Origin of the sequence: Streptomyces sp. NPDC091412 (genome assembly GCF_044756885.1) — a bacterium.
Taxonomy (GTDB): Bacteria; Actinomycetota; Actinomycetes; order Streptomycetales; family Streptomycetaceae; genus Streptomyces.
Genome location: NZ_JBIVTV010000007.1, coordinates 54576 through 109050, shown reverse-complemented (window position 1 = coordinate 109050; position 54475 = coordinate 54576). Strand labels below are relative to the sequence as shown.

At 70.5% G+C, this 54475-nt stretch carries 63 protein-coding genes and 1 pseudogene (2 of these 64 only partly in view); 50 read left to right on the top strand and 14 right to left on the bottom strand.

Translation table 11 applies throughout. The annotated features are described in order from the left end of the window. From ACIQMV_RS19680 to ACIQMV_RS19670, 3 genes are all read right to left on the bottom strand, one after another. A protein-coding gene (locus ACIQMV_RS19680) for an SDR family NAD(P)-dependent oxidoreductase (RefSeq protein WP_402594484.1) crosses the window boundary here: on the bottom strand, positions 1-2895 show its beginning. Its footprint begins 3192 nt before the window's first position; the window shows 2895 of its 6087 coding nt (coding positions 1-2895); it begins with the start codon at positions 2893-2895; its stop codon lies beyond the left edge, outside the window. 71 nt (positions 2896-2966) lie between these two features. Continuing rightward, a complete protein-coding gene (locus ACIQMV_RS19675; RefSeq protein ID WP_402594219.1) occupies positions 2967-4550 on the bottom strand; it encodes a PfaD family polyunsaturated fatty acid/polyketide biosynthesis protein in 1584 nt (527 codons plus the stop codon). Positions 4551-4583: 33 nt separating this feature from the next. Continuing rightward, on the bottom strand, positions 4584-5771 hold the full coding sequence (locus tag ACIQMV_RS19670) for an SDR family oxidoreductase (protein WP_402594217.1): 1188 nt from the start codon (positions 5769-5771) through the stop codon (positions 4584-4586). Positions 5772-6467: 696 nt separating this feature from the next. On the opposite strand from ACIQMV_RS19670, the gene ACIQMV_RS19665 reads away from it, so the two are divergent. Continuing rightward, entirely contained in the window at positions 6468-7784 is a 1317-nt protein-coding gene (locus ACIQMV_RS19665) for a wax ester/triacylglycerol synthase domain-containing protein (protein ID WP_402594215.1), read from the top strand. A gap of 115 nt (positions 7785-7899) precedes the next feature. On the opposite strand, the gene ACIQMV_RS19660 is transcribed toward ACIQMV_RS19665, so the two are convergent. Continuing rightward, complete coding sequence (locus ACIQMV_RS19660) at positions 7900-9261, bottom strand: flavin-containing monooxygenase (protein ID WP_402594213.1); 1362 nt, start codon at positions 9259-9261, stop codon at positions 7900-7902. A 310-nt stretch (positions 9262-9571) separates the two neighbouring features. Here ACIQMV_RS19660 and ACIQMV_RS19655 point away from each other — a divergent pair, with 310 nt between their 5' ends. The 3 genes from ACIQMV_RS19655 to ACIQMV_RS19645 are packed head-to-tail and all read left to right on the top strand — an operon-like array spanning position 9572 to position 11564. Next, complete coding sequence (locus ACIQMV_RS19655) at positions 9572-10186, top strand: ABC transporter ATP-binding protein (protein ID WP_402594211.1); 615 nt, start codon at positions 9572-9574, stop codon at positions 10184-10186. Then, positions 10183-10998 (top strand): ABC transporter permease, encoded by an 816-nt coding sequence (locus ACIQMV_RS19650; protein ID WP_402594209.1) that lies wholly within the window; start codon positions 10183-10185, stop codon positions 10996-10998. The genes ACIQMV_RS19655 and ACIQMV_RS19650 overlap by 4 nt, the downstream gene beginning before the upstream one ends. A 44-nt stretch (positions 10999-11042) precedes the next feature. After that, the gene (locus tag ACIQMV_RS19645) at positions 11043-11564 is read left to right on the top strand and encodes a hypothetical protein (protein WP_402594207.1); all 522 of its coding nucleotides are present in this window, start codon (positions 11043-11045) and stop codon (positions 11562-11564) included. A 1173-nt stretch (positions 11565-12737) separates the two neighbouring features. Here the strand turns inward: ACIQMV_RS19645 and ACIQMV_RS19640 are convergent. Both ACIQMV_RS19640 and ACIQMV_RS19635 read right to left on the bottom strand, forming a co-directional pair. Then, positions 12738-13226, bottom strand: coding sequence for an excalibur calcium-binding domain-containing protein (locus ACIQMV_RS19640; protein ID WP_402594205.1), 489 nt, complete (start codon positions 13224-13226; stop codon positions 12738-12740). Positions 13227-13820: 594 nt separating this feature from the next. Further along, positions 13821-14798 (bottom strand): zinc-binding alcohol dehydrogenase family protein, encoded by a 978-nt coding sequence (locus tag ACIQMV_RS19635; protein ID WP_402594204.1) that lies wholly within the window; start codon positions 14796-14798, stop codon positions 13821-13823. A gap of 92 nt (positions 14799-14890) precedes the next feature. Between ACIQMV_RS19635 and ACIQMV_RS19630 the strand changes: the two genes are divergently transcribed. From ACIQMV_RS19630 to ACIQMV_RS19620, 3 genes are all read left to right on the top strand, one after another. Continuing rightward, positions 14891-15235, top strand: a complete 345-nt coding sequence (locus tag ACIQMV_RS19630; RefSeq protein ID WP_402594202.1) for an ArsR/SmtB family transcription factor — start codon at positions 14891-14893, stop codon at positions 15233-15235. Positions 15236-15541: 306 nt separating this feature from the next. After that, on the top strand, positions 15542-16492 hold the full coding sequence (locus tag ACIQMV_RS19625) for an ATP-binding cassette domain-containing protein (RefSeq protein WP_402594200.1): 951 nt from the start codon (positions 15542-15544) through the stop codon (positions 16490-16492). Next, positions 16489-17250 (top strand): ABC transporter permease, encoded by a 762-nt coding sequence (locus ACIQMV_RS19620; protein ID WP_402594198.1) that lies wholly within the window; start codon positions 16489-16491, stop codon positions 17248-17250. Before ACIQMV_RS19625 ends, ACIQMV_RS19620 begins: the two co-directional genes overlap by 4 nt. Here the strand turns inward: ACIQMV_RS19620 and ACIQMV_RS19615 are convergent. Then, positions 17234-20377, bottom strand: coding sequence for a BTAD domain-containing putative transcriptional regulator (locus tag ACIQMV_RS19615; RefSeq protein ID WP_402594196.1), 3144 nt, complete (start codon positions 20375-20377; stop codon positions 17234-17236). The two genes, ACIQMV_RS19620 and ACIQMV_RS19615, sit on opposite strands and share 17 nt — an antisense overlap. 91 nt (positions 20378-20468) lie before the next feature. Beyond that, complete coding sequence (locus ACIQMV_RS19610; protein ID WP_401772115.1) at positions 20469-21287, bottom strand: SAM-dependent methyltransferase; 819 nt, start codon at positions 21285-21287, stop codon at positions 20469-20471. A 501-nt stretch (positions 21288-21788) separates the two neighbouring features. On the opposite strand from ACIQMV_RS19610, the gene ACIQMV_RS19605 reads away from it, so the two are divergent. Next, entirely contained in the window at positions 21789-22073 is a 285-nt protein-coding gene (locus ACIQMV_RS19605; protein WP_402594194.1) for a hypothetical protein, read from the top strand. Positions 22074-22154: 81 nt separating this feature from the next. Here the strand turns inward: ACIQMV_RS19605 and ACIQMV_RS19600 are convergent, their stop codons facing one another. Then, positions 22155-22538 (bottom strand): VOC family protein, encoded by a 384-nt coding sequence (locus ACIQMV_RS19600; protein ID WP_402594193.1) that lies wholly within the window; start codon positions 22536-22538, stop codon positions 22155-22157. A gap of 151 nt (positions 22539-22689) precedes the next feature. Continuing rightward, positions 22690-23364 (bottom strand): GNAT family N-acetyltransferase, encoded by a 675-nt coding sequence (locus ACIQMV_RS19595; protein WP_402594191.1) that lies wholly within the window; start codon positions 23362-23364, stop codon positions 22690-22692. 49 nt (positions 23365-23413) lie between these two features. Here ACIQMV_RS19595 and ACIQMV_RS19590 point away from each other — a divergent pair, with 49 nt between their 5' ends. The 3 genes and pseudogenes from ACIQMV_RS19590 to ACIQMV_RS19580 all read left to right on the top strand — a co-directional run bounded on the left by ACIQMV_RS19590 (position 23414) and on the right by ACIQMV_RS19580 (position 26128). Next, a complete protein-coding gene (locus tag ACIQMV_RS19590) occupies positions 23414-23875 on the top strand; it encodes a hypothetical protein (protein ID WP_402594189.1) in 462 nt (153 codons plus the stop codon). A 123-nt stretch (positions 23876-23998) separates the two neighbouring features. Then, positions 23999-24127: pseudogene (locus tag ACIQMV_RS19585) on the top strand (alpha/beta hydrolase); the annotation flags it as partial. A gap of 216 nt (positions 24128-24343) precedes the next feature. After that, positions 24344-26128 carry a tyrosine-type recombinase/integrase gene (locus ACIQMV_RS19580; protein ID WP_402594187.1) on the top strand — a complete coding sequence of 595 codons (1785 nt, stop codon included), beginning with the start codon at positions 24344-24346 and terminating at the stop codon, positions 26126-26128. Positions 26129-26612: 484 nt separating this feature from the next. On the opposite strand, the gene ACIQMV_RS19575 is transcribed toward ACIQMV_RS19580, so the two are convergent. Further along, the gene (locus tag ACIQMV_RS19575) at positions 26613-28619 is read right to left on the bottom strand and encodes a tetratricopeptide repeat protein (protein WP_402594185.1); all 2007 of its coding nucleotides are present in this window, start codon (positions 28617-28619) and stop codon (positions 26613-26615) included. A 79-nt stretch (positions 28620-28698) separates the two neighbouring features. Here ACIQMV_RS19575 and ACIQMV_RS19570 point away from each other — a divergent pair, with 79 nt between their 5' ends. From ACIQMV_RS19570 to ACIQMV_RS19545, 6 genes are all read left to right on the top strand, one after another. Continuing rightward, a complete protein-coding gene (locus ACIQMV_RS19570) occupies positions 28699-28899 on the top strand; it encodes a hypothetical protein (RefSeq protein WP_402594183.1) in 201 nt (66 codons plus the stop codon). A 406-nt stretch (positions 28900-29305) separates the two neighbouring features. Continuing rightward, entirely contained in the window at positions 29306-29428 is a 123-nt protein-coding gene (locus ACIQMV_RS19565; protein WP_402594181.1) for a hypothetical protein, read from the top strand. A gap of 75 nt (positions 29429-29503) precedes the next feature. Beyond that, positions 29504-29632: a hypothetical protein gene (locus tag ACIQMV_RS19560; protein WP_402594179.1), complete on the top strand. Its 129-nt coding sequence runs from the start codon at positions 29504-29506 to the stop codon at positions 29630-29632. Between the two features lie 292 nt (positions 29633-29924). Beyond that, positions 29925-30155: an e9imm peptide gene (locus tag ACIQMV_RS19555; protein WP_402594177.1), complete on the top strand. Its 231-nt coding sequence runs from the start codon at positions 29925-29927 to the stop codon at positions 30153-30155. A 370-nt stretch (positions 30156-30525) separates the two neighbouring features. Continuing rightward, entirely contained in the window at positions 30526-30858 is a 333-nt protein-coding gene (locus ACIQMV_RS19550; RefSeq protein WP_402594176.1) for a hypothetical protein, read from the top strand. A 173-nt stretch (positions 30859-31031) separates the two neighbouring features. Next, positions 31032-31820: a calcium-binding protein gene (locus tag ACIQMV_RS19545; protein ID WP_402594174.1), complete on the top strand. Its 789-nt coding sequence runs from the start codon at positions 31032-31034 to the stop codon at positions 31818-31820. A 449-nt stretch (positions 31821-32269) separates the two neighbouring features. Here the strand turns inward: ACIQMV_RS19545 and ACIQMV_RS19540 are convergent, their stop codons facing one another. After that, positions 32270-33136 (bottom strand): hypothetical protein, encoded by an 867-nt coding sequence (locus tag ACIQMV_RS19540; protein WP_402594172.1) that lies wholly within the window; start codon positions 33134-33136, stop codon positions 32270-32272. A 42-nt stretch (positions 33137-33178) separates the two neighbouring features. After that, on the bottom strand, positions 33179-33640 hold the full coding sequence (locus ACIQMV_RS19535) for a hypothetical protein (protein WP_402594171.1): 462 nt from the start codon (positions 33638-33640) through the stop codon (positions 33179-33181). Between the two features lie 150 nt (positions 33641-33790). On the opposite strand from ACIQMV_RS19535, the gene ACIQMV_RS19530 reads away from it, so the two are divergent. From ACIQMV_RS19530 to ACIQMV_RS19445, 18 genes are all read left to right on the top strand, one after another. Beyond that, the gene (locus ACIQMV_RS19530) at positions 33791-34369 is read left to right on the top strand and encodes a helix-turn-helix domain-containing protein (protein WP_402594169.1); all 579 of its coding nucleotides are present in this window, start codon (positions 33791-33793) and stop codon (positions 34367-34369) included. 84 nt (positions 34370-34453) lie between these two features. Further along, positions 34454-34915 (top strand): HNH endonuclease signature motif containing protein, encoded by a 462-nt coding sequence (locus ACIQMV_RS19525; protein WP_402594167.1) that lies wholly within the window; start codon positions 34454-34456, stop codon positions 34913-34915. Further along, positions 34912-35301 carry a hypothetical protein gene (locus ACIQMV_RS19520; RefSeq protein WP_402594166.1) on the top strand — a complete coding sequence of 130 codons (390 nt, stop codon included), beginning with the start codon at positions 34912-34914 and terminating at the stop codon, positions 35299-35301. The genes ACIQMV_RS19525 and ACIQMV_RS19520 overlap by 4 nt, the downstream gene beginning before the upstream one ends. Next, positions 35298-35582 carry a hypothetical protein gene (locus ACIQMV_RS19515; RefSeq protein ID WP_402594165.1) on the top strand — a complete coding sequence of 95 codons (285 nt, stop codon included), beginning with the start codon at positions 35298-35300 and terminating at the stop codon, positions 35580-35582. Before ACIQMV_RS19520 ends, ACIQMV_RS19515 begins: the two co-directional genes overlap by 4 nt. After that, a complete protein-coding gene (locus tag ACIQMV_RS19510; RefSeq protein ID WP_402594163.1) occupies positions 35579-36427 on the top strand; it encodes a hypothetical protein in 849 nt (282 codons plus the stop codon). Before ACIQMV_RS19515 ends, ACIQMV_RS19510 begins: the two co-directional genes overlap by 4 nt. Positions 36428-36432: 5 nt before the next feature. After that, on the top strand, positions 36433-37512 hold the full coding sequence (locus tag ACIQMV_RS19505) for a YqaJ viral recombinase family protein (RefSeq protein WP_402594161.1): 1080 nt from the start codon (positions 36433-36435) through the stop codon (positions 37510-37512). Positions 37513-37514: 2 nt separating this feature from the next. Further along, complete coding sequence (locus ACIQMV_RS19500; protein WP_402594159.1) at positions 37515-38531, top strand: RecT family recombinase; 1017 nt, start codon at positions 37515-37517, stop codon at positions 38529-38531. Beyond that, positions 38528-39259 (top strand): exonuclease domain-containing protein, encoded by a 732-nt coding sequence (locus ACIQMV_RS19495; RefSeq protein ID WP_402594158.1) that lies wholly within the window; start codon positions 38528-38530, stop codon positions 39257-39259. The genes ACIQMV_RS19500 and ACIQMV_RS19495 overlap by 4 nt, the downstream gene beginning before the upstream one ends. Beyond that, positions 39256-39465: a hypothetical protein gene (locus ACIQMV_RS19490; RefSeq protein ID WP_402594156.1), complete on the top strand. Its 210-nt coding sequence runs from the start codon at positions 39256-39258 to the stop codon at positions 39463-39465. Before ACIQMV_RS19495 ends, ACIQMV_RS19490 begins: the two co-directional genes overlap by 4 nt. Continuing rightward, positions 39462-40214, top strand: coding sequence for a hypothetical protein (locus ACIQMV_RS19485; protein ID WP_402594154.1), 753 nt, complete (start codon positions 39462-39464; stop codon positions 40212-40214). The genes ACIQMV_RS19490 and ACIQMV_RS19485 overlap by 4 nt, the downstream gene beginning before the upstream one ends. 2 nt (positions 40215-40216) lie before the next feature. After that, complete coding sequence (locus ACIQMV_RS19480) at positions 40217-40774, top strand: RusA family crossover junction endodeoxyribonuclease (protein WP_402594152.1); 558 nt, start codon at positions 40217-40219, stop codon at positions 40772-40774. Next, positions 40771-41220 (top strand): hypothetical protein, encoded by a 450-nt coding sequence (locus ACIQMV_RS19475; RefSeq protein WP_402594150.1) that lies wholly within the window; start codon positions 40771-40773, stop codon positions 41218-41220. Before ACIQMV_RS19480 ends, ACIQMV_RS19475 begins: the two co-directional genes overlap by 4 nt. Continuing rightward, positions 41207-41845 carry a hypothetical protein gene (locus tag ACIQMV_RS19470; RefSeq protein WP_402594149.1) on the top strand — a complete coding sequence of 213 codons (639 nt, stop codon included), beginning with the start codon at positions 41207-41209 and terminating at the stop codon, positions 41843-41845. The genes ACIQMV_RS19475 and ACIQMV_RS19470 overlap by 14 nt, the downstream gene beginning before the upstream one ends. Beyond that, entirely contained in the window at positions 41842-42096 is a 255-nt protein-coding gene (locus ACIQMV_RS19465) for a hypothetical protein (protein WP_402594147.1), read from the top strand. Before ACIQMV_RS19470 ends, ACIQMV_RS19465 begins: the two co-directional genes overlap by 4 nt. Before the next feature lie 2 nt (positions 42097-42098). Beyond that, positions 42099-42431 (top strand): WhiB family transcriptional regulator, encoded by a 333-nt coding sequence (locus tag ACIQMV_RS19460; RefSeq protein WP_402594145.1) that lies wholly within the window; start codon positions 42099-42101, stop codon positions 42429-42431. After that, positions 42397-42636, top strand: coding sequence for a hypothetical protein (locus tag ACIQMV_RS19455; protein WP_402594143.1), 240 nt, complete (start codon positions 42397-42399; stop codon positions 42634-42636). Before ACIQMV_RS19460 ends, ACIQMV_RS19455 begins: the two co-directional genes overlap by 35 nt. Beyond that, complete coding sequence (locus ACIQMV_RS19450; RefSeq protein WP_402594142.1) at positions 42633-42848, top strand: helix-turn-helix domain-containing protein; 216 nt, start codon at positions 42633-42635, stop codon at positions 42846-42848. Before ACIQMV_RS19455 ends, ACIQMV_RS19450 begins: the two co-directional genes overlap by 4 nt. Before the next feature lie 67 nt (positions 42849-42915). After that, positions 42916-43392, top strand: coding sequence for a hypothetical protein (locus ACIQMV_RS19445; RefSeq protein ID WP_402594141.1), 477 nt, complete (start codon positions 42916-42918; stop codon positions 43390-43392). A gap of 77 nt (positions 43393-43469) precedes the next feature. On the opposite strand, the gene ACIQMV_RS19440 is transcribed toward ACIQMV_RS19445, so the two are convergent. Further along, positions 43470-43742, bottom strand: coding sequence for a hypothetical protein (locus tag ACIQMV_RS19440; RefSeq protein WP_402594139.1), 273 nt, complete (start codon positions 43740-43742; stop codon positions 43470-43472). 180 nt (positions 43743-43922) lie between these two features. Here ACIQMV_RS19440 and ACIQMV_RS19435 point away from each other — a divergent pair, with 180 nt between their 5' ends. The 15 genes from ACIQMV_RS19435 to ACIQMV_RS19365 form a co-directional block, all read left to right on the top strand. After that, positions 43923-44525 (top strand): HNH endonuclease, encoded by a 603-nt coding sequence (locus tag ACIQMV_RS19435; protein WP_402594138.1) that lies wholly within the window; start codon positions 43923-43925, stop codon positions 44523-44525. A gap of 56 nt (positions 44526-44581) precedes the next feature. Then, entirely contained in the window at positions 44582-45871 is a 1290-nt protein-coding gene (locus tag ACIQMV_RS19430) for a hypothetical protein (protein ID WP_402594136.1), read from the top strand. Beyond that, a complete protein-coding gene (locus ACIQMV_RS19425) occupies positions 45868-46287 on the top strand; it encodes a hypothetical protein (protein WP_402594134.1) in 420 nt (139 codons plus the stop codon). The genes ACIQMV_RS19430 and ACIQMV_RS19425 overlap by 4 nt, the downstream gene beginning before the upstream one ends. Beyond that, the gene (locus ACIQMV_RS19420) at positions 46284-46712 is read left to right on the top strand and encodes a hypothetical protein (protein WP_402594132.1); all 429 of its coding nucleotides are present in this window, start codon (positions 46284-46286) and stop codon (positions 46710-46712) included. The genes ACIQMV_RS19425 and ACIQMV_RS19420 overlap by 4 nt, the downstream gene beginning before the upstream one ends. Positions 46713-46722: 10 nt before the next feature. After that, a complete protein-coding gene (locus ACIQMV_RS19415) occupies positions 46723-47211 on the top strand; it encodes a hypothetical protein (protein ID WP_402594130.1) in 489 nt (162 codons plus the stop codon). After that, positions 47208-47444: a hypothetical protein gene (locus tag ACIQMV_RS19410; RefSeq protein ID WP_402594129.1), complete on the top strand. Its 237-nt coding sequence runs from the start codon at positions 47208-47210 to the stop codon at positions 47442-47444. The genes ACIQMV_RS19415 and ACIQMV_RS19410 overlap by 4 nt, the downstream gene beginning before the upstream one ends. A 45-nt stretch (positions 47445-47489) precedes the next feature. Further along, on the top strand, positions 47490-48599 hold the full coding sequence (locus tag ACIQMV_RS19405; protein ID WP_402594127.1) for a hypothetical protein: 1110 nt from the start codon (positions 47490-47492) through the stop codon (positions 48597-48599). Positions 48600-48855: 256 nt separating this feature from the next. After that, on the top strand, positions 48856-49293 hold the full coding sequence (locus ACIQMV_RS19400) for a hypothetical protein (protein WP_402594125.1): 438 nt from the start codon (positions 48856-48858) through the stop codon (positions 49291-49293). Further along, positions 49277-49420 carry a hypothetical protein gene (locus ACIQMV_RS19395; protein ID WP_376608599.1) on the top strand — a complete coding sequence of 48 codons (144 nt, stop codon included), beginning with the start codon at positions 49277-49279 and terminating at the stop codon, positions 49418-49420. Before ACIQMV_RS19400 ends, ACIQMV_RS19395 begins: the two co-directional genes overlap by 17 nt. A gap of 115 nt (positions 49421-49535) precedes the next feature. Beyond that, positions 49536-50201 carry a hypothetical protein gene (locus tag ACIQMV_RS19390; protein WP_402594122.1) on the top strand — a complete coding sequence of 222 codons (666 nt, stop codon included), beginning with the start codon at positions 49536-49538 and terminating at the stop codon, positions 50199-50201. A gap of 83 nt (positions 50202-50284) precedes the next feature. After that, the gene (locus tag ACIQMV_RS19385; RefSeq protein ID WP_402594120.1) at positions 50285-50848 is read left to right on the top strand and encodes a hypothetical protein; all 564 of its coding nucleotides are present in this window, start codon (positions 50285-50287) and stop codon (positions 50846-50848) included. Continuing rightward, positions 50845-51102: a hypothetical protein gene (locus ACIQMV_RS19380; protein WP_402594118.1), complete on the top strand. Its 258-nt coding sequence runs from the start codon at positions 50845-50847 to the stop codon at positions 51100-51102. Before ACIQMV_RS19385 ends, ACIQMV_RS19380 begins: the two co-directional genes overlap by 4 nt. Positions 51103-51136: 34 nt before the next feature. Then, a complete protein-coding gene (locus tag ACIQMV_RS19375) occupies positions 51137-52096 on the top strand; it encodes a hypothetical protein (RefSeq protein WP_402594116.1) in 960 nt (319 codons plus the stop codon). Positions 52097-52366: 270 nt separating this feature from the next. Next, a complete protein-coding gene (locus ACIQMV_RS19370) occupies positions 52367-53659 on the top strand; it encodes an IS256 family transposase (protein WP_402594115.1) in 1293 nt (430 codons plus the stop codon). 202 nt (positions 53660-53861) lie between these two features. Beyond that, a protein-coding gene (locus ACIQMV_RS19365; RefSeq protein ID WP_402594114.1) for an ISL3 family transposase crosses the window boundary here: on the top strand, positions 53862-54475 show its beginning. It continues 835 nt past the right edge of the window; 614 of the gene's 1449 nt are visible here — the first part of the coding sequence; its start codon is at positions 53862-53864; its stop codon lies beyond the right edge, outside the window.

The following is a 54475-nucleotide window of genomic DNA, read 5'->3' as shown; positions in this document are numbered from 1 at the left end:
GGGTACGGGATGCGGGTGGGGATGTTCCGGCCCAGCTTCCGGCACAGGCGCAGGCGGCGCCGGCGGTTCGGCGGCTTCCGTGCGAGGCGGGTAGAGCTGACCGTAGTTGGCTCCGCTGATCTTCACGGTCATCCGGGGCGCGCGCTCCTTCACTGAGGTTCCAGGCGAGGCGTACGGCGCCCAGAGGGGATCGAAGTCGAAAGGGACACCGCGTACGGCGAGTTCGCCGAGGGCGGTGTGCAAGGTGGTGACGCCGGACCGGTCCGGCCGGTCCAGGGGGACGGCCGCGTGCTCGCGGTCACCGAGGATCTGTCCGACCAGGCCGGTCAGCGCGGTTCCCGCGCCGACCTCGACGAAGGTCCGCACTCCTGCCGCGTACATCGCCTCGATCTGGTCCTGGAAGAGCACCGGTGAGGCCAGATGGCCGGCGATCCGGCGGCGTACCTCGTCGGGCGACGACGGGTACGGGGCCGCGTCCGCGTTGCCGTACACCTCGATCCGGGGCTCCGTGAGCGGGACCGTGCGCAGGAACGCGGCGAGCGGCTCACCGGCCGGGGCGACCAGCGGGCTGTGGAACGCGGTCGACGTGCTCAGCCGGCGTGTGCCGACACCCTCGGCCGCGAACCCCTTCTCCGCGCGCGCGACAGCCTCCGTCGTGCCCGAAAGCACCACCTGGCGGGGCGAGTTGTGGTTGGCCGGCCAGATGTCGCCGAAGTCGCCGGCGGCCAGCACCGACACCACGTGCTCGCGGTCCGCCGCCACGGCCAGCATCGCGCCCGGTACGACGGCCGCGCCCCGCATCAGTTCACCGCGCCTGCGGGCCAGACCGACCAGTGCGTCGGCGTCCAGGACACCCGCGCCGTGCAGCGCCACCAGCTCACCGAAACTGTGGCCCGCGACGCAGTCCGGTCGCAGCCCCAGACCTCCCAGTACGTCCAGCAGTGCGAGCGCGTGCACCGCGAGCGCGGGCTGCGCCCACTCGGTGGCGGCCAGACGCGCCGCCTGTGCCTTGCGTTCCTCGTCGGTGAAGGCGGGCGGCGGGAACACCACCCGGTGGAGGGGCCGCCCGTCGAACCGGGTGTCGCCCAGCCGGTCCCACACGGCCTGGGCGGCCGGCGACAGCATCGCGAGGTCGGCGCCCATCCCGACGTACTGGGATCCCTGCCCGGGGAACAGGAAGGCGAGCCGGCCGGGCGCCGGGTCCCCGAAGGCGTACCGGACGCCGTTCGGTGTCGAGAACGCCGCGCCGGGCCGCTGCCGGATCAGCGCGAGCGCCTGCGCGCACTTCTCCCGCAGATCCTCGGCGCCGGTGGCGACGACGGCCAGTCGCACCGGGTCGGTGGGCGAGAACGCGCGCTGGCTCTCCCGGGCGAGCACGGCCAGCGGACGATCGCCGTCCGCCTCCGGAGGCACCAGGTCGGACGGTGACGCACCGCTGAACAGGACGAGTTCGCTCGGCGCGGAGCGATGGCGCGGCGGCACCCGGGCCGGGGTGCCCGAGGGCACGTACTCCTCCAGCGTGACGTGAAAGTTGCTGCCCCCGAAGCCGAAGCTCGACACCGACGCCCGGCGCGGATGACCGGCGGGCCGTACCCACGGCCGGGTCTCGGTGTTGACGTAGAACGGGCCGTCCGGGGCTGCGGCCGCCGGGACCGGCCGGTCGACCTTGATGGTCGGCGGCAGCACCTTGTGGTGCAGGGCCATGACCGCCTTGAGCAGTCCCGCCGCACCCGCCGCGCACTTGGTGTGCCCGATCTGCGACTTGACCGAGCCGAGCGCGCACCACTGCCCGTCCGTATGCCCCGACGCCTCGAACACCTCGCGCAGGGCGGTCAGTTCGGCGGCGTCCCCGGCCTTCGTACCGGTCCCGTGCGCCTCGACCAGCTCCACGGTCTGCGGACCGTAGCCCGCGTGCTCGTACGCGCGGCGCAGAGCCCGTGCCTGACCGTCGGGAAGCGGCGCGTAGATCGCCGTACTCCTGCCGTCGGACGAGGTGCCGATGCCCCGGATCACCGCGTGGATCCGGTCTCCGTCCCGCTCCGCGTCGGACAGCCGCTTCAGTGCGTACATGACGACCGCCTCGCCGAGCAGGGTGCCGTCTGCCGCGTCCGAGAACGGACGGCAGTCACCGGTGCGGGAGAGCGCGGGCGTCTTGGAGAAGCACAGGAACATGCCGACGTCGTTCCCGGTGTCCACGCCTCCGCTGATCACCAGGTCGGCCCGCCCGAGCGCCAGTTCACCGACCGCCGTGGAAAGGGCCGCCAGGGAGCTGGCACAGGCGGCGTCGGTGGTGTGGTTGATGCCGTGCAGGTCGAACCGGTTGGCGATCCGGCCCGCGACCACATTGCCGAGCAGGCCCGGGAAGGTCGACTCCTGCCATGGGCTGAAGTGCGCCGTGATGCGGTCGCACACGGCTCGCGCCTCGGCCTCGGCGAGGCCGCTCTCCCGCAACGCCTTCAGCCACACGGGGCGTTGGGCCCGGCCGTACATGTGCGGGAGCAGTTCCAGGGCGGCCGCGCCGAGGACGACGCCAACGCGGTCCCGGTCCAGGCCCGGCAGACCACCGGCGTCGGTCAGCACCTGGTCGGCGACCATCAGGGCGAGCAGTTGGGAGGTGTCCGTCGCCGGCAGGTTGGCGGGCGGCACACCGTACGCCAACGGGTCGAAGTCCACCTCCGGCAGGAAGGCGCCCCGGCGGGCGTACGTCTTGTCGGGGGCGGCCGGGTCCGGGTCGTAGTGGTCCGCCACCAGCCAGCGGGAGGCGGGAACCTCGGTGATCAGGTCCCGGCCCCCGGTCACGATCCGCCAGTAGCCGGCCGCGTCCGTCGCGCCGGGCACCAGGGCGCCGACACCGACCACGGCGACGGGCACCTGCCCGGGGGTGGAGGCGGACACGGTGGAGGCGGACACGGTATCTCCTCGGAGCTGGACGGCTGCTGCTGACGCCCGCGGGGCGCCGGGGCCGCTCATGCCAGCCCGCACGGGGTGTAGGCGAACGCCTCGGACGGCAACGGGACTCCGTAGGTGCGCAGTTGATGGGCGCGGGTGAGCACCGCGGCGCCTTCGAGCAGGTTGAGCGCGATCTGCACCACGGACCGGTTCGCCGGTTCGGCCAGGAACGTGCCCGCGACCCAGCGGTTGAACGCGCCCATCGCCGGGCCGCACCAGATCTGGTAGTCGGCACGCCGGTCCGTCTCGCCGGTGATCGCCCACCGGCTGGAACTGCCCAGGTACCAGCGGAAGACCAGCGCCATACGGTGCTTGGGATCGGCCTCCGCACGCGTGATCTCCGAGGGGTCGCGCCGCTCCCAGAACGCGCGCGTGCGCTGCCAGACCTCGTCGAACGAGGCGCGCAGCACGTCCCGTTCGAGCGCGGCGCGCACCGTGGGAGGGATCTCCTCCAGCGAGCCGTGCGCCCGGTACGCCGCGTGGAGCCTGTCGGCCCGCCGCGCGAACATCGTCCCCCGGGACAGCACTTGCAGCGTGACCCCGAGTTCGAACATGTCCGCCGCCGGCGCCATGGCCACATCGGCGACATCCGCCTCGCAGAGCATCGCCTTGGCCTCGTCGGACAGGCCCGCCTCGACGGCCGTCTGGTTCACCGATCCGACGACCACATAGGACGCGCCGAGGGCGAAGGCGGCGGCCACCGCGGCCGGCGTGCCCAGCCCGCCGGCCGCGCCGATCCTGACCGGCCGGGGGTAGCCGAACCGCCGGCACAGCGCGTCGCGCAGCAGGACGATCCTCGGCAGCAGGGCCGACAGCGGCCGGTTGTCGGTGTGGCCTCCGCTGTCGGCCTCCACGGTGATGTCCTCGGCCACCGGAACCCGGGCCGCCAGACCGGCCTCCTCCGGGGTGAGCCTCCCGTCGGCGACGAGCCGGTCCAGCAGCGCCGCCGGGGCGGGGGAGAGGAACCTCTCGGCCACCTCGGGCCGGGAGACCTTGGCGAGCATCCGCGTGCGCCGGAGGATCCCGCCGTCGGCGCCGCGGCGCAGTCCCCGGGCCGAGCACAGCACGACGGCCGGGGTCAGCTCCATGAACGCCGATGCCGAGATGCGGGGCACACCGCGGTGCGACAGCAGCTCGGCGACGCGGAACTCCAGCGCGGGTTCGGCCGGTGAGTGGATGAGGTTCACGCCCCAGTTCGGCCGAGACCGCAGCTCCTGGGCCAGCGCGTGCACGGCCCGCTCCACCTCGGTGTACGCCAGGCCGCCGGCGCCGAAGAACCCGAGCATCTCCGCCCGCGCCATCGCGGACACCATCCGGGTGGTCGAGATGCCGTTCGCCATCTCGCCCGCCACATAGGGGAAACGGACGCCGTGCGCCTCGCAGAACGTGCGCCCGCCGAGCCACTCGGGGTACAGCGGCGGCAGCGTACCGAGCACCGGGCCGTCGGGTACGGGGCCGGTCGCGAGGCCCAGCTCACGGCCGCTCGGCCCGCCGACGATGTGCACGGGTTCCCGGATCCGTCGGGCACGGGCGGCGATCTCCTCCAGGGAGAAGACCGGTGAGGACGCGGTGGGGGCGTCGGGGGCGGAGAGGACGGGCACGGAGGGGCTCCAGCGGGAGAGGAGGTGTGCGGGTCAGGCGTACCGGGCGGACGGGAAGGCGGCGGTGGGCGTGGGCGATGGCCCGGCGGGAACCGGGTCCTTCGGGGCCAGTCCGGACCACAGGTGGTCGAGGTCCACCCGGCCGGAGGCCGCCGACGGCCCGAACAGGGCCCGGACCCGGGTGTCGTCGAAGCGCCGTCGGTGGGTCAGGTAGGCCGTCAGACCCGGGTAGAAGTCCACCAGCGCCTCCAGCGCCGACGGGTCGTCCGGCTTCGTGGCGACCAGGTCGATCGACAACCGGACCAGCCGTTCCAGCAGGGTCACGATCGTCGGCACGGGCACGTCGCGGTCATGGACGACGTGGTACGTGTCGACTCCGCCCGAGGGCGTCAGACCGGCCAGCCGCACCATGACCTCGGCCGCGTGTTCCACCGGCATCAGGTTCAGATGACCGTGCGGATGACCCACCAACCGGATGCGGGGACGGCCGCCAGGGTCGGCGCTGCGGGGGCCGGCGGACTCGGCGCCGTCGTGATCCGGGCTGCCGGGACCGGCGGTGCGTCGCGCGTCGCGCAGGATCCGCTCGATGACCTGAAGCGGGTGCGAGGGCAGGTCCGGGTGCGGCGGCAGGTCCGTGACCAGGATGCTCGGCCGCAGCACCACGACCGGACGGCGGTGCTCCCGCGACCACGCGTGGACCAACACCTCCGCCTCGTACTTGGAGCGTTCATAGGCGTTCTCGAAGCCGTACGCGTCGTCCAGCTCGTCCTCGTACGCCACCCCCTCGCGCCGGCTCCCGGCCACGAACGCGGTACTCACGTGGTGGACCACCGGTCTCTCGGGTCCGGCGGCGGCCAACTCCAGTACGTGGCGGGTCCCTTCGACGTTGGTCCGGCGCAACTCGGGAAGCCCGCCCTCCAGGTTGATGCTGCCCGCGCTGTGCCAGATCGCGCCGAGACCGTCTGCCAACTCCAGGAACGCGCGCCCGGACAGGCCCAGCCCGGGCCGCTCCAACTCGGTCTCCACCACCCGCAGCCGGCCGGGGAGTCCGGCGACGAACGCCTCGGGTTCGCCGGTCAGCGCGAAGAACCGGGTGATGCGGTGCAGCGCGTCGCCCGACCCCGCGTGGGCCAGGACCGTCACCGACCGGTGTGTGCCGAGCAGGCGGCGCAGCAGGCGCAGTCCGAGGAATCCGGTGGCGCCGGTGAGGGCGACGTGCATGACCTTGGCTCCAAGGGCTCCGAAAAGGGACAGGACCACTGACCGCGTGCGAGGGCGGTGAAGGCTGGGCCGCTGCGGCGGCCGGGGAGGGGGATGCAGCCGACCGTCCCATGGCGCGGCATGACACCGGCGGGCGCGGCCTGATGATCGCCGGCGCAAGGCACACAGTGTCAGACGGTGGACGGTGCCGGAGCTTCTGAACCCGTCGGCTCACCTGAACGGATGACCCGGGCACGGTCTGTGCGTGTCCCGGACAGCCCTTGAAAGCCCCGGTCGCGAGCCAGGGCGCCCGGCCGTAGGGACGCGACGGAGCAGCCGCGACCGAGCGGGCCACTGGGAGGACTGTCCTCCCTTCGGGTGATCCCGCCGGCGGTGGTGGAGAGGCGGTTCCGGGTGGTTCCGCCTCGCCGCCGGCGGGCGGTGCGGGGCGTCGAGCCCGGTGGGGCAGGGGGGAGCGCGTACTCCCGGCGCGGGGGAAGCCCGTGCTCCGGTGCGCCTGCGGGCGCGTACGGCCGCTCACCACCGCCGGATATAAACCGTGTTGATCCAGGCCGAGGCGACGCGTTCGGCGCCGCCGCGGATCCGTACTCGTCGGCGGCCCTTCTGATCGGTGATCCATCCCGCGGTCGGTCGGGATGGTCGACGGCCCGGCCTCGCTCCGCCTGCCCGTCCCTCGGCACGAATGGAAGTTCCCCGATGCCCGAATCCGTTGAGCCGGCCCAGTCCGTTCCCTGCCCCAGCCGCCCCACCCACACGGTCGACCGGGCCTTCCTCAGCATGGAACGCCGCCACCCCGACGTCCGCTGGGACGCCGGCGGCGTCGCGTATCTGAGCGGTCCGCCCCCGAGCCTGGCGGACCTCCGCGCCTACGTGGGCTTCCGTCTGGGGCGGCTGCCCCTGCTCACGAGCCGGGTCGAGGGCGGCCCACGGCGCCCCCGGTGGCGGCCGGACGCCGACTTCAGCATCGACCGGCACGTCCACGAGGTCGTCGCGGAGGGCCCCGAGGGGCGGGACGCCGCCCTGCACACCGCGCTCAACGCGTCGTTCACGCCCGGCACTTACTGGGGAGTCTGGCTGGTCCACGGCCACGCGTCCGACGAGTACGCCCTGTGCTACCGCTTCCACCATGCCTGCCAGGACGGTTCGGCCGCCGCCATGACGTTCCGCGCCATGCTGGGCGAGGGGGAGGCCTCGGCCCGCCCGGTGCCGGGGAAGGGCCGCCTGACCGGTCTGCCCCGGCGGGTGGGCACGGCCGTCGGGCTGGCCGCGAAGTTCGTGGCCGGCTCTTTCGCGGTCCGCGGTCACCGTCCGACCGTCCCCTTCGTTCCCACGGGAGAGCGGCGGTTGTGGCGGGGCCGGGTCCCGGCGGACGCCCTCCGTCGGATCGGGGCGGCACGTGGCGGATCGGCCCATGACGCGCATCTGGCCGCGCTCGGCGGGGCGTTGTCGGTCTGGTCGGCCAAGTCCGGTGTACGGCTTCCCCGGGTGACGGCGCTGCTGCCCGTGGACGCACGTCGTCCGGACGAGGAACAGACCTGGGGCAACCGCTGTTTCGCGCTGCCGCTGGAGCTGCCCGTACGGACCGCCGCGGAACGCGCCACAAGGCCTCAGGACGGCGACGCGCCCCTGCGGCGGCTGGAGCACGTCATGGCGACGACCCGGAAACTGCGGGGGGAGGCCTGGCGGCAGGCGATTCAGGACCTGGTGTGCCACATGCCGGACCGCCCGACCGAGTGGTACCTGCGAAGGATGCTCTCCCCGCGCGTCACCCAGGTCATGGCCACGTCCATGCCGGTCGCCGACAAGGGCAGCCTGGGGAACACCCAGGTGACGGGCGTCGCCCTGCTCCCCCTGCTCGTGCCCGGACATCTCTTCGGAGTGGGCCTGTCGTTCTTCGGCAGCTGGGCCGAGGTGGCCTTCGTGTCCGACCGTGCCCTTCCGCTCGGGGAGCGGCTTCCGGAACTGTGGGAGCAGGCCGTCGGTGAGCTGGAGGCGGCCGTGGCGCCGGAGTGACTGAACCGGCACCGGGGGCCGTACCCAGCGCTTGCGTGCGGCCCCCGGGCCAACCGATCGTGTCTGAGCGCCACTTCGACTTCCGCGCGGCGGCGCCCGGCCCGAGCGGAGCGGATCACACGGCGTCGGCCGCCGGGGCGGCGCCGGTCACGGCGGACTGGGCCGGGGCGGCGCCGGGTGCGCGACGCCTGCCCGCCCGGCGTTCCCGGCGGAGAGCCCTTCGGTAGGAGCGGAAGTCGACTTCGATCCCGTGGCGGTACGTGGACACGTACGTTCTGCGATGGCGGCGCCACTCACGCGCGATCGCCCGCGTCATGTCCGCCGGTGACGGCAGGGCGACCGCGCCCTCGATCAGCTCGGCGATCCATTCCGCCTGCGGTTCGAGCAGCGGGAAGGCCGCACCGGAGGGCTGCGCGAGCCCCATGAAGTAGAGCCCGGGGATGCGTGGCGGGACCGTACGCAGATAGAGCTCCGTGCGGCCGTCCGGGGCGGCGAACAGGGAGGGCTCCAGGAAGGGGAAGGAGATCTTGTACCCGGTGGCGTACACCACGGCGTCCACCGGCTCACGGCTGCCGTCCGTGAAGGCCGCCGTGTCCGGGCCGAAGGAACTGACACCGGGCTTCGGCGTGACCGCGCCACGGGACAGCTGGACGAGGAGTTCGTCGGACGTGGAGGGGTGGCGGGCGAGCGGCCCGCGGTCCGGTTCGGGGAGCCCGTAATGAGCCGGGGCACCACGGGTGAGCCGCAGGAGGAGCCGCAGCGCGGGGTCCTTGAGGAACCGCGGGACATCGGACAGCGGGCTCCACACCAGGTGGTCCGCCGGACGGCCGAGCAGCATCTTGGGGAACAGATGCGCCGCGTCGCGCGCGGACAGGAACGTCCGCGCCGCCGTGCGCGAGATCTCCGCCGCGATTTCGCACGCGGAGTTGCCCATGCCGATCACCAGCACCCGCAGACCGGCGTACGGGTCAGGGGTGCGGTAGTCGTGCGAGTGGATCGCGATCCCCTCGAACTCCTCGGCACCGGGCACGGCGGGGGCCGGGAGCCGCGGGTCCCAGTGGTGCCCGTTGGCCACCACCACCTCGGAGTAGCGCCGCGTCTCCTCGGCCGCGTCGGCGCGGCGCCGGCAGACCACCTCCCAGCCGCCGCCGTCCAGGGGCCGCACCGAAGTGACCTCCGTGCCGCACACGATGTGGCGGTGCAGGCCGAACGACGCGGCGTAGTCCTCCAGATAGGCCAGGACCATGCTGTGGTGCGGAAAGACCGGGCTGGTCTCCGGCATGGCCAGGGAGGAGAAGGACATGCTCTCCTTCGAGATGTTCGCGTGCAGTGACGCGTACACCCCCGACATGCCGTTGTCGTTGCCGTACCGCCAGAGTCCGCCGATGCCGGACCCGGCCTCGAAGCAGTCGAACGGGACGTTCCGCGAGGCGAAGACCTTGCTCGCGGCCAGGCCGGACGGGCCTGCGCCGATCACACATGTTCTCCGCATGACTGACCGACCTTCCTGGACCGGGGCGAAACCCGGGCGGGCGGACCTGCCGACACCCCGGTGCCGGCCACGCTAGCCGCCCCACCTGTCCCGAAAGCCGCTTCCGCCGGCCGAAACCGCCGCAGGCGTGACGCGGTGCGCGTCGGATTGACGCCGTGCGCCGGAACCGCTCCCGGCTCCGTTTCCCCTGTACCGCCTGCTCGTTGGGCACGAGCGGCCCGGTTCCGCCGCCGACTCGCAGGACGCGGACCGGTTCCGCGGCCATCCACCACACCTGGCACGACGGAGCAGCGCGATGGACGTCACAGATGTGCACCACTCCTACCGGCAGCACACAGTTCTACGGGGCGTCGACCTCCGGCTGCGGCCCGGAGTCCTGGCCGGGATCGTCGGGGAGAACGGCGCCGGAAAGACGACGCTGCTGAGGATCCTCTCCGGTGAACTCGGCCCGGACCGGGGAGCGGTGCGCCACAGCGGGAGGTTCGGCTACTGCCCGCAGTCGGTGGTCCTGGACGACTCCTTCACCGTCCGCCAGCACCTGGACTTCTTCCGGCACGCCTTCGGTCTCGCGGACCTTCGGCGGGCCGAGGAAGTGATGGAGACGCTGGCCTTCACCGAGTACCTCGACCAGCGTGCGGGTCTGCTGAGCGGGGGTTCACGACAGAAGCTGAACCTGACCCTCGCGCTCATGCACGACCCGGACGTACTGCTGCTGGACGAGCCCTACCAGGGCTTCGACTGGGAGACGTATCTGCGCTTCTGGGAGCTGGCGACGAGGCTGCGCGACGCCGGACGTTCGGTGCTGGTCGTCTCGCACCTGGCGTACGACATCGACCGGCTGGACGAGTTGTGGCGCCTGGAGAACGGGCGCCTCCACCGCCAGGACCGGTGCGCGGAGGTGGCGGCATGAGACGGCACTGGTCGCTGTTCACCACGGCCTCCCGGTACGCGCTGATCGGTCACGCCCGCAACCGGTTCGCGATGCTGCTCGTGGTGGTGTACATCCCCGTATGGATCGCCCTGGCCTATCTGACCATTCCCGACCGTCCGGCGCCGTTCCGGCTGCGGGCCACGGGCGAGGTACTGACTCCCCCCGGCAACCATCTCACCCAGATCACCGGCGCGCTGAACGCCGTCACCCTGATCGCCGGGTTCATGATGTTCGCCGCCACCTTCACGGGTGGTGCCTTCGACCGGCGCCTGGCCATGGCGGGGTACCCGCGCTACCACCTGGTCCTCGCCAAGCTCTCCGCGCTCACCCTCGTCTGCGCCGCCATCGCCGCGTACGCCACGGCCGCCGCCGGCTTCGCCTGGTCCCCCCGGCAGCCCCTCATGCTCGCCGCCGCGCTGTTCTGCGCCGCCCTGACCTACGGCGCGCTCGGAGTGGTCTTCGGCTCGGTGCTCCGCCGCGAGGTGGAGGGCATGTTCGCCATCCTGATGATCAGCGTCATCGACGTCGCCCTGCAGAACCCCCTGTCCAGTTCCGGGTCGGACAGCGCCGTCGTGCGCTTCCTGCCGTCGTACGGAGCCGTGCAGGCCAGCATGTCCGCGGCGTTCTCCAGCGCGCCGGTGGCCCAGGGCCTCGCGATCCAGTTGCTCTGGCTGACGGGGGCGGCACTGGCGGGGTTCATGGTCTTCCGCCGCCGTACCCGCGACGCGCTGCCACCGGGACGGGCGGCCGTGTCCTGCGGGTCCAATGATCGTTCTGTAACCGGGTGTTGATTCACCCCGAACCATCACATTCTTCATGCGAGGAGCACACCCCCATGACCCTGTCGCGTACCGTCCAGCGCACGGTCCTCACCGCGGTCCTCCTGTCCGCCTCCGCCCTGGCCTTCCCCGCCTCCGCGCAGGCGGCCCCGCTGCCGCCCGCGTGTCAGGAGGCGCTGCTCACCACCCTCGACAAGTTCCCGGTCACGGACTTCACGGTCCCCGACAAGGTCCAGAACGCCATGCTGGTCGAGGTCATGAACCTGAGCGACGCCGACCAGCAGGCCATGACCCAGGAGGCGTGCGCGGCCTGGAACAACTGGGCCACCAAGAACGGCCAGGCGGTGGCCACGGACCTGGACACCCGCTACCGGAACGCCGCCGGGCCCGCGTGCAACAAGTTCACCACCTCCGCCATCGGGACGATCAAGAAGTACGCTCCGAACATCCCGGCCCAGACAAGGGAGTTGGAGAAGGTGGCCAAGAAGGTCTGGCAGAACACCATGCAGAAGCTCTCGGTGGAGGCCACCAACGCCGACTGCCGCAAGGCCTACAACGGGGTCAAGACCGGCTGGTAACAGGACCCGGCGGACGAGGCCCTCGTCCGCCACCCTGACATTTCCGTCCGCCGTCCGACCGCCAGCCCCAGCCGGCCGCATCGAATCCGGCCGCGCCGAATCCGGCCGCCCGCAGGGGAGTCGAGGCGGTGGCCGTGGTTGATGTCGAGCACGCGCCGGTCTGGTGGACAGTCAGGTAGTCAGGGGCGGATGATCTGTGACTCCATACGTCCAGTCTGGTGGAGCACTACAGCGGTTGGGGCACGGGTAGGCAGGTAGTGGGCCAGACAGCCTATGCGGGGGGAGCGGTATGTCCGGGTGGGATGCAGTCACTGCAATAAGTGGCGCGTTCAGCGCGGTGGTTGTGACAGTCGCCTGCGGTTACGCGGCAGCTCAGGTGCGGGAGGCGAAGCACGCGCGTGCTTTGCAGTCGCTCGTGGCTCTTCACCAGGAGTATCAGGCTCCTGGGCTTCGCGTGATACGCCGGCGGATCCGTGACGGGGAGCTCGGAGACTTTGAGTCGCTGACGAAGGAAGACGCTCATGCACTTGAGGACTTGCTGCAGAAACTGGAGCTAGTTGCGTTGCTCGCCAGCCGCGGGCTTGTTCGATCAGTCGACGTGATGGAGCTGTTTCCAAGCGTTCCACTGATCATGGCCAAGGTTCGGCCTCACATAGAGCGGCGTCGCCTCACGCAGCCGTCCTATGCCAGGCATGCTCTCGCTTTGGCTGCTCAATACCCTTGATCCGTCGGTGAGTGACCTTGCGGTCTGCGGCAGAGAGGCCGCTTCCAGGGGCGCTTGAGGGGCCCTGGAAGCGGCCTCTCTGCCTTACTGGATCGCCGTTTATGCTGGTCAACGTCAGTGAGGTGATCCAGTGAGTCAGCGAATGGAAAGTCACTTCCCTTGGCGGGTCACTGAGCCTCGGTGACCGCCACCACGAACGGCGCCATCATCACTGCCGGGATACCATCCTGAATCGCGTCGCGCGTCTCGTCAATCATGGGCCACGGTCCCGCCTACAGGCGACTGCACCGGCAGGCTACTGCGAGCCTGAAGCATAGGGACAGGCTCACGAGTGGGGTCGAACCAGTCGCCGCGTTTCGTCAACAGCCGTGAGCCCGCCGATGGCCAAGGCAGGGGAGCAGGACAGCCGGCGCTAGCCAGATGCGTTTCACAATCCCCCGGGTGCGTGGCTATTCGCATCCGACGCCGTCGCCGTCTCGGTCGAGGTGCCGGCCGTAGCCGGGGTCGCCGCGGTGGACGGGTGCGGCACCAGCTGCACGGGCGACGGCGCAGTTGGCGTAGTAGGCGCTGCCCCCGCCGCCACCTCCGCTACTGCTGCTCCCGCCCCCGCCGTTGCTGCCGCTGCCGCTGCCGCTTCCGTTGTAGGCGGGCTGTGCGGTGACGGTCTCCGTAACCTCCACCTCCACGGTCTCTGTGATGGTGGGCGCAGGCTCGGGGTTGACGGCCGGTGTGGCGGTCACGGTCGCCGTCGCGGTGACCGTGGCGGTCGGCTGAGGCGTGGCCGCGGCCGGCTTGGCGTCGTCCTGCGGCTTGCTGTCGCCGGCACCGGCGCCGATGCCGAGACAGAAGGCGAGGCCGAGCGCGGGCAGCACGTACCGTTTCCGCGCCCACTTTGGCGTGGGACGGACAGGCTGCGGCGTTGTGTACGGGTTGGTCATGGTGCTCCCGAGAGGGTGATCGTGGAAGCGCTGACGGTAGCGACTCTGTGGGGGAAGTGCGGCGTTCTGGGGGCGCAGTCACCGTTTCGTGGCGCTGGTCCGTCTGTCGCCCGACACGCGCTCCGGGCGCCCTGGCAAGGGCGGGCTTACCGGTCGGCCGTACGCCGCTCGCGAGTCAGCAGCACCTCTGCACGACTGGCACGCGTCCCGTGTGCTCCAACTATCGAAAGTCTGTGTCTGGTTGTGCGCCTCGGGCGCTACCCTCCGTGCTGTTTGCGAAGTTGGTCGCGGGGCCCACCGCAGTCAGGGCGCGGCTGCTGGAAAGTCCGGGAGGACTCGAAACCTTGGGCCACGTCAACTCCGCGAAGTTCATCGCCAGGGAGCTGCCGGTGCCGCACGAGACTCATCTTCGCGGGGAGCCGGCACACGAGGTGCCGGCCATGGCACATGCACCTCGACGTCGGTGAATTGCTGCGTTCCTGGGTCCGTGCCCTTGGGGCCCGGGGCACGGCATGCGCCCCGGGCCTGTCGTTCCTGCGGGGTGACCGGCGGGATGGACCCGCCTGACGGACCGTCGTGGCCGGGAGGCGGCGGTCAGTCGGCGATGCGCAGCAGCAGCTTGCCCGTGGACGTGCGCCCGCCGATGAGCCGGTGTGCGCCGGCCGCGTCCGACAGGGGAAACTCGGCGGTGACGGGAAGGGCGACCACTCCGTCGCAGACGGTGCGCAGGGCGCGTTCGGTGAGCGCACGCAGGGCGTCGGGTGCGGACTGGGCGAGGGCGAGCACGGAGAAGCCCCCGACGGAGAGGCCCTGCGCGTACAGCTCGCCCTGTCCGGCCCGCCAAGGCTCGGCGCCGCCGGCGTTGCCGAAGGACACCAGGCGCCCGAAGACGGCCAGTGCCTCCAGGCCCCGGCGCAGCGTGTCGCCGCCCACCGGGTCCAGGACCAGGTCGACGCCCCTGCCGCCGGTCGCCCGGCGGACGTCCGTCTCGAAGGTGTCGGGCCGGAACACCTCGTCGTAGCCATGCTTGAGTGCGTAGTCGGCCTTGGTGTCGCTGGAGGCCACTCCGTACACCGCGCCGGCGCCCGCTGCCCGGGCCAGCTGCCCGACGGCCGTGCCGATGCCTCCCGCCGCGCCGTGCACCAGTACGCTTTCCCCCGCCCGCAGCCGCCCCACCTCGTGGACCAGGGCGTGCGCGGTCGGCAGCACGGTCGGCAGCGTGGCCGCGGTCCGAAGGGCCAGCCCGTCGGGCAACGGGAAGACCCTCGCGGCCTCCGCGAGTACGACCTCGGCGTAGCCGCCGCCGTCGACGAGCGCGGCGACCTCCTGCCCCGCCCGCAGACCCTCGACGCCCTCCCCGACCGCCCGGATGCGCCCGGAGACCTCCAGGCCCGGACGGTAGGGCAGCGACGCGACTCGACACCCCTCGGCACGTGCCTTGACGTCCGCGAAGTTCACCCCCGCCCAGACGGCCTCGATGGCCACCTGGCCAGGGCCCGGCTCGGGTTCCGCGGTCTGCACGATCCGTAGCACCTCGGGACCGCCGTACTCCTGGAACTCGACCGCACGCATACGCAACCCCACCCCTCCATGAGTGTTCAACCGGAAGCGAACACTAACACTGTACGATGGTCATCGAACACTGGGCGAAGGAGGACATCGGAATGTCGGACCAGACTGAAGGCGCAAGTCACCGCCCGGCGCCCGTGCACACACACCCCGACGACGTCCCGCTTCTCACCGCCCTGTCCGCGATCGCGGATCCCGTGCGCATCCAGCTGATCCGCGACCTGGCCAGCCACCCCGACTGGGCGCTCAGCTGCAGCAACTTCGACGTACCGGTCGGCCGGGCCGCAAAGAGCCACCACTTCTCGGTCCTGCGCGACGCCGGCCTGGTCGAGCAGCGCGACCAGGGCCCCAAACGGCTCAACCGGTTGCGTCGCGAGGAGTTCGACGCCCGCTTCCCCGGCCTCCTCGACCTGACCCTCCGCGGCGACGACGCCGAGTAGCAGCGGCCGGCTCCCCCACGTGGCCGTCCGCCACCGGGGCCGTCTCGGCGGCTGCTGCCGCCGGGTGCCACCAGGCCGGTGACCTCGGCGATCGCCTCCGCCGAGGGATGGAAGTAGCGCCGTACGGATCGCGTGCGGGCCGTGCATGCCAGGCAGAACTTTCTATGCGGGCGCACATGAGGTTCCCCCGGAAGCCTGCCCGGAGGATGCGCCGTCCGGGCACCGGCGATGCGGTGGAACGCCGTGTCAGTGGTCGTGTCAGGGGCGTGACAGATGGGTGTCAGGCCCGGCGGGGACGGTGGGGGCATGAACAATTCGGCGATCGCGGTTTCAGGGCTGCGGAAGGCTTATGGCGACAAAGTCGTGCTGGACGGCGTCGACTTCGATGTCGCCCCAGGATCGGTATTCTCCCTGCTCGGCCCGAACGGAGCGGGCAAGACGACGACGGTGAACGTCCTGACGACGTTGACGCAAGCCGACGCCGGGACGGTGCGCGTCGCCGGGCACGACGTGGTGACCGCGACCAAGAAGGTGCGCGCGGTCATCGGCGTGACCGGTCAGTTCGCCGCGGTGGACGAGCTGCTGACGGGCCGTGAGAACCTTCAGCTGATGGCGGACCTGAAGCGGGTGCGCTCCGCTGACCGCGTGGTCGCGGGACTGCTGGAACGGTTCGACCTGCTGGAGTCGGCGGACAAGCTGGCGTCGGCCTACTCCGGCGGTATGCGCCGGAAGCTGGACCTGGCGATGACGCTGGTGGGCAACCCGCGGATCATCTTCCTGGACGAGCCGACGACGGGTCTCGACCCGCGCAGCCGGCGCACGATGTGGGGGATCGTCCGCGAGTTGGTGGCCGACGGCACCACCATCTTCCTCACCACCCAGTACCTGGAAGAAGCCGATCAGCTCGCCGACCGGATCGCGGTGCTCGACCAGGGTCACCTGGTCGCCCAGGGCACCCCCGAGGAGCTCAAGCGCCAGGCCCCCGGCAGCCACGTCCGGCTCCGGTTCACCGACCTCTACCAACTCGGCGCGGCGGCACGGGTCCTGACCGGCGCCACACGGGACGACCAGGAACTGACCTTGCGCGTTCCCAGCGACGGTGGGTCCAAGTCGCTGCGGGCCCTGCTGGACAAGCTCGACGAACACACCATCAACGCAGCGGAGTTCTCGGTGCACACGCCGGACCTCGACGACGTGTTCCTCGCCCTGACCGGACGCGTCAGCATGAACACGAGCCCGGAGGCGATCGCGAAATGAGCAGTGTCTCGACGTCGTTCGGCGACGCGGCGATCATGCTGCGCCGCAACTTCAAGCACACGGCCCGGAATCCGGTCACAGTGTTCCAGGCGGTCCTGTTTCCCATCGTGATGATGCTCATGTTCGTCTACGTGTTCGGCGGCGCCTTCAAAGTCGAGGGAAAATACGTTGATTACGCGGTGCCGGGCCTGATGGTGATGGCCATCACCTACGGGTTGGGGCCGACCGCGGCGGCCGTGAACGGCGACATGACGAAGGGCATCATCAACCGGTTCAAGGCCATGGACGTCTCCCACGGCGCCGTGCTGGCCGGTCATGTCGTCTCCACCACGGTGCGCAGTCTGATCGCCGACGCGGCCATCATCGGCGTCGGCTTCGCGATGGGATTCCGTCCGCATGCGAGCTTCCTGCAGTGGCTCGCCGCGATCGGCATCATGCTGCTGCTCGCCTTCGCGACCAGTTGGCTCACGGTCGCCATGGGCCTGGGTGCGAAGACCGCTGAGTCGGCGGGCCTTGCCACCGTGCCGCTGATCATGCTGCCGTTCCTGAGCAGCGCGTTCGTGCCCGCCGACACGATGGGGACCGGCGTGCGGCAGTTCGCGGAGTACCAGCCCTTCACCCCGATCATCGAGACGCTGCGCGGGCTGCTGGCGGGCAACCCGTCGAGCGGCGACGCGATCGCGGCCCTCGCCTGGTGCGGCGGGCTCGCCCTCCTCGGATACGTGTGGGCGGTCTCCGCGTTCAGGAAGCGAGCGTGACCTCGACCAGTTGAGACCAGCTGGTCCGGGTGCCCTCCCGAGCCGCCTCGGCGAACCGCGTGTCGCCGAGGCGGCTCCGCACGGCCTGCTCGATCCGGGCGGTGTCCGGCTGGGAGCGGTCCTCGAGCCCGCGCACGCCGAGGCTCGCCCCGAGCAGCCGCGCGGCCTGCTCGTGCTCACCGCGGCGCAGAGCCAGGTCGGCGACCCCGACGAGTACCTGCGCGAGCAGCGGCGCGTACCCCGCCTCGGACGCCGCCTCGCAGGCTGCCACGCGGTGTGCGCGGGCCTCGCCGAGGTCGTCGGCGAGGTAGCCGAGCAGGTCGTGCGTCCCCGCGCGGACGTTCGCCCTCTCCGCTTCGTCGCCCAGCAGGGCCGTCGCGACGCCGAGTTGCCCGCGCGCCTCCGCGGCGTCGCCGCCCCACCGGGCGAGTGCCGCCTTCGCGAGGGCCAGTTCGGCCAGCGCGTCCGGCCAGGTGACCCGCTCCGCGCACCGCTCGGCCTCGGCGATGGCGGCCGCACTGGCGGCCTCGTCGCCCAGCAGCCAGTACAACTGCGCCTGCCGCGACCGCATGTGGATGACGTCCTCGATGGCACCGACCTCGGTGACGACCGCGATCGCCTGCTCGTAGTGCTCGCACGCACCGGCGAACCCGCCGCGCACGGCGGTCCGCTCCGCCAGCTCGATCAGGGCGAGCGAGATCCCGAACCGCTCGCCGAGCGCCCGGAACTCGGCGAGCGCCGTCTCCAGGTACGCGTCCGCGTTGCGCGTGTCCTGGCCGAGCACGATCCGCATCTTGCCCAGGTGCCACCGGGCCAGTGCGCGCACCCAGGGGTCCTCGTCGTCCAGCAGCGGTTCGAACGCGGACAGGGACGCCTCGGGCGCCCGCAGCAGGCGCTCCAACGCCTCGACGAGCCCGATGTGCGGATGGCGGCGCCCGCCGAGCCGGCTGAGCCGGTGCGCCTCGTGGATCCACTCCGCGGCCTGGCGCTCGTCGTTGCGCCCGGAACTCACGAACAGCACCATCAGCGCGTACACCGTGGCCCGCACATCGTCGTGCACCTCACCGGGCGTCCTGGCGGCCGCGGTGATCAGTTCGATGCCCTCGGTCCTGTGCCCGCCGAGCCACCAGTACCAGCCGGCGCCGGCCGCGAGCCGCATCGCCGCCTGCGCCTCGTCAGCCGCGAGTGCGCCGCGCATCGCGGCACCGATGTTGTCGTGCTCGGCCCCGAGCGCGGCGAGCCACTCCAGTTGCTCGGCGCGGCGCAGGTGCGGCTCCGCGGTCTCGGTGAGTTCGGTGAAGTAGGCCAGGTGTGCGTGGCGGGCCCGGTCCGATTCCCCCGCGTCCGCGAGCCGGTGCCCGGCGTACTCCTTGATCGTGCCCAGCATGCGGTAGCGCGGGGCGCTGTCGCCCTCGGTGAGCAGCAGTGACTTTTCGGTCAGCGCGGTGAGCAGATCGAGTACCTGCTCCCGCTCGACCGCGTCGCCCGCGCAGACCCGTTCGGCCGCTTCCAGACTCGCCCCGCCGGTGAACACCGAGAGCCTGCGCAGAACCATCCGCTCGGCCTCGGTGAGCAGTTCCCAGCTCCAGTCGACCACCGCGCGCAGCGTCCTGTGCCGTGGCAACGCGGTGCGGCTGCCACTGGTCAGCAGGCGGAACCGGTCGTCGAGCCGGTTGGCCAACTGGCCGATGGGCATGGTGCGCAACCGCGCCGCGGCCAGTTCGATCGCCAGTGGCATCCCGTCCAGCGCCCGGCAGACGCGCACCGCCGTCGCCAGCGTGGAGGCGTCGACCGCGAGATTCCGGCGCACCGCTCCGGCCCGGTCCCGCAGCAGCTGGACGGCGGGCGAGGACTCGATCCGACCCGGGTCCGCGTCCCCCTCCGGCAGGGCCAGCGGCTCGACCAGCCACAGCGCCTCCCCGGTGATGCCGAGCGGTTCCCGGCTCGTCGCCAGGATCCGCAGCCGCCGGCACTCTCCGAGCACCCGGTGGGCGAACACCGCCGCCGACTCGATCACGTGCTCGCAGTTGTCCAGGATCAGCAACGCCTCCCGCTCGCGGACCGCGGCGATGAGCCGGTCCGTCGGTTCCGCGTTCGGGGTCTCGCCGAGCAGGGCGTCCCGCAGGCCCAGCCCGGAGAGCGCCGACTGCGCCACGTCGCCCTCCGCCCCGATGGCGGCCAGCTCCACCAGCCAAGCCCCGTCCGGCAGTTCGCCGAGCAGCGTGCGCGCGGTCTCCGTGGCCAGCCTCGTCTTCCCCGAGCCACCCGGGCCGATCACGGTGGTGAGCCGGTGCCCGGCTATCAGCTCACGGACCGCCGCGACATCGGCGCCCCTTCCGACGAAGGTGGTCAGCTCGGCGCGCAGATTGGTCTTGCGGCTCGGCTCCCCCTGCCGCAACTCGCCCCGCAACAGCGCGACATGCAACGCGGACAGCTCCGGCGAGGGGTCGACGCCCAGCGTGTCGGCCAGGGCCTCCCTCGCGCGCTGGTACACCAGCAGCGCCTCACTGTCGCGACCGGCCGCGACGAGGGCGCGCATCAGCGCGGCGACGAGCCGTTCCCGTACCGGGTGCGCGGCCACCAGGTCGGTCAGCTCCGTGACCATCTCCGCACCGCGCCCCAGGGAGACCTCCGCGTCGACCCGCTCCTCGGTGGCGGACAGGCGCAACCCCTCCAGCCGTACGACCGCGGCGTCGAACGCGGCGCTGTCCTGAAGACCGATGTCCTGCAGGGCCGCACCGCGCCACAGCTCAAGGGCCCCGCGCAGCGGCCGCACCCGCCGGGAGGCGTCCTCGGCGCGGGCCTCGCCCGCGCCGACGAGGCGCTCGAACCGCACGGCGTCGACGGCGTCGGGCTCCACCGCCAACCGGTAGCCGTCCGTCAGCCCGTCGACCACGCCGCCCGGCAGTACCTTCCGCAGCCGGGAAACCAGGCGTTGCAGGGCGTTCGTCGCGTCGGCGGGCGGGTGCTCACCCCAGATCCAGTCGATGAGCGACGCCTTCGGGACCACATGACCCGGCTTGAGCGCGAGGGCGACCAGCAGTCCGCGCAACCGCGCGCCCGGCACGTCGACCAAGAGGCCGTCGTCCGTGCGTACCTCCAATGGACCCAGGATCCCGATCTGCACCCGCTGATTTTGCCATGGGCGTTCGGCAGGCATCTCCGGGCCGACGTTGCCGCACAGACCGATGGCCGAGCCCCGATTGCGAGGCTGGACCCTACGCCTTCCGGGCCAGTCCGGCAGCGATGAGGCGCTCCCAGACAGTGAGTTCCCGTTCGCCGTTGCCACTCCACGGGCCTTCAGCCATGTCGGGACGCCACAGGGGTGCGGGGACGATCCCGGGGTCGAGGATCTCCAGTCCGTCCAGCAGGGACTCGATCTCCTCGTCGGAGCGCCACCGTCCGCGGCCGAAGGTCCGCTGGAGGACTCCCTCGGCCTCCGCTGTCTCCGGGTTGTTGCCGGAACGGAAGTGGCTGACGAAGAAGTAGCTCCCCGAGGGCACGTGGTCGCGCCAGTAGCGGACGATCCCAGCCGGGTCCTCCTCGTCGTTGACGTGATGGAGGATGGCGCTGAACACGACGGCGACGGGGCGATCGAAGTCGATCAGCTCCAGGGTGTCCGGGTGGGTACGGACGTCCTCGGGGTTCCGTACGTCGACCGGGACGACCCGGGTCCGGTCGTTCTCCTCCAGCAACGCGCGACCGTGGACCAGCACTTGGGGATCGGTGTCGACATACACGACCCGGGACTCCGGAGCGTGGCGTTGCGCGACCTGGTGGACGTTGTCGGCGGTCGGAAGACCACTGCCCAGGTCGATGAACTGTCGTACGCCGGTGGTCGCGACGATCTCCCCGACCGCCCGGGTCAGCGCCGCGCGGTTGGCGAAGGCGATGGCCACCGAACCTGGAAGGTCACGTTTGAACACGTCGCCGATCTCCCGGTCCACGGCGTAGTTGTCCTTGCCGCCGAGCAGGTAGTCGTAGACGCGGGCGATGCTGGGCTTGGTGGAGTCGATGGAGGAGCCTTCATCCGTCATGGCGACCATCCTGCCCGCGAGGCCGCCCGCCGACCATCACTTTCAGTCGGCCCACAGCCGATCGCGGGAGATCCGAGCGCCAGTTGGCAGTCCAGACGGTCCCGCATGGGGACAGGCCGCGGCTGGTGAGCTCCTCCACCCTGTGGATGCGATGCCCACCAGGCTCAGTCCCTCCGACCGTCGCTGCGCTGCTGGCGCTTCTTGGTGCGCCTCGTCCGACGATCGACGCAGGCCGCGCACGCCCTCGCCCGGTCTGCCGACGCCGACCGAGAGGCCACTGCCGCGCAGGACGGGCGCGAACAGGCGCAGTTGGCACCGCGGACATCGTTCTCCGCCCCCACTCGAGAATCCGGCCCGCCCGCAGCGAGGGGAACGACGGCCACCTCCCCGTCCGCCTCGGGCGCGGTCATGGCGTCCGGCCCCAAGTGGGCGACCAGCTCGGCGAGTACCTGTCGTGCGAGTATGTTCCAGCCCAGGGCGGTACTGCACTAGCCTGGCCGCATGATCGTCTATCCCCTGTGGCACGTGGGCCACCAGAACGAGGCCGGGCCTGACGGGGCAACCGTGCACATCGACGAGGGTGGCGTCTTCATCGACGAGCAGGATGGCGACAACGTCAAGCTGCTGGGCATCTACTCGACGGAGGAGAAGGCCGAGGAACGCATCGTGCGTGCTCGGCTGCTGCCGGGCTTCCAGAACGAGCCCAAGTGCTTCATCATCGACGCCTACACCTTGGACGAAGACACTTGGGAGGACGGCTTCGTACGCGTCCCTCACGGGGAGTAGCCGGACACGGGACATATCCTGTCGGCGCCAGGTGCTGGTTGTGGCGCCGCTTTCGTGAACGAAGAGGGCAACCGCTCGTGGTCAGAGGGGTTGGAGCCGGGTGTGCAGGAGGCAGAACTCGTTGCCTTCCGGGTCGGCCAGGACGTGCCAGTTCTCGGCGCCGGTCTGGCCGACGTCGACGGGCCTCGCGCCGAGAGCGAGCAGCCGCTCCAACTCGGTGTCCTGGTCTCGGTCGGTGGGGCTGACGTCGATGTGTAGGGGGAGCTTTCCGGTCCGCGGGTTGCTGCTGGGGCTGAGAACGAGCGTGGGCTGCGGGCCGCCGAAGCCGGCGCCGGGCGGCCCGATCTCGATGCTTCCGTCGTCTTCCCGGCCGAGTTCGACGTACCCGAGGACCTTGCTCCAGAATGCGGCGAGCCGGTCGGGGTCGGCGGCGTCAATGACCAGCTCACTGATGCGGCATGCCATGCCCGTCAGTGTATGCAGCGGGCGCCGCGCCACGCGATCGCGTTTTCAGACGGGACGAGTGCTGTCCGCCGCCGGCGTGCGGGTGAGGCTCGGGAAATGACCTTGGACTTGCGCGAGCGAGTCCGTTGCTCCGTGACAGACAACTGCGCCTTCAGACGGTGACTTTGGCTGCGACCCTGGTGAGCAGATTGTGGCGCACGGATGGCCACTCATCCGCGAGTACGCCGTAGTACAGCGAGTCACGACGGGTGCCGTCCTGGCGCACCATGTGGCTTCGCAGCATTCCTTCGTACACCAACCCAAGCCACGTCAAGGCCTGTTGGGACCTCTCGTTGAGGTTGTCGGTGCGCAACGCGATCCTGGCCAGCCCCAGATCGTCGAAGGCGTGCCCGAACAGCAGCAGCTTGGATTCGGCGTTGTAGGGGCCGCCCCGGCAAGAACGAACCCGCGGGTCCGCCGCCTCTCTCCTCAGCCACAGGGGAGGCGGGACTTTCGTTATGTACGTGTGAGACGCGGGTCCGCAGACGGATGGCACACTCCTGCGTGCCATGAAGAGATCCTCAATGAAGAAGCGCCTCAGACCCCTGCTGCTGGCGGCCGCGAGCCTGACCGTGACTGTCGCCGCGAGCGCGTGCGGTCCGGCCAACGAGGCGGCCGTGTCGGCGAAGCCCACGGTCGCCGGCACGGAGCCGTCGACCGGGAGTCCCCTGTCTCCGCAGGCATCGACGAGTTCGCCGGCGGCTTCCCCGGCGCCCGCATCGTCGCGTCCCACCCCGGCCCGCACCACGTCCACGCCTCCACCGAAACAAGCAATCGTCGAGAACACGGCCGCGCCCCGCACGCGCGCCGCCTGGCCCCGTGTCACCTTCGCCCGGTTGACATTCGAGATACCTCCGGACTGGACGCTGACGAAGTACGGCAGCGATGCCTGCGTGCAGCCCGCATACCGAGCCGGGCTGCCCACGACGTTCGGCTGCGCCGGAATCGCCATCAAGTCCGGCTCCATCGCCGGCAACGAACTGCGGCTCTACGAGGCTCGTCAGCCCGGCGGCTGGTACGCGGCCACCGACGTTCAGCCCTGTCCGGTCCGCCCGACCCTCGCGGACGGTTCCTTCAACGGCATCACCAGCGGCACGTCGTCGCCGCCGGTCGAGTCGGGCCTGCGTCCGGTGGGCAGCCGCAAGGCCGCTTACGACCGCTGGACGGCCGCCTGCACGAGCGGCTACCGCTTCTCACCCCAGGCGTGGCACCTGCCCGTCTCCCGGGTGCTGTTCCTGGACTACACGGGGCACGCGGAAACAGCCCGGATGCTGGAGTCGGTCCGCTTCCCCGGCTGATCTTCACCCGGGTCACCGTTGACAGTGGCGCAGGACCGGAACGCGGAGGCAGATTGCGAATCAGGGGCGCTCGCAGCAGGCACCGGGCGTCCCCGACTTCCCTGCATGCCGGCGCCGGACCGGAGTCTGGCGTTGTTCGACACCTTGGCCTCGGCTGACAAGACACTCCACGCCAACCCTGGCAGACACGACGACGTGCCGCCGTTCGAAGTGGACAGCTCGCTGCGGTTCTTCGTCCGGGATCTGGGCTGACACAAGACCGCAGCACTCGCAGAACTCAATGCGCTGGCCGGAACGCGTTCCGGCCAGCGGGGCAGGGGCCGGTCAGATACCGAACGGAGCGGCGTAGTGGTGCGTTCCGGCCGTCGTCGTGCAGCCACATCCTGACCTGCTGAAACCAACAGATCATGGCTGATTCCCGTGAGGTCGTGGGAACAGGTTGGGAACATTCGGCGCTAACCTCCGCGCATGGCGAGCGTAGTTGCACGTAAGAACAGGGCTGGCACGGTCACCAGCTATCAGGTGCGGTGGAGGGACGGCGGCTCGGCGTCTGGTGCCTGGCAGACCGAACGCTTCGACGACGAGGACTCGGCCGGGGTGTTCAAGGAGGCCGTCGACGAGGCCGGGCAGAACTGGCCGCCTGGCTGGGTGAAGGGCAAGGGCCACATCGATCCGGCGGCCGCAGACGGGGCCGAGTTGTGCTATCGCTTCGACCGCTGGGCGCTTGCGTGCATCGAGAACCGTACCGCGGGCAAGCGGCACAAGGTACAGGTTGTCCGTTCGCTGGAGGTGTACATCTTTCCCACCTTCGGCAACTGCGACATCCGTTCTGCCGAGCACTTCAGCAAGGCCACGATCGGGGCCTGGGTCAACCAGATGCTGAAGACGAAGGTCAAACGCGGCTCGAGGATCAAGGACATGTCGCCGCAAACGCTGCGGGGCTTGCACGGCCTGTTGTCGTCGATCCTGAAGGAGGCCATGGTCGCCGAGCCGCCGCTTCGGGACCGTAACCCGTGCGACTTGACCCGGCTTCCGAGTAACGACGACAGGGGTATCGGCGACAACGAGTCGAGCGACGACATGGAGTTCATGACTCCTGATGAGGTCGCCTGCCTCGTCGCGTGTTTCCCTCGGCCCGATGACCGGATGCTCGTGCGGTCGGCGTACGGGAGCGGCATGCGGTGGGGCGAGATCACTGCGCTCGCGGCGCGGCATGCGCGCAACCCGCGGCCCGGCGAATTCAAGCTGCGCGTCACTCGGGCGTGGAAGCGGGTGCCGGGTGAGGGGTGGTTCCTGGGGTCGCCGAAGACGAAGGCGGGGCGGCGGACGGTCGAGATCACGGCTGGGCTGTGGGAGGAACTCCTCAACTACGGGCTTGCCAACCTGAAGATGGATGCGCTGGTCTTCCACAACGGCAGCGGTGGCCGGCTCGCCTACTCGAGCTTTTACGACCGGTGGATTGCAGCGGTCGCCGAGGCCAAGAGGCGCGGGGGACTGCCGGGGTGGAAGTTCCCCACGTTCCACGACTTGAGGCACTCGCACGTTGCGGCTCTACTGTCGGATGGGCACAGCCTGACCTACGTGCAGCGGCGCCTGGGGCACGAGTCGATCAAGACGACCTCGGACCGGTACGGGCATCTGCTGGAATCGGCCCACAAGGCTGCTCTGGAGACGCTCGATCGCGTCATGGGGTACACGTCGCCCGTTGGCCCCGCGCCGACGGAGAACGGCCGTGGGCGCGACGGGAGGCGCTCGGTGTACGTCGCGTACCTTGGTTCGCGGCGGGTTGCCTTCTGGGAGCTGGACGACGCGGAGGGGACGGCGGAGCGCTGGGTGCGTGACCATAGCGGCCCAGTGCACGTGGAGGCGATGACGAGCGATGGGTGGGTTGGCTCCCTGAGCAGGGGGGCCGATGCGGACGGTGCGCTGAGGGCCGTTCGTGCCCAGATGCCTCGCCGCGCCTGGGTGTGGGAAGTGGGCCCGGCTGTGTATGCGGCCGATGGCACGGAGATCGTCACGGATCCGAGCGCGGCGGAGCTGCGCGGCCGGTGGGTGTGGGACTTCGAGGACTCCTACACGGAGGAGCCGAGGCGCCAGGCGGCGCAGTGGCGGCCGGGCGCGACGGCGGAGACGGAGGTACGCGCCTGGGGGCAGGACCGGGCGGCGGTTGAGGCGGCTTATGCGACGGCCCGTGCGGAGGCGCTGCGGATCTGTGCGCTGCACCCTGCACGGGCGTGTGCTGATCAGGCGTGACGCGGCCTCGGGACTGGTGGGCTCGCATGTTGAGGTGTCGCGTATTCGTAGCTGACGTCGGCAGCCCCATGACGCTGAGTCAGCCGTCAGGGGCGGTCGATCGCGGTGGGGTGATCGCGCGGTGAGTGATGCGAGGGTGTTGGCGCGGCCCTGTCGTCGAGCTGACGGCCCGCTACGCCGTGCGGGCGGCCGCGCCGATACAGAGGAGAGCGATAGCCAGCAGGACGTGGGAGCCGATGTCCCAGGGGCGTAGACGCACAGCGCGGGCCACAGGCGTTCCTCGTAGCGGGAGTACCAGACCTCGGTGGGCCGGCACGGCCTCGGGGAGCATCGGTACAGCCGGTTCTCGGTGAGAACGATCGTGGCCGGTGGCACACCGTCAGCCGGTGCGGTGGGTGTTCTGGGAAAGGCCCTCGCACGGGATCCGCGGCCGTTACGGGACCCGGACTCACCGCACCTTGACGAGGATGACGAGGCCCCCTGTTCAGGGCCAAGGGGGAGTGGGCGAACCGTTCGGGTCCAGCCCGTACGGCCACCACCTTCCCTCAATGGAGAGGTGAAATTCGCCGGCGTCGGCGGCCTGGCGGAAGAAGGCTTCGGCGCCCTCCCGGTCCCCGGCCTCCTCTCGCATCCGCGCCAGGTTGAAGAGGGCACCGACGATGCCGTCGTCGGCGGCCTGTCGGCAGAAGGCTTCGGCGCCCTCCTGGTCCCCGGCCTTCTGCCGCAACCACGCAAGCTTGAACAGGGCGTCGGTGTCGCCGGCGTCGGCGGCCTGCCGGAAGAAGGCTTCGGCGCCCTCCCGGTCTCCGGCCTTCTCCCGTAACAACGCCAGCTTGAACAGGGCGTCGGTGTCGCCGGCGTCGGCGGCCTGCCGGAAGAAGGCTTCGGCGTGCTCACCCTGCGGTAGCCACAGCAGTTTGGGCAAGCCGTCGTCCAGGTACCTCCGCACCATTCGCATACTGGCGGACAGGACATCCGTCCCCAAGACGTAGCCGGACTGCCGGAAGAGGTGACGGGCCCACTGCAGGCGGTGCCGCCGGTAGGCAGCGATGGCGAGGTTGTAAAGGTCGTGAGGGTCAGTGAGATGGGCTTGGGCAGCGTGCCAGAACGAGGCGGGCGGGCAGAGCCTTCGGCGAGTGGTGCGACCGTGCTGTTCGAGGTAGTCCGCGAGGCGGAAGACCGGCTTTGACAGTGGGACGGGCGGCGGGGCCTGTGCGGGAACGTGCGGGCGGCGGGTAACGGTGCGGGGGAGGGGGGCTTGTTTGCCGTGGACGGGGTGGGCGAGGGAGGCGAAAGCGGCTTCGGTCCAGTTTTCGGTGAGCTGGTCGTAGTCGACGTCGGTGAGGTAGTCGGTGGCGGCACCGATGAGGAAGGCCTGTGGCAGATGGAGTCCGACGCCGAGGCGGCGGGCATCCATCGCGACCTCCAGCAGGGCCTTGACGGGCGGGCTGCCGTGTTCGTAGCGGCGCATGAGTTCGGGTGCACCAGCGAGGTCCTGGGTGATGCGGCTGTGGGTGCGGGTGAGTGCGTCTGCCATGAACCTGTCGCCGTCATCGGCAAGGGCGGATGCGGCATGGAGTGCTTCCTCGTCGAAATCGTCGGGGACAGTGAGGGTGCGTCCGGTCAGGAGTTCACGGACCCGGCTGAGCGGGTCAGACTCCCCGGCACCCGGCAGGGCCATGTATGAGTCGGCGTACTCGGGCCACAAGGTGCCCAGGACAAGGACCGGCCCGCGGTCTACCTGGGTGAGCAGGGTGTGAAGTGCGGCCGCGATGCGCTTGCCGGCCTGGGGGTGGCCGAGGTAGTGCTGGGCCTCGTTGAGCCACACCACCGTGCGGGGCGCCACACGGTCGAGGTCAGCGAGCGCGGCCTCGGCCCGGGTCGGATCGTGCGGGTGCCACAGCCGCCACCCCTGGGCGGCGAGTGGTTGGACGGCCTCCCAGCACGCCCGCGTCTTGCCGGTCGAGGACGAGCCGACCAGGACCAGCATCCGACTCTGCCCTCCCGCGGCCTCACCCGTTGCTCTGGCCAGTTCCTGGTCATGGGCGCGGCGCACATAGCCGGGCAGCGCCCGCTGCACCCGGGCACCGGAGCTGGCTGAGTCGGCGGCGGTTCCGGCGGGATGGATCTCCAGGTCGTGAGGGTCCCACTGCCCGATCGGCTTGCCGGGCCCCTCGTCTCGCACACTCACAGGGCCGGTCTCGCCTGCCGCGGCCCGCCGCAGTTCCAGCAGCTGTCCGGCCGGCAGGCCCAGTGCGCTGGCCAGCGCCGCGACCGTCGCCGCAGACGGAACAGGACCGCCCGGCTGGAAAGCAGCCTGGACGGTCGTGCGCCCCAGTCCCGTTCGGGCGGCGAGCTGGGTCTTGGTCAGACTCTTGTGAGCCAGTGCGTCTTCCAGCCGCTCGCGCAGTTCGGTGAGCGCCGCTTTGCACTCATCATGTTCCCCGCCCACGTGGCCCCCCGGCGCTGTCTGTTCAACGGTGTTCATCATCGTCCGGCGGGACCACGGCGACCACTGTTTCCCCGACCTTCGGTCACATCAACGTCCCGCCCTCTCCGGGGAGATCGCCGTGAACCGCATTGCCATCGTCCTGCTCGCCGCCGCCTTGGTCGTCGCGCTCGCGCTCTTGGCGGGCGTAGCCGCGGGCATACTTGCCCGCCTCGACGGAGCCACGTACCCCGCCGCCCTCATGCGTGCCGCCACCACTTTCGCCGCCGTCCTTACCCTCGCCGCCGCCGTCACCGGAGCACTCGCCCAGCTATTCCCCTGAGCCTGGGGGTCGAGACTGGTGGCTCGCATGTTGAGGTATCGCGTATTCGCCAACGGCACGAGCAGATCGTGACTGTGTGTCGGGGTCCTGCGGCATTGCATTCGCGGATCACGGTGCACGGCCCAGGGAGTATCGGCGCAGCCGCCTGCGCCGAGATTGATCACGAGGTCTAACCGTGGATCTCCGTGTTCGAGTGGGGCGGGGTCTGGAGGCGTTCGCGGAGGTCGATCCTGGCCCGATGGCCACGTCTGCCGCACCTGCTACGACAAGGCCCTCCAGGTTCGCGGCATCTGCCCCGGTTGCGGCGACGAGTGCGCGCTTCCTGGCCTGCGGCCCAGCGACGGCAGACGGATCTGCTCCGACTGCGCAGGCTTCATGAATGTCTTACCGATGCTCTCGCTGCGGAATGGAGGACAAGCTCTACCGCGCACAGCTCTGCACTCGATGCGCCATCGCCGACCGGCTCGACGAGCTGCTGGACGACGGAACGGGCCGCATCCGTCCCGAATTCCACCCGCTGGCCGCCTAGCTCCTGGCCATGGACCGCCCGCTGTCTGGCCTTGCCTGGGCCACGAACCGGGACTGCGAGGGGGATGATCCGCTCATGCGCATACGACGAGAGGTCCGCTGGGTCCTGTGGGGGCTGTGGCTTGCGTGTCTGGTGTTCTCCATCTGGTTCATCGCGGAGGTGATCGAGGTGATCACGCTATTCCTGCAGGCCGAATCCTGGTGATGCGGCCGGGGCGCGAGCGCCTGACTAGGCCCGTGACCTGGACGTTTTCGGTGCGGTCAACACGGTTCCGGTGAGGCACGGCGCCTCAACCAAGGGAGCTGATCAGCCGTTCACCGACCCGAGCCTGCTGTCCACGGACACGGCCGCGTCCTTCTGGGTGGACATCTGATGTCCTTGTGCGTGGACACCTGATCTCCCTCTGCGATGTGACTTTTCGTCCCTCAGCCGGGTTAAAGGACCTGTCCGGCCGATCGTGCATGTCGTTAGGGTGGCCCGCGTGGAGGGGGGCCGGATGAGTGCAGTGGAGATGAGCCGCGCGGAGGCGGTCGCGCTGGTGCAGCGGATCATGGATGCGGACTACGCCTCCGAGGAGGAGGTGGACGGCTGGCTGGACAGGCTCGACAGAGCCCTGATGTGTCCGTCCGGCCATGTCAGCGACTTGATCTTCTGGCCGCCAGAGCGGGAGCTTTCGGCCGACGAAGTCGTCGATTCGGCCCTGGCGTATCGGCCGATCGCCCTGTGAAGCCGACGCACTTCAACGTCCCTCCGGTGGATTGGTCTCAATGCCAGGCAGCACTGAGCCAACCGCCGGGGGGATCATTTGTTCGGAACCGACACGAATGGGTCCACGGAGAGGGAGATCAGCTGTCCGCAGTCAGGGAGCTGTCCTGTCCGCCTACAAGGATCTTGCGCTGTCTGCTCTCACCTGCCTCTGCGAGCCCGGGTCGCGGGGAGCATCGTTCTGCTTTACGCCCAGCCGCGTCGTCCGCCTCACGCTGGACGACATCACCCGCGCCGAACAGCAGAACCTTCTCCGGCTCGGCGAGCCGTCGTCCCCCGTTCCCGAACCGCTCGCGGAACTCCTGTGACGCTGGATCCGCAGCCAGGACAACATGAACACCGCGACCAACCAGGCCTGCCGGCGGCTATTCCCCGGCCGTCGGGCCGGGCAACCGCTCCACCCCGACGTCCTTGCGGCCCTCCTCAACGACCTCGGCATTCCCACCACCGCCGGCCGTGCCGCTGTGATCCGGCAGCACGTGCTGGAGATGCCAGCCCCGGTCGTCGCGGAGGCTCTGAGCTACCGCCGGGTTACCACGGCCAAGCTGGCCTCTGAGGCCGGAGGCACCTGGAGCCGATACGCCTCCGGAGACCACTGGCGGGTCACCTCCAGGCTGGACCCCTCGGGGAACTGGTGGCAGTTGAATACGCGAGTTCACCAGTAGACCGAGGCCGGAAGATGGCGTGAGCCCCGAGCTCGTCCTGGCAGCCGTGTGATCGATGGGCAACCATCCCTGCGACCTGATGGTCATGTCCGTGCCACCCGCGTACGGGGTGGGCATTGTCAGCTCCGCCTCGGGACGTTCCTGAGGCGCTGGAACATGGGGGATACGCCTTCATGCATCACCGCACCACCGTGGCAGGCTTCGCCGGGGCCCTCGCCGTGTCCGCGCTCACGATTCCGGCGGCCGCCCAGGCGGATGACTTCTCGGGCGACATCAGGATCACGAAGGTGGTCGTCAACGGAGGGAAGGACATCGTCCTGGGGACCACGGACGTGAAGACGTTCACCATCGCGGTGACCGCCACGGACGACTCGGGCATCGAGGTCGGAAGTACCTTCCCGGTCATGTGGCACACGCCCCTCCCGAACGGCGACTCTTACGGTCTCGTGGTGCCCGACAACATTGCGGGCAAGTGCGTGCGCCAGAGCTTCACCACGACCACCTGCACCTACACGCTGAAAATGAATCCGCGCATCCACCCCCAGGACAACACCACGGCCGGGACCTGGACCGTGAGAGCCCACGCCCTGGCCAACGACGGTGACTACATAACCAAGGATTCCGCCGCCAAGGCGAAGGTCCTGCGCAACTCCAGGCTGACGGTCAACGCCTCGCCGGAACCGGCGAAGAAGAACAAGACGATCACCGTCACGGGCGCCCTGACCCGCGCCAACTGGGAGACCTACAAGTACGGGGGCTACACCAAGCAGCCGGTGAAGCTCCAGTTCAAGAAGAAGGGCACCAGCACCTACAAGACCCTCAAGACCGTCACGACGGACAGCAAGGGCAACCTGAGGACGACGACGAAGGCCACGGCGGACGGCTACTTCCGCTACTCCTTCGCAGGCACGTCCACCACCCCGGCGGTCGCCTCCGCGGCAGACTACGTCCACGTGAAGTAACCCTCGGGAGGGTCATCTATCCTCCAGCAAGCGCAGAAGGCTCAGGCCGGAGACCCTTCGGTCTGGGCCTTCTTGCGCCCTGGCTGTTTCCCGGCCGGCAGGCCGGTGAGCCGCTGCATCCCTTCGCGCTCTCCAAGTTGATCGACGATCTCGGCGTCCCCCAAGACTGCCAGCCGCACCGCAGCAATCCGAAAGCAGGCCCTGGGACGTCCGCCTCCGTCGCCACCCTTGTCTGCCACCGCGTCCTCACACCCCGCTTCGCATCCGAGTTCGGTGGAATCAGGAACCAGCGTGCCTCCGGAGACCACACACGGTCATCAATAGGGTGGGTTCCATTGAATTGGCGCCAGTTGAATACGCGAGCCCACCAGTGCCAAGGCCGTGACGGCCGGGGGCCCGAAGAAGCAGGGCCCCATGTCTTTCGGTGTCTGTGCTGACTGGGGGCGGGCCTACTTCCCGCCGAGGAGGCAGAGGTCGAGAAGTTTGGGCACTTCGACGCAGATGCCCTTCTTCCCGCTGTCCTGGTCGTTCTCCTCGGCAGGCGGGCTGGGCGGCTGCAGGGCGGGGGCGGAAGTAGATGCGGGGGTTGCGTGCACTGCGGGCGGGACTGCGGGCGGCGGGTCGGCGGGGGCCTGCGGTGTTGCGTCCGGGGTGGCTGCGGGCGTCGTCCCAGCGTCGTCCTCGGTGGCTGGTGCCGTGGTGCTGGCGGGGTCGGATGCCTGGCTGGGGCTGGCTGGCGATTCGAGGTCGCCCTCGTCGAGGGGCTCTTCTGCTGTCGTGTCGTAGACGGACAGCATGTCGTCCTTGCTCGGCGGGGTGCCGCTGACTGGGGCGGCTTCCGGTGAGACTGCGGGCGTTGCACCGTCGGGGCCGCCCGGGGTGGGCGTGGCGTTGCTGCTGGAGGGCATGAGGAGCGCCACGGTGGTGCCGGCGGCCGCGACGACTCCCGCAGCGGCTGTCACGGTGGCGGCGCGGTGGTGCTTCCATACCTGGCGGGACCGGCCGCGCAGTGAGTGGATGATCGCGACGACGCCGCCGCCGATGTACAGCGTCAGGTGCCGCTTGCGGCGGACGGGTTCTGGTTCGTCCCCGCTGACAGGTGATGGGGGTCTCGCCTGGGCTGCTGTGATCCGGGCGATCTTTTCGGCTGCAAGCTCGGCGCGGAGTTGTGTGATGAGTGCTTCGTGTCTGGTGTGGGATCGGTATAGCAGGACGAGCGCCGTGATTGTCGCGCCCAGGAGACCCGCCAGCAGCATGTCGTTCACTGTGCCCCCTTCGGTGATCACAGGGGCATAGTTGTGTGCCTGGAGCAACATTTGTGTTGCCTATGTGAAAACTTTACTGCCGCGTGATCTTATTCACCCGGCCGAGCGGTGGCGGCGAACGTCCATGCGGTCAGGGGTAGTTGGTGGCGGCATCGAGCGGCCGACGCGCCGTAGTACCTCGTCCTGCGCCTCCGGGGGGAGGGTGGTGAAGAGTTTCGCGATGGCGTCGATATGGGGGTCGTCCGTGTACGGGCTGCCCGGCTCTGCCGACGTTTCGGCGATCTCCCGGAGTATCTCGGCTGCGTCCTCGCGGCCTGCGCCGATGAGCTGTTCGGGAGTGACACCGGCGACGAGGGCCATCCGGGCCAGCGTGTCGGCGGGGGCGCGGACGGGAATGCGTGAGCCGCTGACGGACTGGTAGCCGCTGGTGATCTGCCGCCACCGGGCATCACTGATGCCCGCCTGCTCGGCCGCCTTGCGCGCGGAGAGTCGGCGGAGCTTGAGGCCCGCCTTGATGAGCGCGCCCTCCGCGGGGGGCTTGGGTCTCGCATCCATGCCAAAGAGCTTCGCATAACTACGCACAAGTACGCCATGACCGTCGGGGCTTACGGGAGCACTTGGGCGCATTTTTGTGTAACTTCGCACTACTAGCTACTTCGCGCGTAGCTTCTTGCACTACGCAGAACTACGCGCTAGTTTGCAATCATGAACCACCCGCCCCAACGGCGCAGGCGGCTCTCCCCGCTTGATCATGCGCCGGCCGCAGTGACCTTCGCCCGCGAGAACGCCGGACTGACCAAACGGGCTCTGGCTGAGGAGTTGGGCATCAGCGAGCAGCTGATGAACGACATCGAGGCCGGTCGCCGCAACGTGACCCCGGCCAACCTCCGGAAGCTGATCGAGGTCCTGAACTGCCCGAAGGCCGTCCTGCAGGGCCGTGCTGTGACCGCCTGGTCGCGCACGCACTGCGAATGCGCCGTGGTGCAGAACTGCGACTACGACGAGGCCGCCGCGAAGCTGAAGATCAAGCGGCGGTGGCTTGAGGACAACATCAGCCGCCTTCCGCACCAGAAGTACGGCAAGAACGAGGCCGTCTTCTGCGACTGCGACCTGCGGATCGTCCAGGCCATGCATGCGGTCCTGCCGCCCGACGCGGAGGCCGTCATCAACCCGCCCGAGCAGACACCGGCGGAACCGACCCACCCCGCTACCGCGCCCGACGTCCTGCCGCTGGCCGCGATCAAGCCCGCCAAGGGCCGGCGACGCGAGCCCGTCCCGCTGTGACGGCGGCGGGGCCGCCGAGACCACTGCCCGGTCCCGACAGCCCCGCAACGCACCAGGCACCTCAATCCACGAATCGAGGGAACCTTGAGCAAGAGTATCTACGACTTCCCCGACGGGCGGGAGTTGGCACTCGCCAGGCTCGACGCCCGTACGGACCGCTCCGGTCTCTGCTGGCTCTGGACCGGTAGCACCGCCGCGGGCTACGGAAAATTCAAGATTCGGGGCGTCCAGCTGTACGCCCACCGGTCTTCGTACGAGGCGCACGTCGGCCCAATCCCTGGGGGCCTGTTCATTCTGCACTCCTGCGACAACAGGCTGTGCGTCAAGCCGGAGCACCTGCGGCCGGGCACCCCTCTGGAGAACATGCAGGACCGCGACCAGCGTGGCCGCAACGGGCATAGTTCCAAGACCCACTGCCGGAACGGCCACCGCTACACCAAGGTCAACGCCCAGGTGAAGAATGGCAAGCGGCGGTGCCTCACCTGCAAGCGAGCTGCGGCCCGAGAGTGGTGGCGGAAGAACCACGGGGCTGGTGGTGCGCGATGACCACTGCCCCCACCCCCGCACAGGCCGCCTCCGCGGCTCTGGCTCAGCTCCTTGCCCGGCACCCCGAACTCGACCGGCTCGTCTGGACGGTTGGTGAGACCCCGGGAGTCCTCAAGGGGTTCCAGGTCACCGAGACCGGCACCGGCGAGATCATCGACCTGTGTGCTCAGGTGATGGGCGGCACGGTCGCCCGTTCCGTCCTCGACCGTAGCGGCGACCGGCAGGGCATCGCCCAGCTCGTCACCGGCTACGACGGTGTGCCCGTGGAGGTGTGGGCCAGCTATCTGCTGCCCGGCGCGGACGGTCTGACCAGCACCGAGCTGTATGACCTGCTCGTCGGCCGCCCCCTGGGGACCGTGGCCGTCCTCCCCGGAGGTGGCGGGTGAAGAACGTCCTGATCCAGGTGATCCCGGGCCTGATGGCCCTCTGCTTCCTTCTCCTCGCGGTCTCCGTCGTGTTCAGCCGCACTGAGACCGACAGGTCGGCGCAGGGAGTGCCGATCCCGCCCGTGCTCAAGGGCAGTGACGCCCCGTGTCTCCGGCACAGCGCGAAGGACTGCGGGCACTGCTCGAAGCTGCGGCACCCCTCGCAGGTGCGCACCCGCCGCGCCATCACGGCCGGGCTGATCGGTCCCCGTCGGTCCCCGGAGAACGGAGTCCGTCGATGAGGAGGTATCTGCAGGCCGACCACAAGGCCGTTGCCGCCAACGCCCGGCAGACGCCGGGAGCTTGGATCCTGGCGGCGATCTACGACGCCCGGATGACCGGCCAGAGCGTGGCCCGCATGGTCCGCAACGGGACGACGGCCGCCTACCGGCCGGCTGAATCGTTCGATGCGTACGAGGCCGTGCACGACGGCGGTTCGGTCGTATGGGTGCGGTATGTGGCCGGGCTCGACGTCGCGCCGATGCCGGACACCGTGACCGTGCGCGTGCCCGACTACGGCACCCAGCCCGGCTACGAATGTGTCTGCATCCGCACGGTGGACATCTCCTCGCGCTGCCGGAGGTGCGGCGCCCCGCGCGGCCCGATCCGCTCGCACACCTTCGTCAAGGACGGAGACCGTCTGGTCTGCGACGTCTGGGAGAACGACTGCGGCCACCAGGACGACTACCGCTTCGTCCTGGCTGAGGCCCGCGTGCTCGCGGAAGGGAACCGGACCCAGCGGGCCAAGTCGCCGAAGAAGCCGCTGATCCGAGGCGTCGAGGGCGGCAGGTATGCGGCCGCTGTCGACCTGATCGCGGAGCTGTACCGGGAGAAGCCGAGTCTGCGCGCGCTGCGGGTGCTGCCGCACGTCGAGGCGCACGGGCTCATGGAAGCGGCGCAGGTGATCCGCTACTTCGTCGGCGACTCCGCCACCGGCCCGCACACCTCGGCGCGGGCGGCGGCCCTCCACCTCATCGAGCTGGACGAGGAGACCCGCAGGGCTGCCGAGGCGGAGCAGACCGAATGGCAGGACGGCCCGATCGGCTGCGGCCGCGAAGCCACCCACACCACGGGGGACAACCAGTGATCGACATGCGAGACCGTCAGACGGAGACACCGGCGTCCGGTCGGCCGGACGCCCCGGCCGCTCGCCTCATCCTGCCCAACGGGGCCTCCCGGGAGGACTGGGAGAAGGAACGACGCCTCGGCATCGGCGGCTCCGACGTCGCCGGGATCCTCGGCCTGGCCGGGAAGTACAACAGCCCGCGCCGGGTGTTCGAGGAGAAGCACGGCCGCTCGACTTTCACGGACAGCGAGCCTGCCGAGATCGGCCGTGAGATCGAGGACTTCATCGCGATGATGTTCTCGAAGCGGTCCGGCCACCAGATCGCCATGCCGCCCGGCACGCTGCAGAACATCGAGCGGCCGTGGATGCGGGCGAACGTCGACCGGTATGTGGTCGACGAGAGCGGGGCCGTGGTCCTGGCCCCGCTGGAGTGCAAGAACCGCAGCGAGTACCAGATCGACGACTGGGAGGACGGCGTCCCGGACGCCCCCGCGATCCAGTGCTACTGGTACATGGCCGTTGGCGGCTGGGACCACGGCTACGTGGCCGCGCTCGTCGGCGGCAACAAGCTCCGCTGGCACCGCCTTGAGCGCGACGAGGACATCATCGGCGAGCTGGTCGAGCACTGTGAGGGCTGGTACCAGCGGCACATCGTCGAGGGGTTCCCGCCGCCCGCTGACGCCCTGGAAGACACCACGAACCTCCTCGCCCGGCTGTGGGAGGTCACTCCCGAGTCGGTCGCCGAGGTCGACGCCGACACGGCGAAGAAGCTGCTCGACGACCACGCGCGCCTGGCGGCGCGGGCGAAGGCAGCGCAGGACGAGGTGCGCCTGGTCGAGAACGAGATGCGCCTGATCGCGGGCGAGAACGAGATCGTCAAGGACTCCGACGGCAAGGTCGTCTGGACGAACAAGCAGAACTCGGTGTTCGCCCCTAAGCGGTTCCGGGAGGAGCGGCCCGACCTGGCTGCTCGGTTCACGCACCAGGTCGACGCCCTCGACATGGACCGGCTCAAGACCGAGGAGCCCGACGTCTACCGCAAGTTCCGGGCCCGGCAGCTCCGCCCGACCAAGCCGACGAAGCCCAAGGCCAAGAAGGGCGCCTGACCATGACGATCACACTCAAGGACCGTATCCGCGCTGCCCGTTCGGTCAGCTCGGCCCCCGACGAGCAGCACGACCAGGCGCCCGACGCTCCCGCCGAGCTGACCGAGGTCAAGGGCCACGAGCAGGTCGTACCGCCCATGAGTAAGACCGTCATGGCCTGGCTGATGCGGTACGAGTCGGAGTTCGACGAGGCCCTTCCGGCGCACATCGACCGCTCCGCGTTCTTCGCGGCCGTACGGGCGGTGCTGCCGCGCCTCGCCAAGTGCACGCCGGCGAGCACCCTCCAGGCCTTGCTGACCTGCGCCCGCTTCGGCCTCATCCCGGACGGGAAGCACGCCGTCATCAAGCGCGAGGGCGTACTCGCCGTGTTCGTGCCGATGGCGCAGGGCTTCATCGACCTGATGTACCGGTCCGGCGCGGTCGATTCGGTACACGTCGGGGAGATCCGCGAGCACGACGAGTACCGCTACGTGCCGACCGCCCCGGCCCCGGACGACTTCGTGCACGAGCCGGACCTGCGGAAGACGAAGGCGCAGCGCGGCGAGGTGATCCTCTGCTACGCCTTCGCCTGGCTCAAGGGCGGTGCCCGCTCCCAGGTCATCATCCTCAGCCGCGAGGACGCCGAGGAGATCCGCGACCAGTACAGCCAGGCGTACCGGGACGCGGAGACGGCCGGGACGGCTGACTCGTTCTGGCACACCGACTTCCTGGCCATGTGGCGCAAGTCGGGTGTCCGTCGCCTGGCGAAGGTCGTCCCCATGTCCGCCGAGCTGGCCGCGCTGGTGAAGGCGGACAACGCCGGCGAGGCCGGAGAGGCGCAGATCCTTCACGTTCCGGACCCGGAGGCCGCGCGGCTGCTCGCCGAGGCGGAGCGCGCCCACGCGGCGGCGGAGGCGTCGCAGGACGTTCCCGCCTCGAAGCACACCCGACCGAAGTCCTTCAAGAAGAGCAGCCAGCACCGCAACCAGCCCCGCCGACAGTCGCGGGCTGCCCGCCGAGGACGGAGGGCAGGGAAGTGAGGCAGACGTGGACGTGGCTTGACCGGTCCCTCGTCGGGTTCGACACGGAGACGACGGGCGTGAACGTCGACGCGGACCGCATCGTGTCCGCCAGCGTGGTGCGCTGGGGCGGCGGGCAGATGACCGAGGCCCGCAACTGGCTGTCGGACGCGGGCGGGATGGAGATCCCGGCCGAGGCGACGGCCGTGCACGGCATCACGACGGAGCGGGCCCGCGCTGCGGGCCGCCCGGCCGCCGCGGTGGTCGAGGAGATCATCGCGGCCCTGGCCGCCCACTCCGACGCCGGGCTGCCCATCGTGGCGATGAACGCCCAGTTCGACCTGACCCTGCTGGAGCGTGAGGCCGCCCGGTACGGCCTGCGCGGACTGTTCGGGCGGTCGGTGCCGCTCGTCCTGGACCCGCGCGTACTGGACAAGCACGTCACGCCGTACCGCAAGGGCAAGCGGAACCTCGCCGCCCTGTGCACGTATTGGTGCGTCAAGCTCGACGGCGCGCACAACGCGGAGGCCGACGCGAAAGCGGCGTGCTCGGTGGTCTCGAAGATCGCCCGCCGCTTCCCGTGGCTGACGAGCGTGGACCTCGGCGACCTCCACGAGCGGCAAGTCCACTGGGCCCGCGCCCAGACCGCCGACTTCCGCCGCTACCTGGCCAGCGTCGGCGGGGACGTCGACCTGACCCTGTTCGACTGGCCGCTGCTCCCGGCCCCGGTGCCGGGCGACGTCTGGTGACCGGCCACTTCGATGCTGCCGCTCGGGTCTTCGGACCCGGGCGCCGGCCCGCCCTCGACCTGGTCGCGGCGTTCGAGGCCGGTCAGGTCGACGTCGCTCAGATCCATCACTGCCCGGCAGAGGACAGGGAGACCGCGCACGCCGTGAGCGTCGACGGCACCCGCCGCTGCTGGAACTGCGACCACATCACGGCAGGTACCGCATGAGCTACGACGAACCCTTCCACGAGCCGTTCGGCCCGCAGTACGTACGCCCGCCGCAGGGCCCCTGTCCGAACTGCCCGTGCTGTACCGCCGCGTTGTGCGAGCGGGGCCGGGCGAGCGTCCTGGAGTGCGCCGGGCATGCCGGGGACGAGCACAAGGCGACGGTGCGGCACTGCCCGTGCTCGGCCGAGTCGACGCGGGGCACGCTGGCGTGGCGGGCGGCGATGATCCGCGCGGTCACCGCGGGCACGGAGAAGCCGCTGCTGCCCGACGCTGAGGCGCTGCTGCGGTCCCTGGCCGCCGGCGAGCCGTTGACCGACCCGGCGGGGCTGTTGCCGCAGCTGACCGTGCGCCGCTATGCCGCCTTCGAGGAGTGCCGGCCGGTCGTCACCGAGTTCGGCCGTGCCTACCTGGCTGCCCGTACGGAGCCCCGCACGGCCACCCCGGTCGTGGTCCACGACGTCGACCAGAAGGCACGCACCGCGCGCGTGGTCGTCGTCGCCTACAGCACCGAGACGCCGGTGACGGTGCCGATGGACCAGCTGGCAACCGGCTACACCGGCCTGACCGCCGACCGGCTGCCCGGCAAGGTCCTGCACGCCGAGGTCAACACGCAGGTCGACGACCCCGACGACATCGTGCTCACCCGCGTCCGCAACCCGCAGCTCCCGCCTCCCCCCTTCAAGCCGGGCGGATTCATCACCGGACTGCTGTCCACGACCGGCACCGGGCAGGCCGGGGGCGAGGAGTGACCGTGTCGGCGGCCCGTCCGGGCGACCGGGAGCGGGCTGAGCGGATCCTCCAGTTCCTCGCCCCCGACGCGGCCCAGTCGTGGGGGCGGGTCATCCCCGGTGTGCCGCACAGCAAAGGGCGGCCGCGGTTCGACACGGACGGCCACGCGTACACGGCGAAGGAGGACAGGGACGCCGAGAAGGCGACCGCGCTGCATCTGCGGCGCTGGTTCCGGCTGCCGCTGACCGGGAACGTGGCGCTGGGCTGCGTGTTCTTCCGGCACAACATGCAGTCGATCGACACCGACAACCTCATCAAGCACGTCTGCGACGCCGGGAATCGCATCGTGTGGGTCGACGACTCGCAGATCACCGCGAAGTACGGGGAGATCCAGCTCGACGCCGAGCACCCGCGGACCATCCTCGTGATGGCCCCGCACGTCTCCACGATGCTGCGCGGCACGGACAACGTCCGTCCCTGCACCGGCTGCGGGCTCCCCTTCCAGCCGAGCCGGAAGACGCAGAAGTTCCACAACGTCGAGTGCTTCCGCGAGCACCGTGCAAGGGCGGCGGTGTCGTGACGGCGAGCTGGGAGAGGATCGCGGCCGCCCTGGGAGCGGGACGCCTGTCGGATCTTGAGCTGGCCGGTCAGCTGGGCTGCAAGCCATGCGTGGTGGCCCGGGTCCGTCATGAGCTGGGTCAGCCGGCGTTCCCGGCGCCCGAGTGCCCGGCGCCCACGCGGTCGGCCCGGATGGCGGCCGAGGAATGCTTCGAGGAGAACGCGGTCGTCATCGCGGGCGGCCACGTCACGTGGCGGGGCCGGACCACGATCCACGGAGTCCCGATCGTCGACCCGTTCGTCACGGCGGCCCGAGTGGCGTTCCGCGCGCACCACGGCCGTGAACCGGAGGGGCAGGTACGCACCACCTGCGAGGTCAAGCACTGCCTTGCCGGGGGGCACCTCGCGGACCGGGTCATGCGCGAGCTGGCGCGAGGTGACAGGAGGGCGCTGGATGCCTGCCTGTGAGTCGTCAGCGGCGAAGTGGGAACGGGTGGCCCGCGCCCTGAAGGAGGGGCACGTCTCGAACATCGAGGTCGCCCGGCAACTGGGCGTGCGCAAGGAGTTCGTCCGGGAGGTCCGCGCGGACCTCGGGATCGCCCCGTTCCGGATGCTCCGGCGCCATTGGACCGTCGTCGACTTCGAGGCGCTGTCGGTGCCGGTCGACGGCGGCCACCGCCGGTGGCTCGGCCGGTTCTCCACGTCGAACGTGCCGATGGCCGGCCAGTCGCAGACCGCGTACCAAGTGGCGTTCCGCCTGCTTCACGGGCGGGAGCCACTGGGCCGCTGTGAGGGCACCTGCACGCGGAAAGCCTGCGTGGCCGGCGAGCACCAGGAGGACGACGTCATGCGGGCCGCGCAGCCCGGACGGCTCAGCTATCAGGGCATGGACCTGGTGGCGATCCGTCAGGCGCTGCTCGGCAAGCCTCCGTACCCGCCCCTGCGGCTGGAGGAGAAGCGGATGGCGTTCCGGCTGGCTGACCCCGCGCTCGGGGTCGTCGCCAGGGGCGTGCCGGTGGTGGGACTGGCGCGGCGGCTGGGCTGCTGCGACCAGACGATCCGCCGGTGGCGTGACGAGGGGGTCCCGGCGTGAACCCGGACCTGCTGCTGCTGTGGTTCGACCTCGCTGAGGCCGTGGACGCGGCGGTGTCCCGTGCGCACCTGTGGGGGCCGCTCGTCGCGGCTCTCGTCGTGCTCCTCGTCGCTGCCCGGGTGGCCTCGCGCCGTGTCCGGACACGCGTCCGGACACGGTCCGCCGCCCACCCGACCCGCCGTCACTCCAAGCCGCTGACCAGCCCGGACACGTGTCCGGACACGTCCGGACCCGACTCCCGAGGAGGTTGATGATGCGCACTAGCCACGACGCTCCGACAGCGCCCGCCCGGCCCGACTGGTGGGGCGACCACGGCGCATGCCTGGAGCACGACCCGAACCTGTTCTTCCCGGAGAACTGGCGCGCCGGCCCCGGCAAGCTCGACGCCATCGCCGCCAAACGGGTCTGCTACCGCTGCCCCGTCATCACGCCGTGCTTGCACGGCGCCCTCGAGCGCCAGGAGCCGATCGGTATCTGGGGCGGCCTCGACCCTGACGAGCGGCTCGGACTGACGCGGCGCCGCGCACGGGGCGGGGGAGAGGAGGACCCGGATGCCGCCCAGCCGGAAGAACTCCTCACGGCCTGACCCGCCACCCGCCGGCCTCCTCGACTGGACCGCCCGCGCCCACTGGTCCGACAACGCCAAGTCGTGCCGGTACTGCCAACGCCCGACCTGGCTGCGCGACAGGTCCGGCAAGCCCGCACACAAGGTGTGCGCCGAGGCCGCCATCGCCCAACAAGCCCAGGAATACGCCGAGGCCTGGGAGAACGAAAGGTTCGGAACCCAGTGAACAGCCGACTCGAAGGCGCCGACCGCACCAAGACCGCACTGAAGATGCAGGGCCGCTACTACGCCGGCTCGTCCATCCGGAACCTCGCGGACAGCACCGGCTGGTCGTACGGCACCGTCCGCAATCTCCTCATCTCCGTCGACACCGAATTCCGCAAGCGCGGAGGCGTCAAGGGCGTCGGGCCTAAGCGGAACCGGCCACAGAAGCCCTGACCCCGGACCGCCCGGGACGGCACCCCTACGGCCGTCCCGGGCCCAACCCTGCCCGGAGCAACCCCCCATGAGCACGACCCTCGCCGCGCCGCCCCCCGGCGCGCGGCTCTACCACGGCGGCTTCCCCGGCCTGCGGCCCGGAGACCTCATCGAGCCGCACCCGCCCGCCGTCGTCGACGGCTGCCGCATCTGCGAGGCCCGCGCCGCCGGCGAGGACCCGATCGTCCCCGGCCTCGGCGTCGTCGACCCGGCTACCAGGCACCCCGACCGCGTGTACGTCACCAGCGACCGCGAGTACGGACGCTTCCACGCGTCCAAGGTGTGGCTCGGGGACCTGTACCAGGTCGGGCCGGTCGGCGACCTTGTCGCGTCCACCGAGGATCACTGGCCGACCTGGACGTGCCAGGCCGCCCGCGTCGTCGCCGTCGTCTCCCGGGCCGTGAGGCTCACCGACCGGCAGCGCCGCACCTTGCTGAACAAGTGGGAGCGGCGCGACGAGGCCGCGGCCCTCGCACGGCTCGCCGGCGGGCGGCAGACCGGATGACCGGAACCAGAGCGCAGACACACAGTGCGGGGACAGCCCTGGTTGGCTGCCCCCGCCTCGACGTGCCTGCCCGCCGGTCAGTCTTCGTTGGCCTTGCGCCGGCTCGTGACAGTTGGCTCCCGCAGACGCTCCACATCGGCGGCTCGGGCGATGCGGCGGATGGTCTCGTAGCTCACGTCGGTCGCTGCGGCGACCTCCTTGGGCTTCATGCCGTCTTCGACCAGGGCGCGGACGACGGCCTTGGCGAAGGTCTCGGCGCCTTCCTTGCGGATGGCGTCGGCCCTTCGTTCAGCGGCCTCCTTTGCCGCCACAGCCTCTTCCAAGCGGGTCACAGGGGTCTCCTCGGGCATGAACTGATCTTCCCACAGGGCGTTGGCCACAGCCGGCTTGGCCTCGTGGGTGTGTGCGCGACCCATTACACACCCATAGCCAACATTAAGGTTGGCCAAATGCTATGTTGGCTATGTGTTGATCATTGCCACTTACCTGGCGATCAGCCCAATGCGTGTGCCTGCCCGAAGGAGTTGGAAATGTCAGTGCCCGCGCGCCTGCGCTTCGAGGTGCTGCGCCGAGACGGCTTCCGATGTCGGTACTGCGGAGTCACCGCGGCCGATGCCGAGCTGACCGTCGACCACGTCACACCGATCGCACTCGGCGGCGCTGATGCCCTCGACAACCTCGTCACGGCCTGCGGGCCGTGCAACAACGGCAAGACCAGCACCGCACCCGACGACGTCGTGATGGCCGCCTTGGAGGCCACCAAGCCCTTGGTGACCACGGGCTTCCAGCGGACGGTGTGGGGCCTGCTCGCAGAGAACTCGGCAACGGACCTGCACCAGCCCTACGACCCGGCCGCTGACCCGTTCTGGCAGCAGCAGGTCTTCGGCGGCTGGGCGTACGGCTGGATCGGCGACTACCCGGACGCGGATCCCGAGCCCGCCGAAGCGGAGAGGTCGGCAGCGCGGAAGTCGGTGGAGGAGATCGTCCACCTCGGCTACTCGCCGCCGCTCCTGTGGGCCGCTGCCGTCCGGACCGGCGCCCAGAAGTCCACCGACCTGGCGCCGGTCGCGCTCGCCCTCCACGAGGCCGTCATGGCCGAGCTGAAGCGGTTCCGCGAGCAGCAGGCCGCCTGACCCCTTCAACCCAGAGAGAAGCACGTGAACGTCTTGATCGCCGAGGGAGGTGCTGAGTGAGCCTGTACCCGATCCTGTGGGCTGCGGAGCACGCCCCTGTGCGTGACGCCGAGGAGCGCGCGATCCTGATCGCCCTCGTGATGAAGGGCGATTTCGACGGGTGCAACTGCTTCCGGTCGTACGCGACGCTCGCGAAGGTCGCCCGCCTCGACCCGAAGACGGCTGGTCGCCGATGCCGTGAGATGGAGAAGCGAGGCATCCTGCGGCGGCAGGAGGAGTACCGCTCCCAGGCGTGGCTGGCGATCCCGGAGAAACAGCGCCCCGTCGTGTGGGAGGTCATGATCCCGGCCGAGTTCTGGAGCCAGCTGCAGCTCGCTGAGATCAACGAGCAGCGGGCCTCTCTCGGCCGCCACGCGCTGACCGCCAAGAACCGGCCCCCGCTCGCCGAGGCCCCGGCCAAGAAGACCCGCGCCGACAAGGGCGTGAAGCGTCCGAAGGAGGGGGGCCGGTCGAGTGAAGCCCCGGGGACTGATAGTCCCTGGGGCGGCCCTCAGGTCGAGGACGTTGACGCTCGAAACCCAGGGACTGCCAGTCCCCACCCCCAGGACTACGAGTCCCCACCCCAGGGACTAGAAGTCCCACAACCTTCTGAGTCACCTTCTGAGTCACCATCCGAGGAATCGGCGCCTTCGGCGCGTAGCGCCGCTGACGCCCGTAGGGCCTCTGCAGGTAGTAGCGCGCGCGCCGCGCGAGGCGGCTCCGCCGCGACGGAAAAGCGAGCGACCTCGAGGAAGAAGACCCGGCTGACCCGGGACGAGGCTGCGGCCGTCGCTGTCGTGGAGCGGGCGCTTCCGCCGTCGCTGCTGGAGCTGTTGGACGGTCGGAAGGTGCCGCACACGTGGCGGGTGGCGGTTGTCCGCGAGCTGGAGAACCGCACGGCGGAGCAGCTCGCTGACCGTGTGGCCCGTCGCTGGGTGCGTCACCGGTACCAGAGCCAGCTCCTCGCCGGTCGGGGCATCGAGAACCCGTACGCCGTCCTCCAGGCGCTTGTGCGGCCCGGTGAGTGCCCGGACGCCGGGTGCGAGGACGAGTTCATGGTCGACACCGGCGAGCCCTGCCGGGCCTGCCAGGAGCGCAAGGCGCACCGGGGCGGCGGGGTCTCTGTGCCCTCGCAGCGGACCGGACAGCCCTGGTGGGAGTGCCGGGTCTGCCGGGGCCCGAAGCGCAGGGAGCCGGAGCCGGAAGACCGCGAGTGCCAGGACTGCAAGCGGGAGGCCGCCCTCGCCTTCGCTGATCTCGCGGCCCGTCTGTCCGCCCGCACGAGCCAGGAGGCAGAGACCGTATGAGCAAGCAAGTGACCGAGCTGGGCGAGGCGTTGCGCGCCCTGGGTGAGCGGGGTGAGCACCTGATCGCCCTGCAGCCCGCCCCGGAGGACCTCGACGAGATCCGCGGCGACCTGGACGCCGCGCGGCGACTGCTCGTCGCCGCCCGCGCGTCGCTGGCCCGTGGCTGTGCGCAGCACCCGGGCGCTCCGACGGATCCGACGGCCGGGGGTGCGTGCCTGCTGTGCGCGACGAACCGGCGCCGGGGCGTGGCGGACGGCGGCGGGATCGTCGCGCAGGCGGTGCCGCTGGAGACGGTGGCGCGCGCGGTGGCCGACCTGGGCCAGGACGAGGCCGTGCGGCGGTTCGGGGCGCGGACGGTGACGCGGGCGCTGCTGCGGTGCCGGAACGACCTCGTGCTGACACAGGAGTCGGCATGAACAGCGGCCTGTCGACCGTGACCGGCCGCCGATTGCAAGGAAGCGAGGAATCCATGAGCCATCTGCTCACTGTCGACCCGGAGACCGGCCTGCGCCGTAGCGCGATCCGTTTCCCGGACGGCGAGCCGCCTTTGCCGGACGGCTGCCGCTGGTGCGGTGTGCCGTTCTTGGGCCACGGCTCCGGGCGGTGGGCGGCCTCCCAAGGCTGGCACCGGTGGGCTGAGCCGACCGAGGCCCAGGTTGCCGCCCGTGGGGCCGCCCGTGTGGCGCTCGCGATCGTGCCGGAGGAGACCCCGACGCGCACCCGGTGCGACGCCATGAACCACAACTCGATCGGGTCCGAGGTGTTCTGCGAGATCGAGGACCCCGACCACGAAGAGGACCACGACGCCGGCGACGGCATCACGTGGCCGCGCGAGGACTAGGGGGCGAGCCGTGACGACACAGACCACCCTGACGGCCACCGTGCGGCTCCAGCCGACGGCGGACCCGACGCCGGTCGAGCAGGCCGTCGCCGACAGCATCGCCGGCGACTACCCGCCCGAGACGTACCTGGGGTTCGCGTTCTACCGGGCCGACGGAGGTTGCCGCCTGTGGCATGGCTGGACCGACGGCGGCACCGTCCTCGGCGACCAGGTCGACCGGCTCGCCCTCGCGGCCGGGCTGGACGCCTGCGACTGGCTCCACATCGGCGACCGGCACAGCCAGCTCAGCCACCGCGGCCGCATCCGCATCGAGGCGTACCCGCTGCGGCCGATCCTCGCCGACGTCCAGCGCGGCGAGCGTGGCCCCGAGGACCGGCGTCAGGGCTTGCTCGACGTGATCGCTGTGGCCGCCGCGCGGACCGGACAGAGGCCTCGGCCCGGCCTGCCCGCCTGGCCCGGTTTCGGCCCGGCCCGGGTGCTCAGGAAGGCCAGTCGATGAACGACACGACTGGGACCGGACCGCGCCGGGTGCAGCTGGCCCCGGCCCGAGTCGACGAGATCCGCGGCCTGGTCCAGCAGCTCGCCGGCCGTCCGGACCCGGCCGAGGCGCCCCGGCTCCTCGCCGACGCCCGCACAGCCCTCGCCGACCTCCTCACCGACCGCGACGACCTGGTCCGCGCGAACGCCACGGCGGGCGAGGACCTGGCCCGCTGGACCGGCGCCATCAACTGACTTCCGGCCCCCGCCCGGGGGCTGGACCAACCCGAAGGAGAACCAGTGGAGTTCGGCACCGAGAAAGGCGTCCGAGACTTCCTCGGCCTGTGCCTGGATCCAGGGCACGGCCGTGAGAAGCGGACCCCGCTGCAACTGACGAAGATCATGCCCGAGCCGCTGCTCCAGGCACTCGGACGGTACGCGCCGCACCTGGTCGAGCTGCGGAAGGCCGCCGAGTTCCGTGAGGAACAGGGGCGCCTGGCCCGGCAGATGTACGCCGACGGGCTCGCCGCGTGGATCCGCGGCGACGAGCCCGGCCCGGCGATCCTGAACACGCCGGTGCCCGACCTGGAGGCGCTGCTCCTGCAGGTCGGGGAAGCATTCGCCGCGGCCAACGCGCACATCGCCGAGTGCGGTACCTGCCGCCGTGACATGCGGCTTCCCGAGATGTGCGCCGACGGGCAGCGCCTGGCGGTGGCCGCCGCGGCCACCATCACCGAGGCGGTCCCGGCCCCGGCCGCCCCGGTCGTCCCGGCGCCCGAGCCGGTCGACCGGCGGCTGTGCCCGCAGAACCTCGTCGGCGACAAGGCCGAACCCGGTGAGCACTTCTTCAAGGCGGCCGCACTGTCCGGCGAGCCACCCCGCTGCGTGTACTGCGGCAGCCGCATGACGGAGCCGCCCGCCTACCGCACCCGGGACGGCCGCCTGTGGACGTACGCCTCCGTGCAGCCCCGTACCGGGCAGCCGCTGTACGAGAACGCGACCGCGCCCGTCCGCTGCGACTCGACCGACCTGCGCGACATCTACGGTGGCGAAGTCTTCGAGGTGTGGCCGACGGACGCCAAGCCGAAGACCGTGCAGGACTGCGCCGGTGTCGGCGAGCGCGGCCACGGCCTGACCGGCAAGACCGTGCACGTCGGCTGCTGCGAGCCGTCCAGCGGTGACGGCGGCGCCGCAGAGCGGGCCGCCGAGGAGGCGGCGGCGCCGACGTGGGTGTTCAACACGCGGTCGGTGAACCGCACCACGAAGCACGCGCTGAACCCGGACAGGCCGAGCGTGACGCTCTGCCCCCGCGAGTGGTCGGCCAGCAATCCCATCCCCGCCGAGGAGGCCGCCCGGCTGGCGCTGTGCGGCGGCTGCCGACGCGCCCTCACCAGCGACACCGAGGACTGACCCCCATGCAGCAGTGAACGGCCGCCCTTGTTCGTACCAAGGGCGGCCGCCCACCCCCAGCAAACCAGACAGGCCGGCGCACGCCCCGGCCCGACCCGAGAAGTTCCGATGGGCCGCCCCGCGCAGGGGCGGCCCGCTCGAAGGAGACGCCGATGATGCATCCGCTGCTGACGCTCGTCCTAGCGGCCCCGCTGCTGCTCGTTGCCGCCGTCTGTTCCGTGCGCCGCTGCGCGCAGGCCTGGCGGAGGTGGGCGCAGTGAGCCCCCGCCCTCAGTACGCCACCATCCATGCCGCCCCACCGCCCGGCGGCGCCCTCACCCCGTGCTGCGGTGTCGTTCCGACCACCCTGCCCCGCGGCGACGGCGTCACCCCGAACCTGACCGCCGTCACCTGCCGGGCCCGCCCCCGCTCGCCCCTGACCGAGATGGTCCGCATGGCTCTCGTGCGCGTTCCCGCATCCGGGGCGAGCGGCCGGCCAGCCGTGCCCCACGGCGGCCGCAACGGCCACGTCTACGACCCGAATTGCGCCCTGTGCGCCGGGGACGCCGACGCCATCGCGAACGCCATCTCCTGCACCCTCGCCGACGTGATCGCCGCGAGTAGCGGCCAACCGAACACGCTCACCGGTCAGAACATCACCCAGGTTCCCAGCCCACGACAAACGCCGAAGGAACCGCATGACCGACGCCCGTGACACCGAACTCGCCCGGGTCCTCGGCGTCGTCGTCGACACCGACCGCGGCGAAGACCCGCTCGCCTGGAGCGAACTGCCACCACCCGCCCCGCTACGACCGGCCGAGACGGAGGACCGGGTGTGCTGACCAGCCTCGTGCCGTACTGGCTCGCCCAATGGCGATGCCGTGCTTGCGGAGCCCGGCACGACTTCATTTGGCCCCTCTGCCCCTTCACGAACGAGCCCAGAGACCAGTGATCACCATGACCGACTGCACCATGTGCCGTCGCCGCCTCCTCGTCACCGGCCAGCCCGTCACCGAACAGCAGGCGAACGACATCCTCATCCGCACCGCGAGCCTGTGGCTGCTGCACACCACCGACCGGGACCCGACCGGCATCGTCGGTCAAATCCTCGGCATCGAGCCAGGTAACTACGCGGACTGGGCCCCGGATTCGGTCCGCGCGGCCGTCGACCGGCTGCGCTGCCTTGACCTCCAGTGGCTGCACACCTCCCGGATCGCATCCTCGTGGGCCAGCGGCCCCCAAGGCTGGTGCGACTGGAGCGGAACGATCCGCAGCTCCAACCTCGCCATCGCCAAGCGGCCGGACGTCGAGGCCATCACCGAGGAATGGCAGCAGATCGCCGAGGCCTTCCCCTACCTCGACCTCACCGCCCAACTCGTCGCTGACGAGACGCCCGGGGAACTCGCCGCCGAGTGGCGCGTACGCGACGGCCGCGCCGAGTACACCCCCGACCCAGACCCCGCCGAGCTCGTCACCGAGCCGTGCGAAGTCCACCCCCTCGACCACTTCGACCGCTTCCTCCCGTACGGCGAACTCGGCGTCTCCGTCACCCGCCTGCGCGCAGCGGTCGCTCAAGTCCTGCGCGCCGACCACGACCAGATCACCACCGGGAGCAACCGTTGAGCCCACGCAGCACCATCCACGCCTGCCCGCCGAGGGGCCAGACCCTCACCTCGTGCTGTAACACGGACCCGTTCGAACTGCCGGTGAACGGCCGGATCACCAGCGACCCGGCCCAGGTGACATGCGGCGGCCGCGCGCCGGCCGACGCCGACCAGAGCGGGGCCCCACCGCCCAGCCCGGCCGCCGAGCACGCCGACGAGGACAACGGCGGCGGCATCCTGCCGCCGTTCTCCGGCGACGACACCGAATGCCCGAAGTGCCGGTACACCGACGTCGGCACCCTCTACCGGCAGCCGGTGCCCGTCCGGTACGTCGACACCTTCAATGACCGCAGCCGGCCCGGCCCGCTGCCGGAGCGGCTGGAACGCCAGTGTGCCCGCTGCGCCTTCCAGTGGGACGAGGCCGTGATCGCCGACGAGCCCGGCATGACCGTCGAAGCCCTCGCGCACGCCGTCGACAACGCCTCGCCTTACCCGTACGAGCTGCCGCCCGAGGTGTGCACGCACATGGCCCGGCAGCTCCTGCAGAGCCTCCGCATCCGCGCGTGCATCGGCCACCCGCTGTGGCGCTACGACCCCGGCCAGCCCCGACCGGCCGACCCCATCCCCGAGCCCGCCCCCGAGCCGAACGAGGAGTCCGTCCGATGAGCCTGACCGTCGAGCGCATCACGGAAGTGAAGACCGTCAGCCGCAGCTTCCGCCTCAGCCCCAAGACCGGCGAAGACACCGACCTTCCGGCCGAGGAGATCGTCATCAGCTGGCAGCAGGTCGACGAACGGCCGCCCCAGGTCGTCGTCACCGCCCCGACCGGCCCCGAGGGCTGGCACATGCCCGTGCCGCAGAGGCCCGGCTGGCTGATCACCCTCATCACCACGCAGGCCCCCGACTGGTGGATGCAGTGAGCCCCCGCCCGCGCCTGGACCTTGGAGCCATCCCGTGACCGACCAGCCCCACACCACCGGCCCGGAGCCGACGACCGACGCGCTCGACGCCACCCCCGAACACGCGGACACCCGCTGTCCGGACACCGTCCCGACAGCCGACGACGACCGTCCGGACATGGGCGGGATCATCCTCGGCCCGCCCGTCGTCGGCGAGACCGGATGCGCCCTGACCTTGCCGGACACTGACCGGACAGGGTCCGAGGACACGCGTCCGGACAGTCCGGACATTAGTCCGTCCGGGCTCCGCTTCGCGTACCACGCCCACGTCCCCCGCGACCTCGCCGGGGCCGCCTTCACCGAGGCGTTCGGCCTCCTGCACGCCGAGATGGACGGCCGGACAGTCGAGCCGGCCCCCGACGCCCAGCCGATCATCCAGCCCAGCCCCGAGACGGAGGACGAACTCCGCCGACGTATCAGCGACCTGACCGCCACCCTCGGCGAGATCCTCGCCCGGGTCACCACGGGCGACGTCGGAGGCCAGATGTTCCGCACCATCCACGTCGGCCCCAAGACGGTGGAAGGGTGGCGTCAGGTCCTCGACGGCGACAACCGCCTCGAAGCCCAGGCGGGCCGTATGCCCAAGGTGCAAGGCACCTGCCCGGCCTGCCGCAGCGACTCACTGTTCCTCGGCAGCGGCGGCTTCGTCACCTGCTCCTCGCTGTCCTGCCCGAAGCCCGACGCCCCCACCGACGTCCTGGAACAGCCGCCGCACGCCGCCGACGAATGCGGCCGCCTCGACTGCATCACCGCGCTCGCCACCGCCTTCGAGCGCGCACGCCGCGCCACAATGGCCTACAACTCGCTGCGCGTGAACGCCATCACCGCGGCGAAGTACATCGCCCGGCAGCAGCGCCTCGGCCTCCTCGCACGGGACAGCCGGACACAGGCCCTCACCACCCTCGCCCACGGGGTGAAGGACCCCGGCCCGCTCGCCTCCCCCAGCGAGCACTGACCCGCGCTTCCTCGGCCTGGCCGCCCAAGCGCGGCCGGGCCCGTCCGAACGGACACACCACGATGCAGATCACCTGCTCACCCCCGACCAGGCCCGCGCCCTCTCAGCCACGATCACCCGCGCCTGCGCCTACTTCCGCCGGATCGTCGACCAGTTCCGCGCCCTGGCCCGCGACCTGATCGAGACCGCCCGCCGCCTCGGCGAGTACCTGCACCGACTGGGGGGACTGTAAATCGTTCGGTGTAACTCCCGATCATGGAAGATGCATCGATGACCAGTGAGAACGTGTCCGAGTCCGAGACCGCCGAGCCCACGAAGGCTGCGTCGGCGAAGGCCGTGGACGACCAGTTGATCGACGAGCTGGTGGGTCGCGCCCAGGCCGAGGGCCTGCAGCTGACCGGCGAGGGCGGGCTGCTGCAGCAGCTGACCAAGCGGCTGCTGGAGTCCGCCTTGGAGGGCGAGATCACCGACCATCTCGGTTATGACAAGCACGACCCGGCGGGCAAGAACGGTGGCAACTCCCGCAACGGCACACGCTCCAAGACGGTGCTGACCGATGTCGGTCCGGTGGAGATAACCGTGCCCCGCGACCGCGACGGCTCCTTCGAGCCGAAGATCGTCAAGAAGCGGCAGAAGCGCCTGACCGGCGTCGACGAGATGGTCATCTCGCTGGCCGCGAAGGGCCTGACCACCGGCGAGGTGCAGGCCCACCTGGCCGAGGTCTACGGCGCCGAGGTCTCCCGCCAGACCATCTCCACGATTACCGACAAGGTGCTGGAGGGCATGGCCGAGTGGCAGAGCCGCCCGCTCGACACCGTCTATCCGGTCGTCTTCATCGACGCCATTCACGTGAAGATCCGCGATGGTGCCGTCGCCAACCGGCCCATCTATGTGGCCCTGGCCGTCACCACCGAGGGCCGGCGGGAGATTCTGGGACTGTGGGCCGGCGACGGCGGTGAGGGCGCCAAGCACTGGCTGCACATCCTCACCGAGATCAAGAACCGCGGCGTCAACGACGTCCTCATGCTCGTCTGCGACGGACTCAAGGGTCTGCCCGACGCGGTGGAGACCGTCTGGCCCAGGACGATCGTGCAGACCTGCGTCGTGCACCTGCTGCGGAACTCCTTCCGCTATGCCGCCCGGCAGGACTGGGACAAGATCGCCAAGCTCCTCAAGCCCGTCTACACCGCTCCCACCGAAGAGGCCGCCCTGGACCGGTTCGCCGAGTTCGCCGACGCCTGGGGCCGGAAGTATCCGGCGATCGTGAAGCTGTGGGAGAACGCCTGGGAGGAGTTCACCCCCTTCCTGCGGTTCGACACTGAGATCCGCCGCATCGTCTGCACCACCAACGCGATCGAGTCGGTGAACGCGCGCATTCGCCGGGCGGTCAAGGCCCGCGGCCACTTCCCCAACGAGCAAGCCGCCCTGAAGTGCGTCTACATGGCGATCATGTCCCTCGACCCCACCGGCAAGGGACAGGCCCGCTGGACCATGCGCTGGAAGACCGCACTGAACGCCTTCGACATCACCTTCGACGGCCGCCTGTCGGCAGCCCGCCAGTAACCCCAACTACCACAATTACACCGCTCGTTTGACAGACCCCGACTGGGCGCCACCCCCACCGTGGCTTTGTTCACGAGTCGTGGTTCTGGCGCACATTCCGTGAAGGCGACACGCTGAGTGACGGCTGACGCTCGGATCGACCTCCCGGAAGTTGCCTGAAATTGATCAGCACCGGCCTTGGGGTGGCCGACAGTTCAGCGTCGTGGAAGAGACATTGCTCCGGTTGGAGGGGCTGTTGTTACCGTCGATCGCGGACGTGGCGGTGCTGTCGGTGGACGTGAACAACGAGGCGATGCGCGTCGAGGCCCGCAGTACGGCGGCCGAGGCGAGGTGTCCGAGCTGCGGGAGCCATTCGAGCCGAATACACAGCTCCTACCTGCGTTTTCCCGCCGATGTTCCAAGCGCGGGGCGGCGGGTGGTTCTCTGCCTGTGGGTCCGCCGGTTCTTCTGCCGGGATGCTTCATGCGGACGACGGACGTTTGTCGAGCAACTGCCAAGCCTGACTCGGCGGCACAGCCGGTGGACCGAGCGACTGCGTTCGACGCTGGCCGCGGTCGGCCTCGCCCTCGCCGGCCGGGCTGGTGCCCGGATGGCACGAGTCTTCGGGGTATCCGTCAGCCGCAGCACGGTGTTGCGGCTGCTCGACACATTGCCAGAGCTGGAGGCGCCGTCCCCCCGGGTGGTCGGTGTCGATGAGTACGCGACGCGCAAGGGCCGCGTCTACGGCACAGTTCTGGTCGATTGCGAGACCCGTCGGCCGGTGGACCTGCTGCCTGACCGGGAGGCGTCCAGCCTGGCCGAGTGGTTGAAGAAGCG

Excerpts from the sequence above, each read along its gene's own strand:
- ACIQMV_RS19600 (WP_402594193.1), bottom strand. The coding sequence starts at position 22,538 with ATGGCATGCCGCATCAGTGAGCTGGTCATTGACGCCGCCGACCCCGAC.
- ACIQMV_RS19625 (WP_402594200.1), top strand. The coding sequence starts at position 15,542 with ATGAACAATTCGGCGATCGCGGTTTCAGGGCTGCGGAAGGCTTATGGC.
- ACIQMV_RS19460 (WP_402594145.1), top strand. The coding sequence starts at position 42,099 with ATGCGCACTAGCCACGACGCTCCGACAGCGCCCGCCCGGCCCGACTGG.
- ACIQMV_RS19645 (WP_402594207.1), top strand. The coding sequence starts at position 11,043 with ATGACCCTGTCGCGTACCGTCCAGCGCACGGTCCTCACCGCGGTCCTC.
- ACIQMV_RS19630 (WP_402594202.1), top strand. The coding sequence starts at position 14,891 with ATGTCGGACCAGACTGAAGGCGCAAGTCACCGCCCGGCGCCCGTGCAC.
- ACIQMV_RS19620 (WP_402594198.1), top strand. The coding sequence starts at position 16,489 with ATGAGCAGTGTCTCGACGTCGTTCGGCGACGCGGCGATCATGCTGCGC.
- ACIQMV_RS19380 (WP_402594118.1), top strand. The coding sequence starts at position 50,845 with ATGAGCCTGACCGTCGAGCGCATCACGGAAGTGAAGACCGTCAGCCGC.
- ACIQMV_RS19445 (WP_402594141.1), top strand. The coding sequence starts at position 42,916 with ATGAGCACGACCCTCGCCGCGCCGCCCCCCGGCGCGCGGCTCTACCAC.
- ACIQMV_RS19530 (WP_402594169.1), top strand. The coding sequence starts at position 33,791 with ATGAACCACCCGCCCCAACGGCGCAGGCGGCTCTCCCCGCTTGATCAT.
- ACIQMV_RS19470 (WP_402594149.1), top strand. The coding sequence starts at position 41,207 with ATGCCTGCCTGTGAGTCGTCAGCGGCGAAGTGGGAACGGGTGGCCCGC.
- ACIQMV_RS19390 (WP_402594122.1), top strand. The coding sequence starts at position 49,536 with ATGACCGACTGCACCATGTGCCGTCGCCGCCTCCTCGTCACCGGCCAG.
- ACIQMV_RS19670 (WP_402594217.1), bottom strand. The coding sequence starts at position 5,771 with ATGCACGTCGCCCTCACCGGCGCCACCGGATTCCTCGGACTGCGCCTG.
- ACIQMV_RS19665 (WP_402594215.1), top strand. The coding sequence starts at position 6,468 with ATGCCCGAATCCGTTGAGCCGGCCCAGTCCGTTCCCTGCCCCAGCCGC.
- ACIQMV_RS19540 (WP_402594172.1), bottom strand. The coding sequence starts at position 33,136 with ATGTTGCTCCAGGCACACAACTATGCCCCTGTGATCACCGAAGGGGGC.
- ACIQMV_RS19485 (WP_402594154.1), top strand. The coding sequence starts at position 39,462 with ATGAGCTACGACGAACCCTTCCACGAGCCGTTCGGCCCGCAGTACGTA.
- ACIQMV_RS19635 (WP_402594204.1), bottom strand. The coding sequence starts at position 14,798 with ATGCGTGCGGTCGAGTTCCAGGAGTACGGCGGTCCCGAGGTGCTACGG.
- ACIQMV_RS19370 (WP_402594115.1), top strand. The coding sequence starts at position 52,367 with ATGACCAGTGAGAACGTGTCCGAGTCCGAGACCGCCGAGCCCACGAAG.
- ACIQMV_RS19545 (WP_402594174.1), top strand. The coding sequence starts at position 31,032 with ATGCATCACCGCACCACCGTGGCAGGCTTCGCCGGGGCCCTCGCCGTG.
- ACIQMV_RS19535 (WP_402594171.1), bottom strand. The coding sequence starts at position 33,640 with ATGGATGCGAGACCCAAGCCCCCCGCGGAGGGCGCGCTCATCAAGGCG.
- ACIQMV_RS19605 (WP_402594194.1), top strand. The coding sequence starts at position 21,789 with ATGATCGTCTATCCCCTGTGGCACGTGGGCCACCAGAACGAGGCCGGG.
- ACIQMV_RS19650 (WP_402594209.1), top strand. The coding sequence starts at position 10,183 with ATGAGACGGCACTGGTCGCTGTTCACCACGGCCTCCCGGTACGCGCTG.
- ACIQMV_RS19640 (WP_402594205.1), bottom strand. The coding sequence starts at position 13,226 with ATGACCAACCCGTACACAACGCCGCAGCCTGTCCGTCCCACGCCAAAG.
- ACIQMV_RS19440 (WP_402594139.1), bottom strand. The coding sequence starts at position 43,742 with ATGCCCGAGGAGACCCCTGTGACCCGCTTGGAAGAGGCTGTGGCGGCA.
- ACIQMV_RS19510 (WP_402594163.1), top strand. The coding sequence starts at position 35,579 with ATGAGGAGGTATCTGCAGGCCGACCACAAGGCCGTTGCCGCCAACGCC.
- ACIQMV_RS19550 (WP_402594176.1), top strand. The coding sequence starts at position 30,526 with ATGAACACCGCGACCAACCAGGCCTGCCGGCGGCTATTCCCCGGCCGT.
- ACIQMV_RS19425 (WP_402594134.1), top strand. The coding sequence starts at position 45,868 with ATGAGCAAGCAAGTGACCGAGCTGGGCGAGGCGTTGCGCGCCCTGGGT.
- ACIQMV_RS19505 (WP_402594161.1), top strand. The coding sequence starts at position 36,433 with ATGCGAGACCGTCAGACGGAGACACCGGCGTCCGGTCGGCCGGACGCC.
- ACIQMV_RS19455 (WP_402594143.1), top strand. The coding sequence starts at position 42,397 with ATGCCGCCCAGCCGGAAGAACTCCTCACGGCCTGACCCGCCACCCGCC.
- ACIQMV_RS19420 (WP_402594132.1), top strand. The coding sequence starts at position 46,284 with ATGAACAGCGGCCTGTCGACCGTGACCGGCCGCCGATTGCAAGGAAGC.
- ACIQMV_RS19395 (WP_376608599.1), top strand. The coding sequence starts at position 49,277 with ATGACCGACGCCCGTGACACCGAACTCGCCCGGGTCCTCGGCGTCGTC.
- ACIQMV_RS19580 (WP_402594187.1), top strand. The coding sequence starts at position 24,344 with ATGGCGAGCGTAGTTGCACGTAAGAACAGGGCTGGCACGGTCACCAGC.
- ACIQMV_RS19500 (WP_402594159.1), top strand. The coding sequence starts at position 37,515 with ATGACGATCACACTCAAGGACCGTATCCGCGCTGCCCGTTCGGTCAGC.
- ACIQMV_RS19560 (WP_402594179.1), top strand. The coding sequence starts at position 29,504 with ATGCGCATACGACGAGAGGTCCGCTGGGTCCTGTGGGGGCTGTGGCTT.
- ACIQMV_RS19575 (WP_402594185.1), bottom strand. The coding sequence starts at position 28,619 with ATGATGAACACCGTTGAACAGACAGCGCCGGGGGGCCACGTGGGCGGG.
- ACIQMV_RS19520 (WP_402594166.1), top strand. The coding sequence starts at position 34,912 with ATGACCACTGCCCCCACCCCCGCACAGGCCGCCTCCGCGGCTCTGGCT.
- ACIQMV_RS19435 (WP_402594138.1), top strand. The coding sequence starts at position 43,923 with ATGTCAGTGCCCGCGCGCCTGCGCTTCGAGGTGCTGCGCCGAGACGGC.
- ACIQMV_RS19655 (WP_402594211.1), top strand. The coding sequence starts at position 9,572 with ATGGACGTCACAGATGTGCACCACTCCTACCGGCAGCACACAGTTCTA.
- ACIQMV_RS19410 (WP_402594129.1), top strand. The coding sequence starts at position 47,208 with ATGAACGACACGACTGGGACCGGACCGCGCCGGGTGCAGCTGGCCCCG.
- ACIQMV_RS19565 (WP_402594181.1), top strand. The coding sequence starts at position 29,306 with ATGGAGGACAAGCTCTACCGCGCACAGCTCTGCACTCGATGCGCCATC.
- ACIQMV_RS19555 (WP_402594177.1), top strand. The coding sequence starts at position 29,925 with ATGAGTGCAGTGGAGATGAGCCGCGCGGAGGCGGTCGCGCTGGTGCAG.
- ACIQMV_RS19610 (WP_401772115.1), bottom strand. The coding sequence starts at position 21,287 with ATGACGGATGAAGGCTCCTCCATCGACTCCACCAAGCCCAGCATCGCC.